Origin of the sequence: Pseudomonas sp. MS15a(2019) (genome assembly GCF_013277805.1) — a bacterium.
GTDB classification, from domain to species: Bacteria; Pseudomonadota; Gammaproteobacteria; order Pseudomonadales; family Pseudomonadaceae; genus Chryseomonas; species Chryseomonas benzopyrenica.
On sequence record NZ_VBTN01000010.1, the window covers coordinates 394,116 to 450,365 of the forward strand.

Genomic DNA, 56,250 nt, shown 5'->3' on the forward strand with positions numbered 1-56,250 from the left:
CTAAATAGCTGACCGCTCCAGCCATCTCCTGAGTGGTGCCGTAGCGCTTAGCCGGAATGGCGTTGCTATAAGCCTTGCGGAAACTGTCGCTGTGGAGCTCTCGAGTCATGGGGGTATCAACTGGCCCAGGCGCGATCGCGTTAGCAGTGATGCCATAGTCAATCAATTCGACGGCCATTTGACGAGTCAGCGCGATCACCGCGCCTTTGGATGTGCCATAGGCCGTACGACCTTTGCCGACGGCACGCAGGCCGGCTACTGAAGCGATATTGATGATCCTGCCAAAGCTATGCTTGCGCATGAGGCGAGCGGCCATTTGGCAGCATAGGAAGGTGCCGGTGACGTTGATGAGCAAGGTCTTGTTGAAGACCTCGAGATCGAAGTCGAGAAACGGCATTGTCTTCGCGATCCCGGCAGAATTAACCAAGACGTCGCATCGGCCTAGTTCACGCTCGATCCAGTCGAAGCACTCGGTTATGGATGACGGTGAGCTGACATCAACCTGGCAGGCGAAGGCAGAAAAGCCCTGGTCTTTGAGGTGGTCTGCGAAGCGCTCAGCCTCATCAATTTTGATATCACAGATGACGATCTGATGACCGTCTTTCGCAAGGGCCAGCGCAGCTGCAGCGCCGATACCCATGGCCCCACCTGTGACGACGGCAACTTTTTGATCGGTGGCTTGCATTGATTTTTTCTCTTGTTCTAAACGCCTGGGTGGCTGAGCTTTGGAGATTAGGAAATAGCTCGCTAGAGATGCAATCGATTAAATCTCCCGCTCAAGTGATAAAACTTCACAATCACGAAAGGGCAAGTCGAGTCAGTAATTACAGCCGGCAAAGCAAATGGGGAAGTCATCGGTTCAGCAGGTCCATATCCTTTTGCCTCATCTGGAAGTAGATGCTTTTTGAGCCGGTATCGTGAGAGAGGGAGTGCTCCGAAAGTAATCGTCCGACAGTCAGTAGTTTAATCAACGAAAATCTCGACTCCGGGTGTCGAGCCCCTGCAGCAGCTCGCTGATGTCCTCAAGTCGGCCGGCTACGACGTGCAGTAACCCGTCGCGCGTCTCCACGGCCCCATCCACCCATAGCAGCTGTGACGCCACCAGATCCCACCGCTGGCGCTCCGCCAAGGTACGCCACACCACCACGCTCACCATCCCAAACTCGTCCTTCAGCGTCACGAAGGTCATGCTGGTAACGGCGCCTGAGCGCCGCGTCCCCAGATTTAATTAGCCCGGCTATCCGGGCTGGCTGGCCATGGCAGCGTTCTTTCAAGTCACGAGAGATTATTAGGCGGTGAGCCACAAGCTAAGGTCGTAGTAACGTAAGAGACAACGGCCTAAGGTGTTACCCAGCGAGGCATAGTCGTAATAAGTGTCTACGCCCACGGTAGGTGCGACCAGTTCCTGGAACTCCTCTGCAACGATGGGGGCCCTCAGCAATGAGCGGCGGCTGCGGTTCGTTAGCTGCCCTACGCCAACGGCTGCTTTGGGTCGTTAGCGGTCAGTCATGAATGACTGCTTTCGTCCCTGAGCCGTGGGTGCAACCGCTTACGTCAGATGCAAACGACTGGCCAGCACCTATGAAAATTGTTCCGGTAGAGGACAATTTCCCATCAAGCTACCAGCTGTAATGAATGGCTACGATGCAACCTACCCAATAGCTTTTCCAGGTTGCCGGAGCGTCCATCCATCAACCACATTGGTCCAACCCTGCCACATCGCAGGACGCTGATACCGCCACGACCTTAATATAAACGGCGCGCACGCCCCTTCGCTGACGAGCTAGCTACTTCTCGATCCAGTCGGAGTTGTAACCCACCGCGTGCAAAAGCTGCTGACCGTGCGGCGCAAGTCGTGGAGACTGCCAGGATTCACCCTCATCAAAAAGCCAGAAGCCCGTAATTACGCGGGCTTCTGGCTTTTTCTGCTAGACGTACCGGTCTATCCCGGACGCGGGATCACTCCCACTCAATCGTCGCCGGCGGCTTGCTCGAGACGTCGTAGGTGACGCGGGAGATGCCGTCAATTTCGTTGATGATGCGGTTGGAGACCTTTTCCAGCAGCTCGTAGGGCAGATGGGCCCAGCGGGCCGTCATGAAGTCGATGGTTTCCACCGCGCGCAGGGCGACGACCCAGGCGTAGCGGCGGCCGTCGCCGACCACGCCGACGGATTTCACCGGCTGGAAGACGACGAAGGCCTGGCTGACCTTGTGGTACCAGTCGGCCTTGCGCAGTTCGCTGATGAAGATGTCGTCGGCGCGGCGCAGCAGGTCGGCGTATTCCTTCTTCACTTCGCCGAGGATGCGCACGCCCAGGCCCGGGCCGGGGAAGGGATGGCGGTAAACCATGTCGTAGGGCAGGCCCAGTTCCAGGCCGATCTTGCGCACCTCGTCCTTGAACAGTTCACGCAGCGGCTCGACCAGCTTGAGGTTCATCTCCTCGGGCAGGCCGCCAACGTTGTGGTGGGACTTGATGACGTGGGCCTTGCCGGTCTTGGCGCCGGCCGACTCGATGACGTCGGGGTAGATGGTGCCCTGGGCCAGGAACTTGATGTTGTCGAGCTTGCTGGCTTCGGCGTCGAAGACGTCGATGAAGGTGCGGCCGATGATCTTGCGCTTCTTCTCCGGGTCGGCTTCGCCTTCCAGGTTGGTCAGGAAGCGCTGCTCGGAGTTGGAGCGGATCACCTTGACGCCCATGTTCTCGGCGAACATGGCCATCACCTGGTCACCCTCGTGCAGGCGCAGGAGGCCGTTGTCGACGAAGACGCAGGTCAGCTGCTCGCCGATGGCCTTGTGCAGCAGGGCCGCGACCACGGAAGAGTCGACACCGCCGGAGAGGCCCAGCAGCACGTTGGCGCTGCCGACCTGGGCGCGCACCTGGGCGATGGCGTCCTCGACGATGTTGGCCGGGGTCCAGAGGGCTTCGCAGCCGCAGATGTCCTTCAAAAAGCGCGAGAGGATGCGACCGCCCTGCTTGGTATGGGTCACCTCGGGGTGGAACTGCACGCCGTACCAGCCGCGCTCGTCGTCGCCCATGGCGGCGATGGCGCAGCTCGGGGTGCTGGCAACGATGTGGAAGCCGTCCGGCAGCTTGCCGACCTTGTCGCCATGGCTCATCCAGACGTCCAGGCCGAGCACGCCGTCGTCGTCGAGGTGGTCCTGGATGCCTTCGAGCAGGCGGCTCTTGCCGACCACGTCGACCTTGGCATAGCCGAATTCACGGATGTTGGAGCCTTCGACCTTGCCGCCGAGCTGCTCGGCCATGGTCTGCATGCCGTAGCAGATGCCGAACAGCGGTACGCCCAGGTCGAACACCGCCTTGGGTGCGCGGGGGCTGCCGGCCTCATGGACCGACTCGGGCCCGCCGGCGAGGATGATGCCGCGCGGAGCGAAGGCGCGGATGTCGGCGTCGTCCATGTCGAAGGGGTGCAGCTCGCAATAGACGCCCAGTTCGCGCACGCGGCGAGCGATGAGCTGGGTGTACTGGGAGCCGAAGTCGAGGATGAGGATGCGGTGGGCGTGGATGTCTTGGGACATGGCCAGGTCTCGATAGCGCTAGGTTCAGACGATTCGGGGCTGTAAGACAGCCCCGAATCGCAACGTAAGAACTAAGAGCCTGTTAGAAGTCCGCTGCGCGTCGGCCAAACCGCGTTGAAAATGGCTTCGGAATGCTCATTTACCCTTTGTAAACTCCGCTTCCTCAGCCATTTTCGCCTTGTTTGTCACTAGCTCGCGGCGCTTTTAACAGGCTCTTGAATCAGGAATCAGCTAACGCGGTAGTTAGGCGCTTCCTTGGTGATCTGCACGTCGTGGACGTGGGATTCGGCCATGCCGGCGCCGGTGATGCGCACGAACTGCGGCTTGGTACGCATCTGCTCGACGGTGGCGCAACCGGTGTAGCCCATGGAGGCACGCAGGCCGCCCATCAGCTGGTGGATGATCGCCGCCAGCGGGCCCTTGTAGGGGACGCGACCTTCGATGCCTTCGGGGACCAGCTTCTCGGCGCCGGAGGCGGAGTCCTGGAAGTAGCGGTCGCTGGAGCCCTGGGTCTGGGACATGGCGCCCAGGGAGCCCATGCCGCGATAGGACTTGTAGGAGCGGCCCTGGAACAGCTCGACCTCGCCCGGGGCCTCTTCGGTACCGGCGAACATGGAGCCCATCATCACGCAGTAGCCACCGGCGACGATGGCCTTGGACAGGTCACCGGAGAAGCGGATGCCGCCGTCGGCGATCAGTGGGACGCCGGTGCCTTCGAGAGCGGCGGCGACGTTGGCGATGGCGGAGATCTGCGGCACGCCGACACCGGCGACGATGCGGGTGGTGCAGATGGAGCCCGGACCGATGCCAACCTTGACCGCATCGGCGCCGGCGTCAGCCAGGGCCTTGGCGGCTTCGGCGGTGGCGATGTTGCCGCCGATCACCTGCACCTGCGGGTAGGTTTCCTTGACCCAGCGCACGCGCTCGATCACGCCCTTGGAGTGACCGTGGGCGGTGTCGACCACGATGACATCCACGCCGGCGGCGACCAGCGCGGCCACGCGCTCGGGGGTCTCGGCACCGGTACCGACAGCCGCGCCGACGCGCAGGCTACCGGCGTCATCCTTGCTGGCGTTGGGGTAGGCCTTGGCCTTCTCGATGTCCTTGACGGTCATCATGCCCTTGAGCGCGAAGGCTTCATCGACGATCAGCACCTTCTCGATGCGGTGCTTGTGCAGCAGCTCGCGGACTTCCTGCTTGTCGGCGCCTTCGCGCACGGTGACCAGGCGATCCTTGGGGGTCATGACTTCGCGCACCGGCACGTCGAGACGGGTCTCGAAGCGCACATCGCGGGAGGTGACGATACCCACCAGGTCACGACCAGAGATCACCGGGACGCCGGAGATGTTGTGCAGGCGGGTCAGGTCGAACAGATCGCGCACGCTGGCGTCGGCGTCGATGGTGATGGGGTCCTTCACCACGCCGGCCTCGAAGCGCTTGACCTTGCGGACTTCCGCGGCCTGCTGCTCGACGGTCATGTTCTTGTGGATGATGCCGATGCCGCCTTCCTGGGCCATGGCGATGGCCAGACGGGACTCGGTCACGGTGTCCATGGCGGCGGACACCAGGGGAATGTTCAGCTCGATGCCACGGGTCAGGCGGGTCTTGAGACTGACGTCTTTCGGCAGGACATCCGAATAGCCGGGGATGAGGAGAACGTCGTCGAACGTCAGGGCTTCTTGGCTGATGCGCAGCATGGCGGGCGCTCCCGGGCGGGAAAATTTAGGAGCGCGACATTATACCTGCGCTTGGGGATGGGCGGCAACGGACCTGGACACCAACGGTAAGAGGATTCGATTTACGTGAGAATGACTATCAACATAGAATCGCCGCCACTTTCCCCGCCCCTTCCGAGAACGCCCTTGAACACGCCGCCCAGAGCCCTTCGCCGTTTCGCGCCCTTCGCCTTCAGCACCCTGGCCCTGGCGACCAGTTCGGATCTGCTGGCAGCGGCTGACACCACCCTCGCCCCCATGGACATCTCCGCTACGGCCAGCGAGGCCGACCAGGGCTATCGGGCGACCCGCGCCTCGACCGCGAGCAAGAGCGACGTGCCGATCAAGGAAGAGGCGCAGTCGGTGCAGACCGTGACTCCGCAACTGCTCCAGGACTACGAGGTGCGGACCCTGGACGACGCCTCTAAATTCGTCAGCGGCGTGACCCAGAGCAACACCCTGGCCGGGACCAAGGATGCCTTCGTCAAACGTGGCTTCGGCAGCAACGCCGATGGCTCCATCTTTCGCGATGGGGTGCGCTCGAATCTGTCGCACAACTTCGATGCCACCGCCGAGCGCGTGGAAGTCTTGAAGGGCCCCGCCTCTCTGCTCTATGGCGCCCTGGAGCCTGGCGGCCTGATCAACGTGGTCAGCAAGCAGCCGCAGTACCAACCGCTTACCACCCTGAGCGGCTCGGCTTACAGCGAAGGCGGCGGCAATCTCGGCGTCGACACCACCGGCCCCCTGGGTGACAGCGGCTTCGCCTATCGGCTGATCGCCGAACGCCAGAGCGAGGACTATTGGCGCAACTACGGGGTGGATCAGCACAGTCTGGTGGCGCCGTCGCTGTCCTGGACCGGCGAGCGCGCCAGCCTGACCCTGGCCTATTCCTATAACGACTACAGCGGTCCCGTGGATCGCGGGACGGTGTTCGTCAATGGGCATCCCAGCAGCGCCAGCTACGACAAGCGCCTGGACGAGAAATGGTCCGAGAGCAAAGGCATCACCGAGACGGCTAGCGCTCGCTACGAGTACCAGCTCAGTGACGATTGGAAGACGCGGCTGATCTACGCCTGGAACAACGACCGCTACAGCCTGGACTTCGCCCAGCCGGTCTCCTTGGCCGCGAATGGCAATCTGCTGCGGACGGCCAATGGCGCCCATTACGATTACGAGACGACGTACGCCAGTTGGGACTTCATCGGCCGGCAGGATCTGCTGGGCCAACGCCATGATCTGCTGGTGGGCCTCGATCACGAGGATAACGACCAGTACCGCGGCAACACCTACCGCAACAACAATGCCTCGCGCCGCAACATCAATATCAACGCGCCGGTGTACGGCAGCCTGGCAGCACCCAGCCTCCTGAGCACGACCCAGAGCGATCAGGACAGCAGCCTGGAATCCACTTCGCTGTACTTCAAGGACAACTGGCACCTGAACGATCGCTGGATCCTGGTGCTGGGCGGCCGCTACCAGACTTTCAAGCAGTACAGCGATCAAGGCCTGGGCCGGGATTACGTCGTCAATCTGGACAAGCGCGATCACGCGGCCCTGCCGCTGGCCGGTGTGGTGTTCCAGGCCACCGATACCCTGTCGCTATACGGTAACTACAGTCGATCCTTCGTGCCGAACACCACCGTTGACGACCGCGGCAACACCTTCGATCCCGAAGAAGGCCGCAGCTTCGAGGTGGGTGCCAAGTACGACCTGACGCCTGGCCTGAATCTGAACGTGGCGCTGTACGACATCCAGAAGAAGAATGTGGTGACCACCAGCAACGTGGCGGGTGTGAGCGTGAGCGAAGCCGCCGGCAAGGTCGGCTCGCGGGGCCTCGAAGTGGACCTCACCGGCCATCTGGCCGAGCGCTGGGACGTTGTCGCCACCTATGCCTACGATCACACCGAGGTGCTCGATGATCCCAGCAACGAGGGCAAGCGCCTGCCCCAGGCGCCCAAGCACAGCGGCAGTCTCTATCTGACCCACCACCTGCTGGTGCCGTCCAACCTGGGTGGCTGGCACCTCGGCGGCGGCGCGCGCTACGTCGGCGAGCGGGCCGGCGATGCGGCCAACAGCTTCTACATGAGCAGCTACACCGTGGCCGACGCCTTCCTGCGCTGGGATCTGCCGGTGACCGGCTACCAGACCCGGCTGCAGCTGAACGTGGATAACCTGTTCGACAAGGAATACTACCCGTCGAGCGCCAACAGCCCGCTGCAGGTGGCGGTGGGCGAGCCGCGGACGGCGCGGCTGAGTGCCACGGTGAGCTTCTAAGCCAGCGGCCTGCCCTCACCCCAGCCCTCTCCCGGGGGGGGAGAGGGGGCGGATCGAAACGTGCAACACAGTGGAAAACGCTTCGCGGTTTTCCACGCTACGCCCAAGTTTGCATCACCTGTAGGAGCGGCCCATGGCCGCGATCCGCTAGCAGCCTGCGCTAACACCAAAGGGAGAGGGACCGGCCCGGCGTCCTTAGCGGATGCCAGCCCCGTGGTGATGCTCTATCCTAGTCGCCCCGCCGTGGGGCCTCGGCCTGCCTGGCGGGCCTCTTTCGGTCTTCAGCCAGTCTCCGTCATGCTCGATCGTCGCGCCCTTCTTCGATTCGCCGCCGGTAGCGCCCTGCTCGCCGGGTTGCCCGCAGGGGTGTTCGCGCGCGCGTCGGCGGCGGATGGTGAATTCCCGCGGCAGGTGGAGCATGTGGTGGGCAGCACCCTTATCCCACGCCAACCCCAGCGGGTGGCCGTGATCTCCACCGGCCAGCTGGACGCCGCTCTGAGCCTGGGCGTGATCCCAGCGGGCACCACCCGGGTGGACAATCGCGAACTGGCCCCCGGCTATCTGCGCAGCGCCCTTGCCAGCCGCGCCGGCGAGCTGGACGCCATGGTCGATCTGGGCAGTCGTCAGGCGCCGGATCTGGAAGCCCTGGCGCGCCTGGCGCCGGATCTGATCGTGCTCAACCGCACCGTGCTCAAGGCTGGAGGCCTGGAGCTGTTTTCGCGCATCGCCCCCACGGTGGTGGCGCGCGGCACCGGTGGCAACTGGCGGCCGGACTTCCTCGTGCTGGCTGATGCCCTGGGGCGGCGCCAACAGGCCGAGCGCCTCCTGGGGGACCTGGATCGGGATCTCGCCGGCATGACGCAGCGCCTGGGAACTCAGCCGCCCTCCGCCTCCCTGCTGTTTTCCAGCGGCGCCCGGCTGCGCCTGATGGGCGTGGATTCCTTTGCCGGCGGCTTGCTGCAGGCCATGGGCGTGACCCGCACGGCGGCGCAGCGCTTCAAGGGCACCTCGCGGGATGTCAGCGCCGAGTTGTTGGATCTGGCCGACGCCGACTGGCTGTTCTACGCCGAGCAGGGCACCGCCCTGGCCAGCCTGGCGCGGCAACCGCTGTGGCCGCGGCTGACTGCGGTGCGTCAGTCCCGGGCCGTTCGCGTGGATACCGACGCCTTCTATCTCAACGCCGGGCCCCTCGCCGCCCGCCAGGTGATCGGCACGGTCGCCGGCGCCCTGGGGATGACATGACCCCGCCGGCCCGCCCCGCGCCTCTTGCACAACGGGCATCCGCCGCCCGCGGTGGCCTGGTGCTGGTCCTGCTGCTGATCGTCCTGGCGCTGGCGGTGGTGGCGAGTCTGGGCATAGGCGCACGGTCGCTGTCGGCGGCGCAGATCCTGCACCTGCTCGTCGCGCCCGATGACTCCACCGAGGCCGTGGTGCTCTGGCAGCTGCGTCTGCCACGCACCCTGCTCGGACTGCTGGTGGGTGCGGCCCTGGGCCTGGCCGGTGCCCTGATGCAGGCGCTGACGCGCAATCCTCTGGCCGACCCCGGACTGCTGGGCATCAACGCCGGGGCGGCCTTCGCCGTGGTGGCCGGGCTGTCGCTGCTGGGGCTGGACGATGCCCCGACGCGCCTGGCCTGTGCCCTGCTGGGCGCGGCCCTGGCCGCCGGCCTGGTCTATCTGCTCGGTGGCAGTGCCCCGGCCCGCGGTCAGCCCATACGGTTGATCCTGGCCGGCATCGCCCTGAGCGCCAGCCTCAACGCCTGCACCGGCATCATCACCCTGTTCGATAGCGCGGTGTTCGACAGCTACCGCTTCTGGGCGGTGGGCGCCCTGAGCGGCCAGACGCCGGGTGGCGCCCTCGGCATCCTGCCGCTGCTGCTGATCGGCCTGCTGCTGGGCCTGCCCCTGGGCAGCCGCCTCAATGCCCTGGCCCTGGGCGACGACCTGGGTCGTGCCCTCGGCGCCCGCCTCGGGCAACTGCGGCTGTTGGCCTTCGTCGCCATCGTGCTGCTGTGCGGCGCCGCCACTGCGGTGGCCGGACCCATCGGCTTTCTCGGCCTGGTGGTGCCCCACGCCTTGCGCCTGCTGGTGGGCGCCGACTGGCGCTGGATCCTGGCGCTGGCGCCCCTGGCCGGAGCCAATCTGCTGTTGCTGGCCGATACCCTGGGCCGCCGCGTGGCCCTGCCGGGCGAACTGGAGGCGGGAATCGTCTGCGCCCTGCTCGGCACCCCGGTGCTCCTCGCGCTGATCATCCGTTCCGCCCGGCGGGTGCGCCCTTGAGTCGCCATCGCTTCGCCCCCCGCCGCTCGGCGCGCTTCAAGGCCTGCCTGTTGCTGCTCCTGCTGGCGGCCATCGGTATCTGTGCCCTGACCCTCAGCGGCGGCGCCTTCGCTCCGGCGCCGCACCGGGTGGCGGCCACCCTGCTCGGTCGCGGCGACGCCCTGGCCAGTCTGATCCTGCTGGAGCTGCGCCTGCCGCGACTACTGGCGGCCTTTGGCGTCGGCGCGGCCCTGGGTGCCAGCGGTGCCATCTTCCAGCGGCTGGCGCGCAATCCCCTGGCCAGTCCGGATCTGGTGGGCTTCACCGTCGGCTCGGCCAGCGGTGCGCTGATCACCCTGCTCTGGCTGCAACTGGGCGGCGCGGCGCTGATGGTGGGCGCCCTCAGCGGCGGTCTCCTGGCCGCGGTACTGGTGGCCGGACTCGCCGCCCTGGCCGGTATCCGCGGCGAGCGGATGATCCTGCTGGGCATCGCCATCAGCGCCCTGCTCGCCTCGCTCAACGAATACCTGCTGACCCGCGCCGAGCTGGACGAAGCCCAGGAGGCCCGGCTCTGGCTGTTCGGTAGCCTGGACATGCTGACCTGGAGCCGCACCCTGACCCTGCTCGCCGGCTGCCTGTTGCTGCTGCCGCTGGCCGCCTGGCTGGCGCGCCGGCTGCGCCTGCTGGAGCTGGGCGACGACCTGGCCCGCGCCCTGGGCCTGGCCGTGCTGCCCAGCCAGAATCTGCTGTTGGCCGTCGCCGTGGCCCTGGCCGCCCTGGCCATCGCCACCGCCGGCCCCATCGGCTTCGTCGCCCTGGCGGCGCCCCAACTGGCCCGTCGCCTAACCCGCAGCGCCGATCTGGGTATCCTCGCCCCCGCCCTGCTCGGCGCCTGCCTCACCGCCCTGGCCGATCTGCTGGCCCAGCGGTTGCTGGCGCCCTTCCAGATTCCGGTCGGGTTGCTCACCGGCGCCCTGGGCGGCCTCTATCTGATCTTCCTGCTGAGCCGCGAATGGCGGCGGACCTCATGAGCCAAGACGCCCCCTCCAGCCGCCTCGCCGCTCACGGCCTTACCGTGGGCTACGGCGGCCAGCCGATCTGCGCCGACCTCGATGTGCGGCTGCCCGATGGCCGCTTCACCGTCATCATCGGTCCCAATGGCTGCGGCAAGTCGACCCTGCTGCGCAGCCTGGCGCGGCTGATCCGCCCCAGTGCCGGCGAGGTACGCCTGGACGGCCGGCTGATCCAGGAGCTGCCGACCCGTGAGGTGGCGCGGCGCATCGGCCTGCTGCCGCAAAGCGCGGTGGCGCCGGACGACATCCTGGTCAGCGACCTGGTGGCCCGCGGGCGCCATCCCCATCGCCAGGCCTTCGCCGGCTGGACGGATGCCGACGAGCGCGCGGTGCAGCACGCCCTGGAAGCCACCAATACCCTGGAACTGGCCGAGCGGGCGGTGGACAGCCTGTCCGGCGGCCAGCGCCAACGGGTGTGGATCGCCCTGGCACTGGCCCAGGAGACCCCGCTGCTGCTGCTCGACGAGCCCACCACCTACCTGGACATCGCCCACCAGGTGGAGCTGATGGAGTTGCTCTGCCGGCTCAATCGCGAGGGTGGTCGCACGCTGGTGGCAGTGCTGCACGACCTCAACCAGGCCTGTCGCTACGCCGACCACATCATCGCCCTGCGCACCGGGCGCATCCTCGCCGAGGGGCCACCGGCGGAAATCGTCACGCCCGAGCTGATCGAGGCGCTGTACGGCCTCAAATGCGCGGTGATCGAGAATCCCCTGGCGGGCACGCCGCTGGTGATTCCTTATTAGGCTCTGAACGTTGGGTTTTGACGGTGAAGCGGTCTCAGCGGCGCCCGAGCTTGTCGGAGGACCTTGCAGGTGCTCCACTGGCGGTTCAGAACAACAACGGAGCCCGCCATGCATATCGTCATCCCCGACGACTACCAGCACGTCGTCGAAACCCTGGATTGCTATCCCTTGCTCCAGCGCGCCGGGCACCAGGTGACGCTCTATCACGACGCCGAGCGCGATCCCCAGGTGCTGGTGGAGCGCTTCCGCGATGCCGATGCCCTGGAGCTGACCCGCGAGCGCACCCGTATCGACGCCGAGCTGCTGGCGCACCTGCCGCGGCTCAAGCTGATCAGCCAGACCGGCAAGGCCACCGCCCATCTCGACGTGGCCGCCTGCACTCACCAGGGCGTGGCGGTCTGCGAAGGCAGCGGCTCGCCGGTCTCCACCGCCGAGTTGACCTGGACCCTGATCCTCATGGCCCGCCGCCGGCTCAAGCCGGCCATCGACGCCCTGTATGCCGGGCGCTGGCAGGTCAATCTGGGCGAACGGCTGGATGGACAGATCCTCGGCATTTGGGGCTACGGCAAGATCGGCCAGCGCCTGGCGCGCTACGGCCAGGCCTTCGGCATGCCGGTGCTGGTCTGGGGCAGCGAGGCCTCGCGCGCCCGCGCCGAAGCCGACGGCCACCGCGCGGCCGCCAGCCAGGAGGCTTTCTTCGCCGAGGCCGATGTCATCAGCCTGCACCTCAGATACAGCGAGCGCAGCCGCGGCTGCGTGCGCGCCGAGGACCTGGCGCGGATGAAGAAGACTGCCCTACTGGTCAACACCGCCCGCGCCGGCCTGATCGAACCCGGCGCCCTGCTCACGGCGCTGGAACGGGGTCATCCCGGCCAGGCGGCGCTGGATGTCTTCGAGCAGGAACCCGTGGCACCGGATGACCCCTTGCTCGCCCACCCCAAGGTGCTCTGCACGCCGCATCTGGGCTATGTGGAAAAGCACAGTTACGAGCTCTATTTCGGCGAGGCCTTCGCCAACCTGGTGGGCTTTTTCGCGGGTGAACCGACGGGTGTCGCCAACCCGGAGGTATTGGGGCGGTAGCTTCGATACACACGCCAAGGCGGCGTTTTCACCACCTTGGCTTAGTCGCATCCGTTGGGCTTCGACGATGGAGCCGTCTCAGCACCAACCTACGGCAGCCGTTCCCTTACCGCGGCGGCGAAGGCGGCCGGGGCTTCCTGGGGGATATTGTGGCCGCAGCTGGGTAGCACCTCGTAGCGCAAAGGCCCACGGAAATGCCGGGCTACAATGGCTTCGCCCTGTACCTTCGTCACGCCGTCGTCGGCGCCGGCCAATACCGTAGTGGGCACGCTGATGGGTGGCTGCGCGGCGAGCCGGCGCTCGGTCTCGGCATAGGCCGGATCGTCCGGTGCCAGGCCGTAGCGGTGGCGATAGGAGTGGATCACGGTGTCGACGAAATCGGGATTGTCGAAGGCCGCGGCGGTAAGCGCATAGGTGGCGTCGCTGAAGTGCCAGCTGGGCGACCACAGTGACCAGAGCAGTCGGCAGAAGTCGTGACGATGTTCCGCCAGCCCTGCTCGTCCTCGTTCGCCATGGAAGTAGTATTGGTACCAGAGCCGCAATTCCGCCTCCGGGGAACCGGGCTGGGTAGCGGCAGTGGCGATGTCCTGGATCGGATAGCCGTCGCCCAGCACCAGCCCCGCGACCCGCTCGGGCCAGAGGGCGGCGACGATACCAGCGGCGCGACCGCCCCAGTCATAGCCAGCCAGGGTCGCCCGCTCCAGGCCCAGGGCATCGAGAAGCGCCAGGACGTCATGGGCCAGGGCGGCCTGCTGGCCGGAGCGCGGGGTGTCGGCGCTCAGGTAGCGGGTGGCGCCGTAGCCACGCAGAAAGGGCACATAGACGCGGCAGCCAGCGGCGACCAGTTCATCGGTCACCTCGGCGTAGGCATGGATGTCGTAGGGAAAGCCGTGCAGCAACAGGACCGGCGGGCCATTTTCCGGTCCTTGGACCTGATAGGTCACGTCCAAGACGCCTGCCTGAAGGGAGGTCAGCATGGAGGGTTCTCCGCTGTTGGTGTTCTAGAGCGGAGAGCCATGAGGGGTGGGGAGTTCCCGCCGTTGAAGCGTAGCGTGAAAAACGCCGGCGGTTTTCCACGCTACGACGTTCAAGCGCATCGCAGCCATGGCCGCGATCAGCGACGTAGGTTGGCGCTGAGCACAGCGAAGCCCAACAGTCCACGGTGCGGTCTGGCGTTGGGCTTCGACGATGGAGCCGTCTCAGCGCCAACCTACGGCACCCTGGCAAGCCGACGTAGGTTGGCGCTGAGCGCAGCGAAGCCCAACAGTCCAGGGTTTGGTCTAACGCTGGGCTTCGACGATGGAGCTGTCTCAGCCCAACCTACGAGTCTTCCGCCCCGGGATGACCTGGCTACCCCGCCAGATACCGCCCGATCAGGGTCACGCCGGAGACCAGCACCAGCCAGGTCACCAGGCGGGTGAAGCGTTCGCGGGACAGGCGCCGCTGCAGGTGGCGACCGATCCAGCCGCCAAGCAGCATGGCCGGCAGCAGGCAGACGGCCAAGAGCAGCAGGCTGCCGTCGCTGTAGGCGCCGGCGATCAGCAGGAGGACGATGCGAATGGAAGCGCTGCAGCCGATGAGAAAGCTCTGGGTGCCGCGGATGGCGTTCTTGTCTTCCAGGCGGCCATTGAGATATAGCGCATAGAGAAAGCCGCCGCTGCCGAACAGGGCACCGCACAGGCCCCCGACGCCGCCCGCCGGGATCGACCAGGCCGGCGCCAGTTGGCGAAAGCCCTTGGGCGTGAGCAGGCTGTAGGTGGAATAGGCGACCACGAAGAGCCCCAGCCAGAGCATCAGCAGCCGGGCATCGGTGCGCATCAGCAGGTAGGTGCCCAGAGCGGCGCCGAGCAGCAGCATGGGCAGCAATCGCTTGAGTTCGCGCCCGGCGATGGCGCGGCGATCCGGCAGCCAGTTGTGGAAGGAGGCGAGGAAATCCAGCATCACCAGCAAGGGCACGATGCGCGATAGCGGCATCCAGCTGGTGAGCAAGGGACCGGCGACCAGGGCGCTGCCGAAACCGGCCACGCCGAAGATCAGATAGGCCAGGACCACGATGGCTTCGATGAACAGCCAGTCGAGAGGGCTAAAGGCGGGAACGAAGGCAGCGAGGGTTTCGAGCATGGGAGCGCATCCTGCGACAAGAAATCGCATTCTGCGCCCCGGGAATGGCCTATGAAAACCGCCGGCTGCCCGCGTTCACGGGAACCGGCGATCCAGAGCGACTCAGGGAATCAGGCGCTGGGCTCTGAGGCGGGTGAAGAGGTCGAGAAAGCTCGCCCGGGTGTCGCGATAGCCGAAGAATCCCAGGTCGCGGCTCTTGGTCATGTCGTTGAGGCACTCGATCTCGCGGCCCAGGTCGGCGTCGCTGTGCCACCAGGAGGCGAGCTTGTCGACATCGGCCTCCACCAGGCCATGTTCCTCGGCCAGCTTGCGCCACTGCGCCGGGGCCGTGTCCTTCATCCGCGCTTCCAGCGGCATGGGCTGCTCGGGATAGGGTGCCGGCTCCAGGTCGAAGAAGGCAGCGATCTCGCTCCACAGCCAGCGCCAGCGGAAGACATCGCCATTGACGGTGTTGAAGGCCTGGTTGCGCGCCGCCGGCGCCAGGGCCGCCCACTCCAGCTGCTCGGCGAGTAGGCCGGCGTCGGTAACGTCGGTCAGGCTGTCCCACTGGGTACGGGAGCCGGGAAAGACGAAGGGTTGGCCGGTGGCCTTGCACAGGGAGGCGTAGACCGCCAAGGTCAGGCCCATGTTCATGGCGTTGGTGCCCTTAGCCTGGCCGATCATGCTGTGGGAGCGGTGCACGCTCCAGCCGAAGCCATGCCGTTCGGCGGCGGCGAAGAGGATGTCTTCCAGGGTGTAGTAGAAGTTGGCACCGGGCTGGCGCGGCTCGCTTTCGCGGAAGGGCGTCTCGGCCTTGCCGCTGCCGTATTCCTCGAAGGAGCCCAGGTAATGCTTGGTACCGGTGACCAGCGCCAGGTGCTGCAGCGGCGCGCCGGCCAGGGCCTGGCAGAGGTTGTTCATCATGGCGCCATTGGCCTCGACGTTTTCCTTCTCGGTGTCACGGCGGGTCCAGGTGCAGAAGAACACATGGCTGATCGGCAGGCCGGCCAGGGCCTGGCGGGTGGACTCGGCGTCGAGCAGGTCGGCGGCGACCGGGATGACGCCTTCCTGGGCCACGGGTTTGCGGGCCAGACCATAAACGGTCCAACCCGAGGCCACCAGGGTGTGGGCCAGGTTGTAGCCAGAAATACCGGTGACGCCGACGATAAGAGCGGTGCCCTTGCGCATGAAACCTCCAGATAGGGAAGAAAAGGGCCTGCGGCAGTGCAGGCGCTGTAGATAAGGGAGTGCCTTGTCTCAGGGTTGATTCCAGCCTATTGAAGAATTAACGGCGTATCCTGGGTATAAATTCCTATTTAATAGGAATCATATTCCATAATAGGAAGCTAGCCTTGTATTCCTCCGAACGCCTCAAGGGCCTCGACGTCTTCGTCACCGTGGCCGATCTCGGCAGCTTCACCGCGGCCGGCGAGCGTCTCAATCTCACCGGCTCGGCCATCGGCAAGAGCGTGGCCCGTCTGGAAAGCCGCCTGGGCGTGCGGCTGTTCCAGCGCACCACTCGCCGTCTGCGCCTGACCGAGGCCGGCGCCAGTTTCTATCGCACCTGCACCGGGGTGCTGGCCGAGCTGGAACAGGCCGAGCTAGGGCTGACCGCCCAGGAGGGCGAGCCCCATGGCCGGGTGCGCATCGACCTGCCCGCTTCCTATGGCCGCCTGCACGTACTGCCGCTGATCCTGGAGCTGCTGCACCGCTATCCCCTGCTGCAACCGGATCTGTCGTTCGCCGATCGCTTCGTCGATCCGGTGCACGAGGGCATCGACATCCTGGTGCGCATCGGCGGCTCCGATGCCTGGCCGGCCAGCCTGGGGCATCGCTTCCTCGGTACCCAGCGCCAGGTCTTTTGCGCCGCTCCGGCCTATCTTGCCCAGCATGGCCGACCCCAGACCCCGACCGACCTGGTCGATCACCAGTGCATCGGCTTTCGCCAGGCCGACGGCCTGGTCAGCCCCTGGCAGCTGCGCGGCGAGCAGCCGGGCGATAGCGAACGCTGGGTGTTCCAGCCGCGGCTGGTAGTGGGCGATGGCGAAGGCGAGGTGCTGGCGGCGCTGGCTGGCCATGGCATCGCCCAGCTGCCGACCTGGCTGATCGCCGAGCACCTGGCCACTGGCGCCCTGGTCGATGTGCTGCCCGAGCATGGCGTCGAGGGCTCGCCGATCAACCTGGTATGGCCACGCAGTCGCGAGACCCTGCCACGGGTCCGGCTGCTGCTCGATCACCTGGCCACCCGGCTGTTGCCCACCGTGGCGCCCAGGCTGTCCCGCTAGGCACGACCGGTCGACGGCGGGCCGTGGCAAGGGCGGGAACATCTGATCTGGCACCCCGGTCGTAAGACCTCGTGCCCTGCCCGCCCATGAGTTCCATCGATGGGCGGCATGACCGATATCGAGACGATCGATTGGTGCCGCCGTGCCTGGCTGCGCAGGATCGACGGTTTGCTAGCTGGCCAGGCCCGCCTGGCCGCCCCGCTCCACCCTGCAGTTCCACCATCTAGATGAGGTATCTCATGAGCCAAGCCCAAGGCTACGCTGCCCAGTCCGCCGACCAGCCCCTGGCGCCCTTCTCCTTCGAGCGGCGCGAACCCGGCGCCCACGACGTGCAGATCGACATCCTCTTCTGCGGCGTCTGCCATTCCGACCTGCACACCGCGCGCAACGAGTGGAACAACACCCTCTATCCGTCCGTGCCCGGCCACGAGATCGTCGGTACCGTCACCGCGGTCGGTGCCCACGTGAAGAACTTCAAGGTCGGCGACAGCGTCGGTGTCGGCTGCATGGTCGACAGCTGCCAGCACTGCGCCCCCTGTGATGCCGGCGAAGAGTCCTATTGCGAGAACGGCTTCACCGGCACCTACAACGGCAACCTCTACGGCGGCAGCGAAAACACCCAGGGCGGCTACTCCGACCACATCGTGGTCAACGAGAAGTTCGTGCTCAAGGTAAGCCACACCGAGAACCTGGCCGCCGTGGCGCCGCTGCTCTGCGCCGGCATCACCACCTACTCGCCGCTGGCCCACTGGAAGGTCGGTCCGGGCAAGAAGGTCGGCATCGTCGGTCTGGGTGGTCTGGGCCACATGGGCGTGAAGATCGCCCACGCCATGGGTGCCCACGTGGTGCTCTTCACCACCAGCGCCAACAAGAAGGACGACGCCCTGCGTCTGGGGGCCGACGAGGTGGTGGTGTCGAAGAACGAAGACGAGATGGCCGCGCACGCGAACAGCTTCGACTTCATCCTCAACACCGTGGCCGCGCCGCACAACCTGGACGCCTTCCTCACCCTGCTCAAGTGGGACGGCACCATGACCCTGGTCGGCGTACCCGCCGAGCCGCACCCGGCGCCCAGCGTCTTCAACCTGGTGATGAAGCGCCGCCAGCTGGCCGGCTCGCTCATCGGCGGCATCCGCGAGACCCAGGAGATGCTGGACTTCTGCGCCAAGCACGGCATCGTTTCGGACATCGAGCAGATCGCCATCCAGGACATCAACCACGCCTATGAGCGCATGCTCAAGAGCGATGTGAAGTATCGCTTCGTGATCGACATGCAGAGCCTCAAGCAGGGCCAGACCGCGGCCTGATCCCACGCTCCGCTCCGCTGACAACGCCCGCGCCCGTCGCGGGCGTTGTCATTTCCGGTAACGCATTTTTGCTGTGACCTGCGGTCTTAGCGATAGCAAAGATCAGGAGGCAAGCGCCATGCAGTGGGACAAGGGACAACGTAGCGACAACGTGCAACAGGCCAGCGGCGGACGCGGCATGAAGATCGGCGGCGGCCTGGGCCTGGGTGGCGTGGCCCTGGTGGTGGTGTTCGGCCTGCTCAGCGGCCAGAGTCCGACGCAGATCCTCGGCAACCTGATCAGCCTCAGCGGCCAGAGCGCGCCCAGCCAGCAGGAGACCACCGCCCCGGCCGACAATCGCCAGGTGGACTTCGTCCGCGTGGTGCTGGGTGAGACCGAAAACACCTGGACGCGCATCTTCCAGGCGCATGGCGAGCAGTACCAGCCGCCCAAGCTGGTGCTGTTCAACGGCCAGGTGCAATCCGGTTGCGGTGGCGCCACCGCGGCCAGCGGCCCCTTCTATTGCCCGGTGGACAGCAAGGTCTACCTGGACCTGACCTTCTTCCAGGAACTGCAGCAGCGCTTCGGCGCCGACGGCGACTTCGCCCGCGCCTACGTCATCGCCCACGAGGTCGGCCACCACGTGCAGAACCTCACCGGCACCACCAACAAGATGGAAGCGGCGCGCCGTCGCGGTATCCCCACCGAAGGCGCCACCGGGTTGTCGGTGCGGTTGGAGTTGCAGGCCGACTGCTATGCCGGGGTCTGGGCCAACGACGCCCAGAAGCGCTTGAACTGGCTGGAGCCGGGTGACCTGGAGAAGGCGCTGAACGCCGCCAACGCCATTGGCGATGACCGCCTGCAACGCCAGTCCCAGGGTCGCGTGGTACCGGATTCCTTCACCCACGGCAGCTCCGCGCAGCGGGTCAAGTGGTTCCGTACCGGCTTCGACAGTGGCAAGGTGGAGAGCTGCGATACCTTCGCCGCCAAGGCACTCTAACGTCACCGGGAGCCTCCCATGCGTCGCCTGCTCGCGCTGTGCCTGGCCTTGGCCTGGGGCCCCGCCCTGGCGGCGCCTCATGAGGGGGTCGCCCGTATCGTCGGCGACCGCTTGCCAATCGGTCAGGCGCAGGCCGCGTTGCAGCTATCCACCGACTGGAATCAGCCGCACCCGGAAATTCGCCGCGCGCTGGTGATCGTCCATGGTCGCCTGCGCAACGCCGCCACCTATTTCCGTTCCGGCGAGACGGCCACGGCGGCGGCCGGCGCCGCGGCGGACACCCTGGTGATCGCTCCGCAGTTCCTCAACGAAAAGGACGTCCACCGGCATCGGCTGCCGGACGACCTGCTGCGCTGGCAGGGCAATGCCTGGATGGGCGGCGAGCCCGCCCTGGGCCCGCAACCCTTGAGCAGTTTCGCCGTGTTCGACGCCCTGCTCGCCCGCCTGGCGGACCGCCAGCGCCTGCCCAATCTGCAGGAGGTGGTGATCGCCGGGCATTCCGGCGGTGGCCAGGTGGTGCAGCGCTACGCCGTGCTCGGCCACGGCGAGCGCGCCCTCGCCGCCACGGGCATCCGCCTGAGATACGTGGTGGCCAATCCGTCGTCCTATGCCTATTTCGATGCGCGTCGCCCGGATGCCCAGGGCCAACCCGTGCCCTTCGCCGGCGCGGCCAGTTGCCCGGATTTCGACACCTGGAAATACGGCATGCAGGGCCTGCCGGCCTATGCCGAAGGACGCCCGGCGGCCAGCCTGGAGCAGCACTATGCGGAGCTCGACGTCACCTACCTGCTGGGCGCCGAGGACACCGACCCCAACCATCCGGCGCTGGACAAGGGTTGCGCCGCCGAGGCCCAGGGCCCCTATCGCCTGGCCCGCGGACTGAACTACTACCGTTACCTGCAGGGCCGTCATCCGGAGCTGCGCCAGCCGCTGGTGGAGGTGCCGGGCGTCGGTCACAACGGCGATGCCCTTTTCACCTCGCCCGAGGGTCGTCGGGCGCTGTTCGGCGCTGGCGGCTAGCGCTCAACCTTCCAGGGTTTCGGGCTTGCCCAGCAGCTCCTGTACCCGGTCGACCAGGACCTCCAGGGTGAAGGGCTTGCCCAGCACGGCCATCCGCTCGCCGACCAGGGGCACGGGTGGCGCGTTGCCCGCCGCATAACCGGTGATGAAGAGGATCGGCAACTGCGGTCTGAGGGTACGGGCCGCATTGGCCAGCAAGCGGCCGTTCAGTCCCGGTAGCCCGACATCGGTGATCAACAGGTCGAAGCCTTCGCCTTCGCGCAGCGCTGCCAGGGCCGCTTCGGCATCGACGGCGTCGCGATACCGCCAGCCCAGTTCGACGAACAGCTGCACCAGCAACGCGCGGATGACCGCGTCGTCTTCCACCAGCAGCACCCGGACGCTGGGTAGCGCACGGCCGGTCGTGGCGCTGGAGAGCGCAAGCGGCGCGCGGATCGGCGGGGCCGGATGACGCGGCAGCAGCAGGCTCACCCGGCAGCCCTGTCCTGGCGCACTGGTCACGCTCACCTGGCCACGGGACTGCCGCACGAAACCATAGATCATGGACAGCCCCAGCCCGGACCCCTGGCCCACGGGCTTGGTGGTAAAGAAGGGTTCGAACACCCGCTCCAGCACCTCCGGAGGCATGCCCACGCCGTCGTCAGCGACCTCGATCAGCAGGTAGTCACCCGCTGGCAGCGCCGGGTCGGCGTCGCGCTGCACCCAATTGCGCGCGCTGATGGTCAGGGTGCCCCCTGCGGGCATGGCATCGCGGCTGTTGATGGCCAGATTGAGCAGGGCGTTTTCCAGCTGGTGCGGATCGGCGTCGACCGGCCAGAGCTCGGCGTCCAGTTCGAGCTGGCAGCGGATCTGCGGCCCCAGGCTGTGCCGCAGCAACTCCTGGAAGTCGCCGATCAGCCGGGCAACGTCGACCGCCTGGGGATTGAGCGTCTGGCGCCGGGAAAAGGCCAGCAGCCGATGGGTGAGACTGGCACCCCGCCCTACCGACTGGGTGGCGGTGTCGAGCAGGTTGCCGACCCCGGCCAGGACCTCCGGCGCCAGGCGGCGGCGCAGGAGATCCAGGCTGGCCTGGATGCCGGCCAGCAAGTTGTTGAAGTCATGGGCGATGCCGCCGGTGAGCTGCCCCACGGCTTCCATCTTCTGCGCCTGGCGCAGCAGCTCCTCGGCCCGGGCGCGATTCTGCATCTCTTCGCGCAGCTGGCGATTGGTCTCTTCCAGCTCGGCGGTACGCGCCTGCACCTGGACCTCCAGGGTGGCGCGCTCGCGGCGCAAGGCCTCCTCGGCCTCGCGACGGTCATCGATGTCTTCGCTGGTGCCGTACCAGCGGATCACGGCGCCCGCCGCATCGCGGCGCGGATAGGCACGGGTACGCAGCCAGCAATGGCTGCCATCCGCCACCCGCACCCGGTGTTCGCGGTCGTAGGCCTGACCGGCGCTGCACGCCACGTCCCAGGCCTGCCGGGTCGCCTGGCGATCGTCCGGATGCACCACCGTCCAAAAGCTATCGGCTTCCAGCATCGGCTGGCCGGTCAGCTGCTGCCAGCGCGGCGAAAAGACCATGTGCTGACCGCTGGGATCGCAGGTCCAGGTGTATTGGGGATTGAGTTCCACCAGGTGCCGATAGTGGTCTTCGCTCTCGCGCAGCTGCAGATCCGCCTGATGGCGCTCGATGGCCAGGGCGGCGGTCTCGGTGACCAGGCGGAAGGCGTCGCGCTCGGCGGCCAGCGGGCGCCGCGGCTCGAGGAAATAGTTGGCGAAGGTGCCCAGCAACCGACCGTCCAGGGCCAACAGCGGCATCGACCAGCAGGCCCGCAGGCCATAGCGCAGCGCCAGGTCGCGCGCGCCGGCCCACAGCGGATCGCCGGCGATGTCCTCGACATAGACGGCTTCGCGGCGGTAGGCGGCGGTGCCACAGGAACCCGCCAGCGGGCCGATCTCCAGCCGCCCGAGATCGCGGCTGTAGGCGTCCGGCAGACTGGGCGCGATGCCGTCCTGCAGATAACGGCCATCCTCGCTGAGCAACAGGATGCAGGCGTGCAGGCGGACCTGGGCCAGGACCTCCACCCGTTGCAGCAGCGTGTGCAGCACCTGGGTCAGGGGCAGGCCGGTGGCAAGGCTTTCCAGCGTCTGACGCTCGTACTGGCGCAGATCGCCGGAGGCTGGCTGATCGCTCGAAGGCGTGTGGAGGCTCATACGGCTGGCCCGACCTGAATCCGAAGCCGGCATCTTAGCCAGCGGCCAGGCAAACAACAGACTATTTACGCCTAACGGACAAATTTCCAGCGTCAGAGCGCCGCCAGGATCTCCGCACAGGTCTCGAAGCGCTGGTCACGCGCCGCGGGCCAGGGATCACCGGGCTGATTGACCTGCAAGGTGCGACACCCCACCGCCCGCCCACACTCCAGGTCGTAGCGGTGATCACCGACCATCACCAGGCTGGCGGGCGCCACCCGCCAGCGTTCGGCCAGCCGCAGCAGACCGCCCGGATCGGGTTTGGGCGCCGCCTCGTCGCGACCCAGTACGGCAGGCGGATCGAAGCAGTCCTCCAGGCCAATGGCGGCCAGGGTCAGCAGTGCCAGGTCGCGAGCATTGCGGGTCAGGATGCCCAGGTGGCAGCCGCGCTCATGCAGCGCGCGCACCAGCTCCACCGCGCCCGGCGCCGGGCGGGCGGCCACCGCCAGTTCGCGCTCGTGCTCGAACAGCCAGGCGTGCTTGGCCTCGCGCTCAGTGGCGGGCAGCTCGGCCAGGTGGTGGAGGATGTCGGCCTGCTCGGGAATGCCCAGGTGCCGGCGAATGGCGGCGAAGTCGTGTACCGCCAGGGTCAGGGTGCCATCCATATCGAACACCCAGTGGCTGAGGTGGCGCAGCGTCATGCAGAGATCCTTTGGCGAGGGTGACCTTCGGGCACTTTGGGGGAACCCCCGTCACCCGTGATCCGTCTGGTGGAGACAACCTTCTGCAGGAGTCTACCCATGACGACGACCGTTCGGGCGCTACTTTTCGATGTCTTCGGCACCGTGGTGGATTGGCGCGGCAGTCTGGTCACTGGTCTGCAAGGACTGTCCGCCAAGCACGGCGTCCAGGGCGACTGGGAGCGGCTGGCCGATGCCTGGCGCGCCGAAGCCTATGAAGCCATCCTGCCGCAGATCGCCGCCCGCAGCCTGCCCTGGCTGCCCCTCGACGAGGTCCATCGTCTGGCGCTGGACGAATTGCTGCCACGCCACGGCCTGGTCGGCCTGACCACCGCCGAGGTGGCCTGGATCAATCGCCTCTGGCACCAGCTGACGCCCTGGCCCGATGCCGTACCGGGTCTCACGCGGCTGCGCCAGGGTTATCCGGTCTGCGCCCTGTCCAATGGCAATGTCAGCCTGCTGCTGGACATGGCCCGCCACGCCGGGCTGCCCTGGGACATGCTGTTCGGCGCCGATCTTTTCAAGCGCTACAAACCGGCCGCGGAGGTCTACCTGGGTGCCTGCGCCCTGCTCGACCTGCAACCGGAACAGGTGATGCTCTGCGCCGCCCACAATGGCGACCTGCAGGCGGCCAAGGAGCTGGGCCTGGCCACCGCCTTCATCCAGCGCCCACGGGAAAAGGGCCCAGCCGGTGGCGAGGTGTCCAGCGGCGGCTGGGATCTGGAAGCGAGCGACCTGCAGGACCTCGCCGACCAGTTGGGCATGGCGGCCATCGAGCGAGATCCGGCGGAGCCCGAGGCCGGCGATTGAGCGCGGCCCGGGCGCTTCGGTATCCTGCCGGATACCTTTCGCCAGGGCATCGCCATGGGTTTTCTCGACAAGCTGCGCAAGAAACGTGAACGCCAGGCGCTGGCCGCCCTGCCCCGCCTGCACCAGCGCACGGCGCGCCTGCGCCGCGAGCTGCCCGACTATGAGATCGGTGCCGGCACCTACGGCGCGCCCAGGGTGTTCGATCTCAAGGAAGGCGCCACCCTGCGCCTGGGACGCTACACCTCCATCGCCGAGGGCGTGCGCATCCTGCTCGGCGGCCTCCACCGGATGGACTGGGTAACCACCTATCCCTTCCCTGCCTTCGTCGACGACCTGGCCCACATCACCGACTACGGCGGCACCCGCGGCGACGTGGTGATCGGCAGCGATTGCTGGATCTGCACCGATGCGCTGATCCTCTCCGGCGTCACCATCGGCCATGGCGCCGTGGTCGCCGCCGGCGCCGTGGTCACCCGCGACGTGCCGCCCTATGCGGTGGTGGGCGGCAATCCGGCGCGCTTCATCCGCTGGCGCTTTCCCGAAGCCACCTGCCAGGCGCTGCTCGACATCGCCTGGTGGGACTGGCCCGAAGCCGAGATCCTGGCCGCCGGCGAACACCTGTGCAGTGCCGATATCGAGGGCTTCATCGCCTACGCGCGGGCGCGCCATCCGGCGCCCTGAAGCCGTCACCTGGAACTCGGAACCGCTCCCAGGGTTCACCTTCATTAGTCACTCCGTTGAAGGTTCTCCATGGAAGCGCTCGATCTGTTGCAATGGCCGGCCATGGCCATCACCCTGCTCGCCGCCTGGCTGGTGGCCTCTCAGCGTCAGGGCCGGCGCAACCTGGGCTTCTGGGTGTTCCTGCTCAGCAACGGTCTGTGGATCGCCTGGGGCCTGCAGGCCGAGGCCTATGCCCTGATCGTGCTGCAGCTGGGCCTGGCGGCGATGAATCTGCGCGGGGTGCGCCGCAACGCCGGCGAAGCGCCGGCCGCTGCGGTCGCGGAGGCCTCGGGCAGGGCATAATGACCGGCCCTGCGTCAGACGGCCCCCGCCCATGCAGTACAGCGTCACCCCCATCGGCCACGTCCGCTCCTGCTTCAAGGAGAAATTCGCCATTCCCCGGCAACCCGCGCTGGCCCCGGCCGCCCGTGGCGTGCTGGAACTGCTGCCGCCCTTCGACCGGCCCGAAGCGGTCGCGGGTCTGGAAGGCGTCAGCCATGTCTGGCTGCTGTTCCTGTTCCACCAGGCCCTGGAAAGCCAGCCGCGGCTGCGGGTGCGGCCACCCCGCCTGGGCGGCAATCGCTACCTGGGCGTCTTCGCCACCCGCGCCACCCATAGACCCAATGGCATCGGCCAGTCGGTGGTACGCCTCGACGGCCTGGAACCGGGACGGCTGCTGCTTTCGGGGATCGATCTGCTCGACGGCACCCCGGTATTGGACATCAAGCCCTATGTGCCCTATGCCGACAGCCCCCCAGGCGCCCACAACGCCATCGCCGAGGCGCCCCCGCCGGCCCTCGCGGTCAGTTGGGCGGACGCGGCGCGGGTCCAGGCCGAGGCCCATGGCCAACGCCTGGGCGAGCCCCTGGCCGAACTGATCGAGCAGTGCCTGGCCCAGGATCCACGCCCGGCCTACCAGACGCCGACGCCCGAGCGGCGCTACGGGGTGCGGCTGTGGGATGTGGAGGTGCACTGGCACTATCCAACCGCGACCTCCATCCAGGTGCTGGACGTCACCGCCGCGGTCTGACACGGCCCCGTTTGCATTCCGGCGCCCGCGCCCCCAACAATGACAGTGCCGGATCGCATGAAGTGGTCCGCACCCGGCTACGGCCGCCGTTCGGCCGTATCACCGATAGGGAAGCATCTATGGCTCCAAGCAGACAGGTCATCAACGCTCAGGTCAGCCCCAAGGGCAGCCTGGAGACCCTTTCCCAGCGCGAGGTCCAGCAGCTCAGCGCCGCCGGCTCGGGCAACCTCTACCAGCTCTTTCGCCAGTGCGCCCTGGCCATCCTCAACACCGGCGCCCACAGCGACAACGCCAAGACCATCCTCGAGGCCTACCAGGACTTCGAGATCCGCATCCACCAGCAGGACCGCGGCGTGCGCCTGGAACTGGTCAACGCCCCGGCCGATGCCTTCGTCGACGGCGAGATGATCGCCAGCACCCGCGAGATGCTGTTCAGCGCCCTGCGTGACATCGTCTACACCGAGAGCGAGCAGAGCAGCCTGCGCATCGATCTGGAGAGCTCCGAGGGCATCACCGACTACGTCTTCCACCTCCTGCGCAACGCCCGCACCCTGCGCGCCGGCGTGGAGCCGAAGATGGTGGTCTGCTGGGGCGGTCACTCCATCAGCACCGAGGAATACAAGTACACCAAGAAGGTCGGCCACGAACTCGGCCTGCGCAACCTGGACATCTGCACCGGCTGCGGCCCGGGCGTGATGAAGGGCCCGATGAAGGGCGCCACCATCGCCCACGCCAAGCAGCGCCTCCAGGGCGGTCGCTACCTGGGCCTCACCGAGCCGGGCATCATCGCCGCCGAGGCGCCCAACCCCATCGTCAACGAACTGGTGATCCTGCCGGACATCGAGAAACGCCTGGAGGCCTTCGTCCGCGCGGGCCACGGCATCATCATCTTTCCCGGCGGCGCCGGTACGGCGGAGGAGTTCCTCTACCTGCTGGGCATCCTCATGCACCCGGACAACAGAGACATCCCCTTCCCCGTTGTACTCACCGGTCCGCAGAGCGCCGCGCCCTACCTCGAACAGTTGCACGCCTTCATTGGCGCCACCTTGGGCGAAGCCGCCCAGCGCCACTACCAAATCGTGGTCAATGATCCGGTCGAGGTAGCGCGGCAGATGGCCCAGGGCCTAAAGGCGGTCAAGCAGTTCCGCCGCGAGCGTCACGATGCCTTCCACTTCAACTGGTTGCTGCGCATCGAGGAAGGCTTCCAGCGTCCTTTCGATCCCACTCACGAGAACATGGCGGCTCTGCAACTGACCCATGCCGTGCCGCCCCACGAACTGGCCGCCAACCTGCGGCGCGCCTTTTCCGGCATCGTCGCGGGCAACGTCAAGGCCAAGGGCATCCAGCTGATCGAGGAACGCGGGCCTTACGAGATCCATGGCGATCCCGACATCATGCGCCCGCTAGACCGGCTGCTGCAGGCCTTCGTCGAGCAGCACCGCATGAAGCTACCGGGCGGCGCGGCCTACGAGCCCTGCTACCGCGTGGTCAGCTGAATCCTTTCACGCCGGCCTTTTCGGCCGGTTTTTCCCACGCTCGACCGTTCGTCATCACCCCGCTCGACGAACGGTCGACTTGCCGGCCAAGTGCCATCACAAAGTCGCTAGCTAGCTATCTAGAGCGCTCCGCCCTGCTCGACCGGCGCGTTTCCACCGCCCCCTGCCTGCTTGAAAAAAACCTCGCGCGCTAACTGCCTGGGTGTGCGTTAAAGCCCCTCTTCACCGCGCCGATAGGGCAAGGCAAGCTAAACCCAAAGCGGCGACTGCCGTGGTGAAGACTGCCCGGATCGACGAGCTCCGGTCGGGCAGCCTTCGTTCAGTCGCGCTGGATTTCCTGCCGAGGCAACGGAATGAACAACTGGTTGGGACTCGACTTTCTGGTCGCCCCTCTCACCCAAGACCAGGTGCACCTGCACGGCCAGCATGATGCCTGGTTGGTGGCGCTCGCCTACCTGGTCGCGGTCAGCGCCTGCTATGTCACCCTGGTGTTCGCCGAGCGCATCGGCCAGACCCGCACCCTGGCGCGGCGGCGGGCCTGGAGTCTGATGGGCGCCCTGAGCTTCGGCTTCGGCGTCTGGGGCATGCACTTCATCGCCATGCTCGCCTTCACCGTGCCCACCCGGGTGCACTACGACCTCTTCATCACCATCGCCTCGCTGCTGATCGTGGTGCTGGCCGGACTCATGGCCATGCCCGCCCTCAGCCAGCCCGACCTCACCCTGGGGCAGCGCCTCAAGGCCGGTATCGTGCTGAGCGTGGGCATCGTGCTCATGCACTACACCGGCATGGCGGCGGTGCATACCGAGGCCGTGGTGCTCTATCGACCACTGCCCTTCCTGCTGTCGATCGGCATCGCCGTAGGGGCCAGCTTCGCCGCGCTGCAATTGATCCAGATCTTCCGTCGCCACTACACCGGCATCTATCGCTGGCTGCGCATGGCCACCGCCCTGGTGATGGGACTGGCCATCGCCGCCATGCACTTCACCGGCATGTGGTCCATGGTGCTGATCGCACCGGCCCAGACCGAAAGCACCCTGCAAGGCGCCAGCAATTCCTGGCAGCTGGGGGTGGGCATCGCCATCATCGCCCTGCTGCTGGGGGTGGGCGGCCTGGGCGCGGCCTGGGCGGATCGCCAGCTGCAACGCAAGGAAAACGACCTGGAGCGGGTCAACTCCCTGGTCGGCCAGCTCGACGAGGCCCGCGCCTCGCTGCAGCAGGCGGCGCACTACGACCCCCTCACCGACCTGCACAATCGCCGCGCCTTCAACCAGGCCTTCGCCGAGATCCTCGAACGCCACGCCCAGCAGGGGCGCAACCTGGGAGTGATGTTTCTCGACATCGATCACTTCAAGCGCATCAACGACAGCCTCGGCCACGATGCCGGCGACCAGCTGCTGGTGGCCATGGCCAAGATCATTCGCGACGCGGTACGCGAAGGCGATCTGGTGGCGCGCTTCGGCGGTGACGAATTCTGCATCCTGGCCAGCCTCGCCGGGCCCGAAGAGGCCAGGCAGCTGGCCCAGCGCATCCTGGAACGCCTGCGCAACCCCGTCACCATCGGCAACCGCACCCTGGTGATGACCACCAGCATCGGCATCAGTCTCTATCCCCGCGACGGCGGCTGCTGCGAGGAATTGCTCAAGAGCGCGGATCTCGCGCTCTATCTGTCCAAGGGTAATGGCCGCAACACTTACAGCTTCTTCGACGAGACCCTGCGCGAGAAGATCTCGCTGCAACTGGAGCTGGAAGCCGAACTGCGCGAAGCCCTGGTCGAGGAACGCGGGCTGCAGCTCTACTATCAGCCGATCCTGGATGTCGCCAGCGGCCAGCTGGACAAGGCCGAAGCCCTGATCCGCTGGGACCATCCCCGCCTCGGCATGCTGGCGCCCAACTGCTTTCTCGGCGTGGCCGAGGCCAACGGCTTCATCGAGGACCTGGACGCCTGGGTGCTCAGACGTGCCTGCCACGACCTGGCCGAGCTGACCGCCGCCGGCCTCACGGAGCTGCGCATCGCGGTCAACTGCTCGGCGCTGAGCCTGAGCAACGACGCCCTGCCCGGGCAGATCGCCTGGCGGCTGGACGACCACCGGCTGTCGCCGCGGCGCCTGGAACTGGAGGTGACCGAGAATGCCCTGGTCAAGAACGTGCAGCCCACCGCCGAGCTCCTGCAACGCATCCGCGACCTGGGCGTGACGGTGTCCATCGACGACTTCGGCACCGGCTATTCCTCGCTGGCCTATCTCAAGCGCCTGCCGATCGATACCGTGAAGATCGACCGCTCCTTCGTCACCGGGCTGGCCGAGGGCAACGCCGATCACCAGATCGTCCAGGCCATCATCGGCATGGCCCGACCGCTTAAGCTCAAGGTCACCGCCGAGGGCGTCGAACACCTGGAGCAGCTGCGGCTGCTGTGCGCCCTGGGCTGCGACTTCATCCAGGGCTATCACATCAGCCGACCGGTGCCCCTGGCCCAGGTGCCCGAGGTGATCGCTCGCTATGCCAGCGGAGTCTGCCCGCTGCAGGCCCAGGCGGAGGCGGATGCCGACGCCCTGGCGCTGGCCAGGGCGCTCGGCTAGCCGCGCCGATAGCGCAGCCAGACGCTGCCGTCGTCCTGGGCTTCGGCCGTATCCAGCTTGAGGTACAGCGGCTGCTGCCAGGCCTGCTCGGCGATCTCGAAGGAGGCCGGATGGGCGCCGCGGCCGTCCACCAGCGGAATGATCAGCACGCTGATCTCGTCCACCAGGCCGGCGGCGACAAAGGAGCCGCTGACGTGGGGACCGCCTTCCACCACCAGCCGCTCGATGCCCAGCTCGGCGTTCAGCAGTTCCAGCACCGCGGCCAGGTCCAGTTCCTGCTTGCCGCCGAAGACATAGGAGGCACCGATGTTCTGCAGGTGGGCCAGGTAGTCGTCGCTGACGCCTTCGGTGAGCACCGCCACCACGTGGGAATCCAGGGCTTCGTTCTTTTTCCAGGCCACCTTGCCCTGGGGATCGATGGCGATGGCGTACTTGGCGGCGTCGCGCAGGGCGAAATGGTGGGTGCGAGGGATGGGCGCCTGGGCGACGCCGGTGGGATAACCCTCGCCGTGGGCGATCTCTTCCATCGTCACCCGGCCACAGGCCCAGGCGTCGAATTCAAAGCGCTCGGCCAGGCGCTCGTAGGTGGCATCGGCCTGCTTCTTGACGGCGCGGTCCCAGCCATCGGTGAGGGCGTGACCGTCGACCGACGACATCATATGGCAGATCACATAGGGCTTCATGGGGACTCCCGGCAATAGCGTGTCGCCATGACACGCCTTGCAGCAACCGACCGGCCCGGCGCCGGGGGAGTTCAGCCCGCCGGGTCGTGGAAACGAAAAACCCGCCGGAGGGCGGGTTTTCGCGGAGTCTGCTCGCGTTACTTCTCGACGAAGGCGCGCTCGATCAGGTAGTCGCCCGGATCGCCCATGCGTGGCGAGATGGTCAGGCCGAATTCGTTCAGCACGGCGCTGGTCTCGTCCAGCATGCTCGGGCTACCGCAGATCATGGCGCGGTCGTCCTGCGGATTGATCGGCGGCAGGCCGATGTCCGCGAACAGCTTGCCGCTGCGCATCAGGTCGGTCTGACGACCCTGGTTGCGGAATTCCTCGCGGGTGACCAGGGGGTAGTAGATCAGCTTCTCGCGGACCAGATCGCCGATGAACTCGTGCTCCGGCAGGGTCTTGGTGATGAAGTCGGCATAGGCCAGCTCGTTCACGTAGCGCACGCCGTGGACCAGGATCACCTTCTCGAAGCGCTCGTAGGTCTCCGGATCCTGGATGGTACTCAGGAAGGGCGCCATGCCGGTGCCGGTGCTCAGCAGGTAGAGGTGCTTGGCGGGCTTCAAGTCACTGAGGATCAGGGTGCCGGTGGGCTTGCGGCTGACCATCAGGTTGTCGCCTTCCTTGAGGTGCTGCAGGCGCGAGGTCAGGGGGCCGTCCGGCACCTTGATGCTGAAGAACTCCAGGTGCTCTTCATAGTTGGGGCTGGCGATGCTGTAGGCACGCATCAGCGGACGACCGCCTTCGGTCTCCAGGCCGATCATCACGAACTGACCGTTCTCGAAACGCAGGCCCGCGTTGCGGGTGGTCTTGAAGCTGAACAGGGTGTCGTTCCAGTGATGAACGCTCAGGACGCGCTCGGTGTACAGGTTGCTCATCGATGACTCCAGGAAAAATCGGTACAGCCCGGGGCTGGATAGAAATTGCGCGACAGTTTATAGAGGGGGAAAATATCCGTGAAATGAATAATTCGAATATAGGTTATCCAAAAGGCAGATATGAGATTCACGTTGCGTCAACTCGAGGTCTTCGTCGCCGTGGCCCGCCAGGAAAGCGTTTCCCGCGCGGCCGAGGCGCTCAGTCTGTCGCAGTCGGCCACCAGTACCGCCCTGGGCGAACTGGAACGGCAATTCGACTGCCGGGTATTCGACCGCGCGGGCAAGCGTTTGACGCTCAACGCCCTGGGCCGGCAATTGCTGCCCAAGGCGGTGGCCCTGCTCGACCGCAGCGCCGAGGTGGAAAATCTGCTGCGCGGCAAGACCGGCTTCGGCTCCCTGGAGGTCGGCGCCACCCTCACCATCGGCAACTACCTGGCCACCCTGCTGCTGGGCGACTTCATGCAGCGCCACCCCGACTGCCGGGTGCGACTGCACGTGCACAACACCGCCAGCGTGGTGCAACGCATCGCCAACCATGACATCGACCTCGGCCTGATCGAAGGCGACTGCCAGCATCCGGATCTGGAAGTGCAGCCCTGGATCGAGGACGAACTGGTGGTGTTCTGCGCGCCCGGCCACGTCCTCGCGGGCAGGCAGGCCACCCAGGCCGAACTGGAAGCCCAGGCCTGGATCCTGCGCGAACAGGGTTCCGGCACCCGCCTGACCTTCGACCAGGCCATGCGCCATCACGCCCAGCCGCTGGACGTGCGCCTGGAGCTGGAACACACCGAGGCCATCCTGCGCGCGGTGGAGTCGGGGCTAGGCATCGGCTGCCTGTCACGGCTGGCGCTGCGTGATGCCTTCGCCCGCGGCACCCTGGTGCCCATCGCGACCCCGACCCTGGATCTGCGTCGCCAGTTCTGCTTCATCTGGCACAAGCAGAAGTACCAGACCGGGGCCATGGTCGAATTCCTCGACCTCTGTCGCCAGCTGACCCTGGGCCTCGCCCGCAGCGATCAGATCGACACCGCGCGGCCCCGGCCCGGACGCTAGTCACTGGCCCTGGTAGATCCGGCGATTCTCCAGTTCCCGCTGCTCGTGGCGGCGGTGCGCGCGCAGCGCCAGCAGCGCCAGGACGCCGATCACCAGGCGATAGCCCTGGGAATAGAGATCCAGTTCGGCGGTGGCCGACTCGCCCAGTACACCGCTGATCAGCCGCACCACGAACAGCGTCAGCTGCACGAAGGCCACCAGCAGCAGACCGGCCGACAGCCATTCCGCCCGCCGGAAGGCCAGCACGGCAAACAGCGCCAAGGCGAATTGCATGCCGCCATACCAGACCCGCGCTTCGGCCACCGACGCCGAATCCATCAGCACCATGCCGCGGGCATTGGCCATCTCGTAGGGGTAGAACCAGTGCGCCAGGGCGAGTCCAAACCAGACCAGGGCCTGCAGACACAACACCAGACGTGCGAAGCGAAGCTCGGACATTCCCCGTTTCTCCTTGGGGCCAGAGGTGGATGACAGCCGCTCCAGTGTAGCCAGCCAAACGACCTGGCGCAGGTAGCGATCCGCACTGCCGATGCAGACCGCCGCAGGCGGGTTAGGGTTCGCCGGAAGGGCTGGGGTAAGCTGCAGAGACCTTTCGTTTTCGGCTCGGATCGCGAGCCCGCTGCCCAGGTGACCGCCATGCCCGCCACCCTACCCGCCCAGCCGCCGCTGGTGCTGTCCATCCAGTCCCATGTCGCCTATGGCCACGTCGGCAACGCCGCCGCCACCCTGCCGCTGCAACTGCTCGGCCTGCAGCCGGTGGTGGTCAACACGGTGCAGTTCTCCAATCACACCGGCTACGGCGAATTCAAGGGCCAGGTCTTTCCGCCCGAACACATCCACGACGTGCTCGACGGCCTGCGCGCCCGCGGCGTGCTGGAGCGCTGCGTAGCGGTGCTCTCCGGCTACCTGGGCGATGCCGCCATCGGCGAGGTGATCCTGGGCGTGGTCCAGGAGATCCGTCGCCAGCGCAGCGATCTGCACTACCTCTGCGATCCGGTGATGGGCGATGTCGGTCGCGGCATATTCGTGCGTCCCGGCATCCCCGACTTCCTGCGCCGCCGCGCCATCGAACAGGCCAGCCTGATCACCCCCAACCAGTACGAATTCGAATTGCTGCACGGGCAGCCGCTGGCGGATACCGCCGACGCGGTGAGCGCCGCCCGCCTGTTGCTTGGCCGCCCTGGTCAGCCGGGCCCCGCGACCATCGTCATCACCAGCCTGCGCACCCCGGACCTGCCCGCCGACGTCCTCAGTACCCTGGTGGTGGAAAGCCAGGATGCCTGGCTGGTGCAGACGCCCTACCTGGACCTGCAACCACTGCCCAACGGCATGGGTGACGTCTTCTCGGCGGTGCTGCTCGGCCAGTTGCTGAACGGCCAGTCCACGCCCGCCGCGGCGTCCCATGCGGTCAGCGCCCTCTACGCCCTGGTCGCCCGCACAGCTCCCGGCAGCCGCGACCTGCCCCTGATCGCCGCCCGCGAGCAAATCGTGCGACCAGGCGAGTTGTTCGAGGCACAGCGGCTTGCGTAGGTTGGGGTTGAGCGTCAGCGAAGCCCAACGGTGCCACGTTTGCAGCGCTCTGTTGGGCTTCGACGGAGTAGCCGTCTCAGCCCAACCTACGGGCGACCCTTCCTGCGCCATACCGCCCCCTCTCCCCTCGGGAGAGGGCTGGGGTGAGGGAAAGCCCAGTCACCGCACCCTCACGACGACTGCATATGCCGCTCGCGCTGCTCCTGGCGTTCCTTCGCTTCGACGCCAAGGGTGGCGGTGGGTCTCAGCAGCAGCCGTGCCAGGCCAATGGGTTCGCCGGTCTCCTCGCACCACCCATACTCATCACGGGCCAGGCGCTCCAGCGCCTCGTCGATCTTGTCCAGCAGCTTCTTCTCCCGTTCCAGCTGGCGCAGTTGCCATTGCCGCTGCTGCTCGGCGTTACCGACATCGGCCGGATCGCCGTGGGCGTCCATGCCACGCAGGTCTTCCACCTGCTCGTCGATCAGCCGCTGCAGATCGCCACGCTGGTCGAGCAGCAGCCGGCGAAAGAAGTCGCGTTGGGCCTCGTTCATGTAGGCCGACTCGGGCTGGGCCAAGAGTTCTTCAGGGGTCATACGACAGCGCTCCTCGATAAAGATGTTATATTATAACACTTCACGAGTGCTCTAGCCTGGGTCTTGTACCTAGCGAAGCCGTCACAAAAATCTCGTAGTGCCTTTGCCAAACCACTACACAAAGACAAAAGGCTATGAGAGAGTAGCGCCACAACCTGTATGACAACCTTACAACCACAACAGCAGGTCTCCATGTTCGCCAAGGTTCCCGCCAATGTGTTGAGCGACAGCGTCGCTCAACAGCTGCTGGACAAGATCGAAGCCGGTGTCTTCGCCCCCGGTAGCAAGATCCCCAGCGAAGCCCTGCTCTCCGAAGCCTTCGGCGTCAGCCGTACCGTGGTGCGCGAAGCCATCTCGCGGCTGAAGAACGAAGGCGTGCTGCAGCCCCAGCAGGGGCGCGGCATCTTCGTCACCACCCACGCCAGCATCCGCCCACTGCGTATCGACGCCGACGAAGCCAGCCTGCCTGGTAGCGTCTTCCACCTGCTGGCCCTGCGCCGCGCTGTCGAGGCAGAGATCGCCTCCGAGGCCGCCATCAACCGCAGCGAAGCCGATCTGGTGGCCATCGACGAGGCCCTGACCGCCATCGACGAAGACGTCGCCGACGGCCACGACGGGGTACGCGCCGATGTGGCCTTCCACCGCACCATCGCCCAGGCCGCCGGCAACCCCTACTTCATCAAGACCCTGGAATTCGTCAGCCAGTACCTGGAGACGGCCACGCGCATCACCCGTACCAACGAGGCGCGGCGCGAGGACTTTTCCCGCCAGGTGCACGAAGAACACCAGGCCATCGTTGCCGCCATCCGCCTCGGTGACCCCCTGGCCGCCGCCAACGCCGCCCGCCAGCACATCTACAACGCCGCCCGCCGCCTGCGGCAGGCCGGCTTCGCCTGACCACCTTTCTGGAGAACAACAAGATGCAAGACAACGTCGGTGTCATCGGCCTCGGGGCCATGGGTCTGGGCGTCGCCCGTTCGCTGCTGCGCGCGGGTTTCGCCGTGCATGCCTGCGATGTGCGTGCCAGCGTGCTGGAAAGCTTCGCCAGCGAAGGTGGTGTCGCCTGCACCTCGCCTGCGGCCCTGGCCGACAGCTGCGACATCCTGATCACCGTGGTGGTCAACGCCGAGCAGACCGAAGCTGTGCTGTTCGGTGAAGGCGGCGCCGCCTCTGCCCTGCGGCCGGGCAGCCTGGTGATCGCCTGCGCCACCGTGGCCCCGGCCTACGCCGTGGAGCTGGGCGAGCGCCTGGCCGAGCGCGGCATCCTGCTGCTGGACGCTCCGCTCTCCGGGGGCGCCGCCAAGGCCGCCAGTGGCGAGATGACCATGATGACCTCCGGCACCGCGGAAGCCTATGCCAAGGGCGAGGCGGTACTGGCCGCCATGGCCGGGAAGGTCTATCGCCTGGGCGATGCACCCGGCCAGGGTTCCAAGGTCAAGATCATCAACCAGCTGCTGGCCGGGGTGCATATCGCCGCCTCCGCCGAGGCCATGGCCCTCGGCCTGCGCGAAGGCGTCGATCCGGACGCCCTCTACGAGGTCATCACCCACAGCGCCGGCAATTCCTGGATGTTCGAGAATCGCGTGCCGCACATCCTCAAGGCCGACTACACCCCGCTGTCCGCCGTGGACATCTTCGTCAAGGACCTGGGCCTGGTGCTGGATACCGCGCGCACCTCGAAATTCCCGCTGCCGCTGTCGGCCACCGCCCACCAGATGTTCATGCAGGCGTCCACCGCCGGCCATGGTCGTGAAGACGACTCGGCGGTGATCAAGATCTTCCCGGGCATCGAGCTGCCCAAGGCCGCGGAGTGAAACCCATGAGCCAGACCGAGACCCGCCCGCTGCTGGGCTGCATCGCCGACGACTTCACCGGCGCCACCGATCTCGCCAACATGCTGGTGCGTGGCGGCATGCGCACCGTGCAGGTGATCGGCGTGCCCGCAGCCGACGCCGAACTGGAGGCCGCCGACGCCGTGGTAGTGGCGCTGAAATCCCGCACCACGCCGGCCGCCGAGGCGGTGAGCGAATCCCTGGCCGCCCTCGCCTGGCTGCGCCAGCGCGGCTGCCGGCAGTTCTTCTTCAAGTACTGCTCGACCTTCGATTCCACCGCCGAAGGCAACATCGGCCCGGTAGCCGAGGCGCTGCAGGAGGCACTGGACTGCGATTTCACCCTGGCCTGCCCGGCCTTCCCGGAAACCGGGCGCACCCTGTTCCGCGGCCACCTGTTCGTGCAGGACCAGCTACTCAGCGAATCCGGCATGCAGCATCACCCGCTGACGCCCATGGGCGACGCCAATCTGGTGCGGGTGCTGCAGGCGCAGAGCCGCGGCACCGTCGGACTGCTGCGCTATGACCAGGTCGCCAAAGGCCCGGAGGCCGTGCGCGCAGCTATCGACGAGTTGCGTCGCTCGGGTCATCGCCTAGCCATCGCCGATGCCCTGTCCGACGCCGACCTGCATACCCTGGGCGCGGCCTGTGCCGAGCTGCCCCTGGTCACCGGCGGCTCGGGCATCGCCCAGGGCCTGCCGGAGAACTTCCGCCGCGCCGGCCTGCTCCAGGCCCATGATGCCGCCGCCCTCGACCTGCCCGCCGGTGGCGAGGCGGTGCTGGCCGGCAGCGCCTCCCAGGCCACCAATGGCCAGGTCGCCGCCTGGCTGGAAGCCGGTCGTCCCGCGCTACGCCTGGACCCGCTGGCCCTGGCCCGGGGTGACGACTCCATCGACGCCGCCCTCGCCTGGGCGCGGGAGCAAGGCCAGGCCGTGCTGATCTATGCCACCAGCCCTGCCGACGAGGTCAAGGCCATCCAGCGCGAACTGGGCGTGGCACGCGCCGGTGAACTGGTGGAACGCGCCCTCGGCCTGATCGCCCGCGGCCTGTTCGACCAAGGCGTACGCCGTCTGGTGGTGGCCGGTGGCGAGACCTCCGGCGCCGTGGTCCAGGCCCTGGGCGTGCAAAGCCTGCGCATCGGCGCCCAGATCGATCCGGGCGTGCCGGCCACCCTCGGCCAGGTCGCGGGCGAACCCCTGGCCCTGGCGCTCAAGTCCGGCAACTTCGGCAGCCGCGACTTCTTCGCCAAGGCCCTGCGCCAGCTGGCAGGAGAGCAGGCATGAGCGTCGAAGCCCGTCTGCGCGAAGAAATCTGCACCGTCGGCGCCAGCCTCTATGCCCGCGGCTACACCGTGGGCAGCGCCGGCAACATCAGCGCCCGCCTGGAAGACGGCTGGCTGATCACCCCCACCGACGCCTGCCTGGGTCGCCTGGATCCGGCCGCCATCGCCAAGGTCGGCCTGGATGGCGACTGGGTCTCCGGCGACAAGCCGTCCAAGACCCTGGCCCTGCATCGTCAGGTCTATGACCGCAACCCAGGCGTGGGCGGCGTGGTGCACACCCACTCCACCCACCTGGTGGCCCTGACCCTGGCCGGCGTCTGGCGCCCCGACGACATCCTGCCGCCGATCACCCCCTACCAAGTGATGAAGGTCGGCCATATCCCGCTGATCCCCTATGCCCGTCCCGGCGCCGCCAGCGTCGCCGAGCAGGTGGCGCAACTGGCCAACCGGGTAAGGGGCGTGATGCTCGAACGCCTCGGCCCGGTGGTCTGGGAGAGCAGCGTGAGCAAGGCCAGCTTCGCCCTGGAGGAGCTGGAAGAAACCGCGCGGCTGTGGCTGCTGACCGAGCCGCGACCGGCGCCGCTCGATGCTGCCGCCCTGGCCGAACTGGCGGAGACCTTCGGCGCCGTCTGGTGACCTGAAGCCCGCGCTACCGCAATACCCCCACGATGGCCCTTGCCGGCCGTCGCGGGATCGGCTTGCCCTGGAAAAACAACAATAGCGAGGAAAGTGCCATGTCTTACGTCGTCAGCCCTACCCGCCTGGAGTCCCGTTCATGAGTCCGTTGCTCCTGGTCCTCATCGCCGCGGCGGGCATCGCCCTGCTGCTGTTCCTGGTCCTCAAGTACAAGTTCCAGCCCTTCGTGGCGCTGATGCTGGTGAGCATCCTGGTGGCCCTGGCGGCCGGGGTGGAACCGTCCAAGCTGGTGGCCACCATCGAAGGCGGCATGGGCAAGATCCTTGGCCACATCGCCATCATCATCGCCCTGGGCGCCATGATCGGCCGCATCATCGAACTCTCCGGCGGCGCCGAGGCCCTGGCCAAGACGCTGATCGAGCGCTTCGGCAACCGGCGCACGCCACTGGCCCTGACCCTGGCCGGCTTCCTGGTCGGCATCCCGGTGTTCTTCGAGGTCGGGGTGATCGTGCTGATGCCGCTGGCCTATGGCATCGCCCGCACCGCGCGCAAACCGCTGATCGTCTTTGCCCTGCCAATGTGCGCCACCATGCTCACCGTGCACGCCATGCTGCCGCCCCATCCGGGCGCCGTTGCCGCCGCCGGCCAGTTGGGCGCCGACCTGGGTCGGGTGCTGCTGTTCGGCCTGCCGATCACCGCCGTGCTGGCCCTGATCGGCTGGTGGGTGGCCGGGCGCATGACCCGTCGTCACTACCCCATGACCGACGACATCCGCAGCGACGTCTATGGTCCGCAGATCACCGACACCCATCTGCAGCAGTGGGGCCGCGGCCAGGACATGGCCCCCGGCCTGCCCAGCCTCGGCGCCGCCGCGGTCAAGGTCGACGAGACCCCGGCCGGCCTCGCCGCCGGCCTGCCGCCCGCCCCGGCCCCCGGCTTCGGCCTGGTGGTGACCCTGATCCTGCTGCCCATCGTGCTGATCCTGCTGGGCACCCTGGCCACCAGCTGGCTACCGGCCGGCAACCTGCTGCGCGACATCTTCACCGTGATTGGCGCGCCCCTGGTGGCGCTGCTGATCGACACCCTGCTGTGCGCCTATGTGCTGGGCTTCCGCCGTGGCTGGTCGCGCGAGCAGGTCTCGGACGTCATCGGCTCGGCGCTGCCCGGCGTCGCCATGGTCATCCTCATCGCCGGCGCCGGCGGCGTCTTCGGCAAGGTGCTGGTGGACACCGGTATCGGCGCGGTGGTCTCGGAGCTGCTGCGCGCCACCGGCCTGCCGGTGCTGGCGCTGGGCTTCGTGCTGACCCTGCTGCTGCGCGCGGTGCAGGGCTCCACCACCGTGGCCCTGGTCACCACCGCCGGCATCCTCGGCCCGCTGATTGCTACCCTGGACCTCTCGGCCAACCACATGGCCCTGCTCTGCCTGGCCATGGGCGCCGGTGGTCTGGCCGTGTCGCACATCAACGACGCCGGCTACTGGATCTTCACCAAGCTGGTCGGCCTGAGCGTCGCCGACGGCTTGCGTACCTGGACCGTCCTGACCACCCTGCTGGGGTGCCTGGGCTTCACCATCACCCTGCTGCTCTGGCCCTTCGTCTGACCTGGGAGACCCTCATGCCTCGTTTTGCCGCCAACCTCAGCATGCTCTACCCCGAGCATGCCTTTCTCGACCGCTTCGCCGCCGCCGCCGCGGACGGCTTCGAGGCCGTGGAATACCTCTTCCCTTACGAGCACACCGCCGCCGAGATCAAGACGCGTCTGGACGCCGCCGGCCTGACCCAGGTGCTGTTCAACGCCCCGCCCGGTGACTGGGCGGCCGGCGAACGCGGCCTGGCTGCCCTGCCCGGTCGCGAAGCCGAATGCCGCGCCGGCATCGACCGCGCACTGGAATACGCCGCCGTGCTGGGCAATCGCCTGGTACACGTGATGGCCGGGCTGCTGCCCGCCGAGGTCGACCGGGCCCGCGCCCGCGACACCTACCTGGGCAACCTGACCTATGCCGCCGAACAGGCGGCCAAGGCTGGGGTGACGATCCTCATCGAGCCCATCAACGGGCGCGACATGCCCGGCTACTTCCTCAATCGCCAGGACGACGCCCAGGCCATCCGCCAGGCCATAGGCGCCAGCAATCTCAAGGTGCAGTTCGACTGCTACCACTGCCAGATCGTCGAGGGTGACGTCAGCAAGACCTTCGAGCGCGACTTCGCCGGCATCGGCCACGTGCAGATCGCCGGCGTGCCCGACCGCCACGAACCGGATCTGGGGGAGCTCTACTACCCCTATCTGTTCGAGCGCTTCGATGCCCTCGGCTATGACGGCTGGATCGGCTGCGAGTACCGCCCCCGCGGCGACACCTCCGCCGGACTGGAGTGGCTGCGCCAATTGCAGGCGTGAACCCGTAGGTTGGGCTGAGCGCAGCGAAGCCCAACACCTCGCAACGCCGGTCGCGTGCCCTTGTTGGGCTTCGACGAAAGAGCCGTCTCAGCCCAACCTACGATCAGGCACCGTGCCCGGCGAGGCTGGAGTGGCTGCGCCAGTTGCAGGCGTAAACCCGTAGGTTGGGCTGAGCACAGCGAAGCCCAACACCTCGCAACGCCAGTCGCGCGCCCTTGTTGGGCTTCGACGAAAGAGCTGTCTCAGCCCGACCTACGTCAGGCACCGTGCCCGGTGCCGATACCTCGGCGAGGTTGGAGTGGCTGCGCCAACTGCAGGCGTAAACCCGTAGGTTGGGCTGAGCGCAGCGAAGCCCAACACCTCAACGCCAGTCGCGCGCCCTGGTTGGGCTTCGACGAAAGAGCCGTCTCAACCCAACCTACGTCAGGCACCGTGCCCGGTGCCGATACCTCGGCGAGGCTGGAGTGGCTGCGCCAGTTGCAGGCGTAAACCCGTAGGTTGGGCTGAGCACAGCGAAGCCCAACACCTCGCAACGCCAGTCGCGTGCCCTTGTTGGGCTTCGACGAAAGAGCCGTCTCAACCCAACCTACGTCAGGCACCGTGCCCGGTGCTGATACCTCGGCGGAGTTGGAGTGGCTGCGCCAATTGCAGGCGTGAACCCGTAGGTTGGGCTGAGCGCAGCGAAGCCCAACACCTCGCAACGCCAGTCGCTTGCCCTTGTTGGGCTTCGACGAAAGAGCCGTCTCAGCCCAACCTCCGGTTGAGCCCTGTTCACCGTCATGTACCGATGCCTAATCGCGGCCGCCGATGCGGCCGCGGGGCAACCGTAGGAGCGGCCCATGGCCGCGATAGACCCACCCGCCCCTACACCTCCACCACCGCCAACGGCTGCCCCAGCCGCCTCCGGAATTCCTCCAAAAAGGCCGGAGCGAAGGCCCGTGCCGGCCAGTGGTTGAAGATGAAGCCCAGGTCGGAAAAGGCGCAGGGCTGGGGAAAGTCGAAGCCGTTAATGTCGTCTTCGTGATCGCATTCCGGGCAGGCGAAGTTATCGCTTTCCGCCGGCATCCAGACTTCCAGGTGTTCGAACAGCGCCTCGCCGATCTCGCGGCGGCAGGCGGGGCAGCGCGCCCGACCTTCGAAGCCGTCCAGCGGAGTGAAGATGCAGCGTTCGGTGACGATTTCCAGGCCGCCGTCGGCGAAGTCGCGCGGATCGTCCATGCCTGGCGTCAGGCGCAGCACCTCGGTCAGTCGCGGTCCCGGCGCATGGCCGCGCCGGCCGCGACTGGGCAGACAGGGCGAGGCCTCGGCCCTGACCACACCGCTGGCGGCGAGCCAGCCAAGGATCTCCACGGCGGTACGCTCCACCCGCGGATGGCTGGAAATGCGGGGAGCGAGGATGGTCTGGCGCAGGGTCATGGAACACGCGTCTCGAAGGAAGGGGCGCGCAGCTTAATGGGCTGCTCGCCGCACGCCCAGAGCTGCTAAGGTGAGGCCGACGAAAGCCACAGAAAGCGCCCCATGTTCAAGGACCCCTTCGCCCGCCTCGGTCTCGATCGCGAGGTGCTCAGCGTCAGCCAGCTCAACAGCCGCGCCCGGGTGCTGCTGGAAGATGTCTTCGCCCAGGTCTGGGTCGAGGGCGAGATCTCCAACCTGGCCAAGCCCGCCTCGGGCCACCTCTATTTCACCTTGAAGGACGGCCAGGCCCAGGTGCGTTGCGCGCTGTTCCGCCAGCACGCCAGCCGGGTGCGCCAGGCGCTACGCGACGGCCTGGCGGTCAAGGTGCGCGGCAAGGTCTCGCTGTTCGAAGGCCGCGGTGACTACCAGCTGATTCTCGACAGCGTCGAGCCGGCCGGCGACGGCGCCCTGCGCCTGGCCTTCGAGGCGCTCAAGGAGCGCCTCGCCGCCGAAGGACTGTTCGCCGCCGAACGCAAGCGCGCACTGCCTGCCCATCCACAGCGTATCGGCATCGTCTCCTCGCCCACCGGCGCGGTGATCCGCGACATCGTCAGCGTCTTCAAGCGACGGGCGCCCCAGGTCGAACTGACGCTGATCCCCACCGCGGTGCAGGGCCGCGAGGCCACCGCCCAGATCGTCCGCGCCCTGCAACTGGCCGACCGCCAGGGTTTCGATGCGCTGATCCTGGCGCGCGGCGGCGGCTCCCTGGAAGACCTCTGGTGCTTCAACGAAGAACCCGTGGCCCGCGCCCTGGCCGCCTGCCAGACCCCGGTGGTGAGCGCTGTCGGCCACGAGACCGATGTCTCCATCGCCGACTTCGTCGCCGATGTCCGCGCCCCTACCCCGTCGGCGGCCGCGGAACTGCTCGCGCCCCACAGCGCCGACCTGCGCCAGCGCCTGGACGGCCTGCATCGCCAGTTGCTGCTGCGCATGCGCGAGCGCCTGGCCCGGGAACGCCTGCGCCTGGAGGCCTGCAACCGCCGCCTACGCCACCCTGGCGAACGACTGCGCCAGCAGGCCCAGCGGCTGGACGACCTGGACCTGCGCCTGCGCCGCGCCTACGTCATCGCCCAGAATCGTCGCCGCGATCGCCTGGCGCACCTGGACACCCGCCTGGCCGGCCAGCATCCCGGGCGCCAGCTGGCCCTGTTGCGCCAACGCCTGGAGCAACTGGCCGACCGCCTGCCGCGAGTCATGCAGCGGCAACTCAAGGAGCGCCAGCAGCGCCTGGCCGGCACCGTCCAGACCCTGCAGATCGTCAGCCCGCTGGCCACCCTGGGCCGTGGCTACAGCATCCTCCTCGACGAACGCGGCCAGGCCGTGCGTGCGGCCGGCCAGGTACAGCCGGGTCAGAAGCTCCAGGCCCGCCTGGCCGAGGGCGAGCTGGAGGTGCGGGTGCTGGACAATCACCAGGCGCCGGTCACCCTGTCGTTGCTGGACTGACGCTGGCGCCTCAGGGCGCCTTGGTCCCCGGGTTGCCATGCTCCACGGTGCGATCAGGCGACTGAGTGGCCGGATCGCTGCCGGGCGCGCTTTTCTGTACCACTTCGCTGCGCTGGGGCGGCGGGGTCTCCGGTGATTTGTCGCAACCGGCGAGTACCGCACTCAGGGTAAGCAGGGCCAGGCTGCTGGCGATGGGACGGAACATGGTCTTCTCCTCTGGGGTTTCAGGGAGGACCCCGGGATTTCCACGGACGTTCCCGCGCGGGCCAACGGCCAGCCGGCTGTCGGCCCTGGCGATCTTCCAGGCGGGCGGCGCAGTCGTACCTGCAGGACCGGTCCCTCCGGTCGCCCACCAGGATCCCACCATGTCCAGACCCACCCTCAGCCGCCTCGCCTTGGCCACGCTATTGACCGCCCTGCCCCTGGCACCTGCCGCCTTTGCCGCCGAGTCCAGCGCCAAGCTGGAAAAGGTCGCCAGCTTCGATCACCAGGTCACCGGCGTCACCGTCAGCGAGAGCGGTCGGATCTTCGTCAACTTCCCGCGCTGGACCGAAGACAGCGAGGTCTCGGTCGCCGAACTCAAGCCCGACGGCAGCCTGGTGCCCTATCCAGACCCGGCCTGGAACGGCTGGCGCAATGCCAAGCGCGACGAACTGACGCCAGGCAATCACTGGGTCTGCGTGCAATCCGTGGTGGCCGACGGCCGTGGCAGTCTCTGGGTGATCGATCCGGGCGCTCCCGCCCAGGCCCTGGTGGTGCCCGGCGCACCCAAGCTGGTCAAGATCGATCTGGCCAGCAACCAGGTGAGCAAGGTCTATGCGCTGGACGAGAGCGTGGCACCCCAGGGCAGTTACCTCAACGACGTGAGATTCAGCCCGGACGGTCGCCATGCCTATATCACCGACTCCGGTGCGCGCGGCGCCCTGGTGGTCCTGGATCTGGAGAGCGGCAAGGCGCGGCGCGCCCTGGATGGCGATCCGAGCACCCAGGCCGAGAAGGGCGTCAAGGTCAAGGCCGATGGCGAGCCGCTGGTGCGTCCGGATGGCCGTGGCGTGGAATTCTCCGCCGACGGCATCGCCCTCTCCCCGGCCGGCGACTACCTCTACTGGCAGGCGGTCAAGGGCAATACCCTCTACCGCATTCCTACCGCGGCGTTACAGGGCGACGAACTCGCCAGCCTGCCGGCCAAGGTGGAAAAGGTCGGCGAGAACGGTCCGGCCGATGGCCTGCTGATGGACCCGCAAGGGCGCCTCTATGTCAGCGCGGTGGAAGAGCATGCGGTGAAGATCCGCGAGAACGGCCAGCTCACCACCCTGGTGCAGGACAAGAAACTGGTCTGGCCGGACACCTTCGGTCGCGGCCCGGATGGCACCGTCTATGTCACGGATTCGCGCATCCCCGAGATGAGCTTCTTCGATCCCAAGCAGAAGCCGGCCTTGGAAACCGTGCTCTACAAGATCGTCCCCAACTGACCAAGGGGGCCTGGGGCGCCTTGCCCTGCGGCCCTCGCCTGCCCCAGCATGGGCGTTTTCGCCACCGGATGCGCCCATGCCCCGCCTGTTCGCCCTGCTCTGCTGCCTGCTGCTGACCCTGCCCGCCCATGCGGGCACCTACCTGCAACGCCTGCTGGACAAGCCCGTGCCGGGCGGCGTCGCCGTGGTCCCCATTCCGGGTGACGCCGCGCCGCGGGTGCGCTACCAGGGCAAGCCGGTGCTGGTGGTCAAGGATGGCAACGGCTGGGTGGCCATCGTCGGCATCCCCCTGGGCACCGCCGCGGGTCGCCAGCCGCTGGAGGTCGCCGGCGCCGCGCCCCAGGCCTTCACGGTCGGCAGCCGGCACTACGCCGAGCAGCGCATCACCCTGAAGAACCAGCGCCAGGTCACGCCCAATCCGGAGGACCTCGAGCGCTTCGAGCGCGAACTGGCCGAACAGCAGGCCGCCTACCGGCTGTTCTCGCCGAACCAGCCCAGCAACCTGCTGCTGGACAAGCCGGTGGAGGGTCCGCTCTCCAGCCCCTTCGGCCTGCGCCGCTTCTTCAACGGCCAGGAACGCAACCCGCATTCAGGGCTGGACTTCGCCGTGCCCGCCGGCACGCCGGTCAAGGCCCCGGCCGCTGGCAAGGTGGTACTGGTGGGTGACTACTTCTTCAATGGCAAGACGGTGTTCGTCGATCACGGCCAGGGCCTGATCAGCATGTTCTGCCACCTCTCGCGCATCGATGTCCAGATCGGCCAGGAGGTCCCGCGCGGCGGCGTGGTCGGCCGCGTCGGCAGCACCGGCCGCGCCACGGGTCCGCATCTACACTGGAACGTCAGTCTCAATGACGTGCGGGTCGACCCGAGCATCTTCATCAACGCCTTCAAGCCCTGACCGGCAGCAAACAATTGGTTGCAGTCGGGGGCATTGCCAGGCGTCCGGCGCTGGCTTAAAAGGGACGCCCTCCTCTGGCCCGACCTGGAACCGCCGCCATGACCCCAAGACCTCGCTTCGGCAGCGCCCTCGGCAGCATCCTGCTGGTCACCGCGGCCTGCTACCTGCTGGTGGGCTTCTCCCAGGGCTTCGTGCTGTCGGCCTGGTCCTGGCGCACCTGGGTGGTGTTCGCCGTCATGGTGACGATCTATCCGGTCGGCCTGTTCGGCGGCTGGTGGAAGAAGCGCGAGCCGGTGGAGCGCTAGGCCGCTCGCAGGCAAGACGGATCGCCGGCCACAACCGGATTCCGGGCTGTGCGAGCTGGTCAGCCCTGCGCCACTCAGCGCACGGGATCGAGGCGATACAGGCCGCCGATGGGGCACTCCATCCGGCTGCCCCGGGCATCGGTGGACACCAGGAAGTCGCCCGGACGCAGGCCGGCGGCGCGCGAGCGATAGCCGAGGCGATTGCCGGCGGCCAGGTTGCGACAGGGCACGGCGAAGTCCACCAGGTAAGCGCGGCCCAATCCCGTCCCCAGCGCCAGGTGCCGGGTATCCAGGTAGTGCCAGCCGGAGAGGTCGAAGCCCAGTATGGTGTCCATGGCCGCACCCTGCCGATAGCCGAGTTCGGCCAGGCGATCGTCCAGGGTCGGCGGTCCGAAGGGACGCCCGGCACAACCGGCGAGCAGCAGCACGGCGACGAGGGTAAAAAAGGCAGGGAGGACGCGCATGGAAATTTTCCTGGAAGGGCTGAACCTTGGACCGACCCCGGGCGCCGAATACGGCAAGCGGGGCGCAGCTTTGCTAACGTGGCGTCCGTAGTATCCCGTCAAGAGACCCCCTATGCCCACGGCCCTGACCAACCTGATCGACGATCTCGAAAAACACCCGCAACTGCTTACCCTGGTCGCCTGCCTCGGCCTGCTGCTGGCGGCCTGGGTGCTCAACTGGATCGTCAAGCGCATCCTGGTGCGCGGCTTCTATCGCCTGCTGCGCAGCACCTCCTTCGGCCAGGATCACGAACTCAATCACCACCGCGTCATCGGTCGGCTGGCCAACATCGTCCCGGCCCTGGTGCTGTCGATCGGCATCGAACTGGTGCCCGGGCGTCCCGAGGCCCTGGTCACCGTGGTGCAGAACGTCTGCAGCGCCTTCATCGTGCTGACCATCGCCCTGGCCCTGGGCAGCGCCCTGAACGTGGTCAACGTGCTCTATTCGCGCCGGCCCTCGGCGCGGCTCAAGCCGATCAAGGGCTATGTCCAGGTCAGCAAGATCGTCATCTACGCCATCGCGGTCATCCTGATGATCGCCACCCTGATTGATCGCTCGCCGCTGATCCTGCTCTCCGGCCTCGGCGCCATGGCCGCGGTGCTGCTGCTGATCTTCCAGGACACCCTGCTCTCCCTGGTGGCCAGCGTGCAGATCTCCAGCAACGACATCATCCGCGTCGGCGACTGGATCGAGATGCCCCAGCTCAACGCCGATGGCGACGTCATCGACATCGCCCTGCACACGGTCAAGGTGCAGAACTTCGACAAGACCATCACCACCATCCCCACCAAGAGATTCATCACCGACTCCTTCCGCAACTACCGCGGCATGCAGGAAGCCGGTGGCCGCCGGATCAAGCGCGCGCTCAACATCGACCAGAACAGCGTGCACTTCCTCAGCGACGCCGAGCGCGAGCACCTGCACCGCTTCAACCTGCTGGACGACTACCTCACCGCCAAGGAGCAGGAACTGGCGGACTGGAATCGCAAGCTGGAAAAGCGCGGCCAGGAGCCGGTCAACACCCGCCGGGTCACCAACCTGGGGACCTTTCGCGCCTATGTCGAACGCTACCTGCGCGCCCATCCCGGGGTGCATCAAGGCATGACCCTGCTGGTCCGCCAGATGCCGCTCTCCGGCGAGGGTCTGCCGGTGGAGATCTACTGCTTCACCAACACCACGGTGTGGGCGCAATATGAGGGCATCCAGGGGGACATCTTCGATCACCTGCTCTCCATCCTCCCGGAATTCGGCCTCCATGTGTTCCAGCACCCGAGCGGACGCGACTTCCGCGGGCGGCTGGAACCGCGCGAGGCCATGACCTCCCTGGGCGAACCGGGCACCCCGGCGCCCTGATCGCCCGCCCCGGCCTAAGGAAAGACCATGATCGTCGTCCACCACCTGAACAACTCCCGCTCCCAGCGGGTGCTCTGGCTGCTTGAAGAACTCGGCATCGAGTATCGGGTGCAACGCTACGAGCGAGCGGCGGGCGGCCTGTTCGCCCCGCCGGAGTTGCGCAAGGTGCATCCGCTGGGCAAGTCGCCGGTGATCGTCGACGGTGAGCTGACCCTGGCCGAATCCGGCGCCATCGTCGACTACCTGGCACGGCGCTACGGGCCGCAACTGCTGCCCGCCCAGGACAGTCCGGAGTTCGTGCGCTACACCTACTGGCTGCACTACGCCGAAGGCTCGGCCATGACGCCGCTGCTGCTCAAGCTGGTGTTCGACCGCATCGCCACCTCGCCCATGCCCTTCTTCGCCAGGCCCATCGCCAAGGGCATCGCCGCCAAGGCCACCGCGAGCTTCATCCAGCCGCAACTGGACCTGCACCTGGACTACCTAGAAAGCCAGCTGGGCGCCAGCGGCTGGTTCGTCGGCGACAGCTTCACCGCCGCCGACATCCAGCTCAGCTTCCCCCTGGAAGCCGCCGCCGCCCGCGCCGGCCTGGACAACGGCAAGCGCCCCAAGCTGGTGGACTTCCTCAAGCGCATCCACGCCCGCCCAGCTTATCAACGGGCGCTGGAGCAGGGTGGGCCCTACGTCTACGCCTGAGACTCGAACGCCGATACCGGCACCCCGTAGGTTGGGCTGAGGCAGCTCCATCGCCGAAGCCCAACAGGCGCAGGGTGCCATGGGTGTTGGGCTTCGCTGACGCTCAACCCAACCTACGCTGCATCCGGCTGCGTCGATAGGTCCCCTCTCCCCAAGGGAGAGGGCTGGGGTGAGGGAAGCCCCACCCCCATAGTGTGAAAAACCGCCAGCGTTTTCCACTGACGGCCCGGTACCTTTACTACGTCTACGCCGAGACTCTGACGCTGCTGCCCGCACCCCGCAGGTTGGGTTGAGGCGGCTCCATCGCCGAAGCCCAACAGGCGCAGAGTGCCATGGGTGTTGGGCTTCGCTGACGCTCAACCCAACCTACGCCGTATCCGGCTGCCTCGATAGGCCCCCTCTCCCCCCGGGAGAGGGCTGGGGTGAGGGAAGCCCTAATCCCCAATAGTGTGGAAAACCGCACCAGCGCTCTCCACTGACGGCCCGGTACCTTTTACTACGTCTACGCCGAGACTCTGACGCCGATGCCCGCACCTGTAGGTTGGGCTGAGGCGGCTCCATCGCCGAAGCCCAACAGGCGCAAGGTGCCTTGGGTGTTGGGCTTCGCTGACGCTCAACCCAACCTACGCTGCATCCGGCTGCCTCAACAGGCCCCCTCTCCCCCTGGGCGAGGGTTGGGGTGAGGGTCCCCTCCCTTACCGCCGCATCGGCATCCGGTCGACCGTGCCGAACAAGGCCTTGAGCGACCACCCCTGCTCTTCGCGCACCTTGATCCCACCATCCTTACCTACCAGATAAAGCGTCGCCGGCTGCACGGCGCGGGCGTCCAGCGCCTTGAGCAGCGCCCGGGTCTGCTCCGGACGCAATGGCTGATCGTTGCGGCTGCCGGCGCCGGCCACCACGGTATAGAGCACCATGTCCCGCTCGACGAAGGCTTCGCGATTGGCCGGTTGCGCCAGCTCCTCGCGCAGCTTCACCACCTGGGGATCGTTCGCCGTCGGCGCGACCAGGATCAGCGGTCGGGTCTTCCAGCGTTCCGCCTCCAGGGGGTTGTCGGCCGCCTGGGCCGTCGAGGCCAGACCGGCGATCAGGGTGGTCGCCAGGCCTACCAGTGCGAGGGTCTTCATGGACGCCTTCCTTCCGTTCGGTTGCCAAGAGTCGTCCAGCATTGACCTCGGTCCGGCGTCAGGGATCGCCCTGGCGATTTCGGGTTACACAAAAACCGCCAGGCCCACTGTTCATAAATCACCAATAGGGAGCCCTACATAGCAATAAATCGTCGGCTATAAAGTCTAGACGACCATTCCTGCCAATTTTAAAAAGAAGATTGCGAGCCCTACCCTGAGCGGACTACCGTTAGCGCCATGCACAACGCCCATACCCTCATCCTCCTCCGGCAGCACCGCTGCCTGCGACTGGTCAGTCCACGACTGCGAAGCTCGACTGCGCTCGCTTCGTAAGTCCCGACCACGCCCAAGGAAAGAATCGCCATGACCATGCTTAAAGATCCCTCGCAGAAGTACCGTCCCTTCACGCCCGTCGCCCTGCCCGACCGCACCTGGCCGGACAAGGTCATCGACAAGGCGCCGATCTGGCTGTCCACCGACCTGCGCGACGGTAACCAGTCGCTGATCGAGCCGATGGATGCCGAGAAGAAAATGGCCTTCTTCAAGTGCCTGGTCGCCGTGGGCCTGAAGGAGATAGAGGTGGGCTTCCCCTCCGCCTCCCAGACCGACTTCGACTTCGTCCGCGAGCTGATCGAGGGCGGGCACATCCCCGATGACGTCACCATCCAGGTGCTGACCCAGGCCCGCGACGACCTCATTGAGCGCACCTTCGAGTCGCTCAAGGGCGCCAAGCGCGCCATCGTCCACTACTACAACGCCTGCGCGCCGAGCTTCCGCCGCATCGTCTTCAACCAGGACCAGGCGGGCGTCAAGGCCATCGCCGTGGCCGCCGGCCAGACCATCGTGCGCCTGGCCGCCGAGCGCCCGGAGACCCAGTGGGGCTTCGAGTATTCCCCCGAGGTGTTCAGCTCCACCGAGACCGACTTCGCCGTCGAGGTGTGCAACGCGGTGATCGCGGTGTTCGCGCCGACCCCGGCCAACAAGCTGATCCTCAACCTGCCCGCCACCATCGAGTGCGCCACGCCCAACAACTACGCCGACCAGATCGAGTGGTTCGGCCGCCACATCGATCGCCGCGACAGCGTGCTGATCAGCGTCCACACCCATAACGACCGCGGCACCGGCGTCGCCGCCTCGGAGCTGGCGGTGATGGCCGGCGCCGATCGCGTCGAAGGCTGCCTGTTCGGTAACGGCGAGCGCACCGGCAACGTCTGCCTGGTGACCCTGGCGCTCAACCTCTACACCCAGGGCGTCGATCCCGAGCTGGACTTCTCCGACATCGACGCCGTGCGCAAGACCGTCGAGGAGTGCAACCAGTTGCCGGTGCACCCGCGTCATCCCTATGTCGGCGATCTGGTCCATACCGCCTTCTCCGGCTCCCACCAGGACGCCATCCGCAAGGGTTTCGCCCAGCAGAAGCCGGATGCGCTCTGGGAAGTGCCCTACCTGCCCATCGACCCGGCCGACATCGGGCGCGACTACGAGGCGGTCATCCGCGTCAACAGCCAGTCGGGCAAGGGTGGCATCGCCTTCCTGTTGGAGCAGGAATACGGCATCAGCCTGCCGCGTCGCATGCAGATCGAATTCAGCCAGGTGGTGCAGCGTGAGACCGATCGCCTGGGCCTGGAGATGACCGCGGCGCAGATCCACGGTCTGCTCGAACAGGAATACCTGCAGGCCAAGAGCCCCTATGCGCTGGTCAGCCATAAGCTGCGCGAGGAAGACGGCACCTCCACCGTCGACATCAAGGTCGCTGTCGAAGGTCGTACCGAGCACTGGCACGGTACCGCCAAGGGGCCGCTGGAAGCCCTGGTCGCCAGCCTGCCCCAGGCGGTGGAGATCATGGACTACCACGAGCACTCCATCGGCGCCGGCGCCAACGCCAAGGCCGCCTCCTACATCGAGATTCGCCTAGAGGGCCAGCGCCCGCTGCATGGCATCGGCATCGACGAGAACATCACCACCGCCAGCTTCCGTGCCCTGCTCAGCGCCCTGAATCGCGCGGTCACCCAGGCCCAGGCCAAGGCTGCCTAATACTGACATTCGTCAAACTTAAGGGAATGCCCGTCGGCGTTCCCTTTTTTTATGGCGAACCAGCGGAGATACTCCCCGCTTCCTAGGGATCGTCTCGTCTGCCTGGCACCTGCCGGCCGAGCAGCTTGTCTGGATAGGCAATGACTTCCATTCTGTCGCGAAACACCAGCCTGCGGCGTGACATCGCCGCGCTGTCCCTGCTGTTCCTGATCAGTTCCGTCCTGTGCATTCTCTTCACCCGCCAGGCCTCCAGCACCGTGGCCACCCTCTGGCTGCCCAATGGGCTGGCGATCGCCTGGCTGCTGCGCTCGGCCCGGCGTCGCTGGCCGCTGCAGCTGCTGGCGATCTGGGTGGCTGGCGCCCTGGCCGAATTGCCCTTCAGTGGTGACCCGGCCATCGGAGCGCTCTATTCCCTACCCAATCTGGCGGAGATCCTGTTCGGCGCCTGGCTGCTGCATGGCCGCATCCTCCACCCCGAACGCAACATCGCGGCCATGGGGCGACTGCTGTTCTACGGGGTGCTGATGTCCCCGCTGGCGGGTACCGCCCTGGGTACCCTGATCGCCGCCCAGCAAGGCAATCCCGAGCTGCTGAGGGTGGCCATGCACTGGTACCTGGGCGACGCCCTTGGCCTGCTGGTGGTGATGCCCCTCGCCTTTCTTCGCCGCCCCTTGCAGTGGCAGCAATTCAGCCGCCAGGGTGCCCGCGAATTCCTCGCCCTGCTGCTGATCAGCCCTTTGCTGGTGCTCGGACTGCTGGCCTATGTGCCCTATCCCTTCGTCTATGTCTCCACCCTGCTGCTGCTGATGACCCTGAGGCTCACCGCCCTGGGTACCGCGGTGGTGGGCGGCCTGAACATCCTGATCTTCACCTACCTGGTGGCTCACGGCTACCTGCTTGGCGCCCCAGCCGTCTCGCTGATGCAGGAGGCCCTGACCTACATCCCGGTGGCGCTGATGCAGATTCCACCGCTGCTGCTGGCCGCCGCCGTGGAGCAGAGCCGTCATCACAACCAGCGCCTGGCGCGCAACGAGGCACGCTTCCGCCATGCCCTGAGCACCGCGCCCTATGGTATGGCGCTGCTGTCGGTGGATGGGCGTCTGAGCCAGGTGAACGCGGCCCTGGAAGCCATGCTCGGCTATCCGCGCCACAGTCTCGACGGCCGGCTGCTCAAGGAGTTGATCGCCGATCCCGAAGAACAGTTGACGGTCCAGGAAGGTGAACAGACCCGGCGCCTGCTGCACCGTGATGGCCAGGGCTTGTGGATGCAACTGGCGCTGTCGCCCGACCACGACGACGGCGACCTGCTCAGCGGCTATCTGCTGCAGGCTCGTGACATCGACGCCCAGCGCCGTGCCGAGGCGACCAACGCCCGGCTCCGGGAGCGCCTGCAACTGGCCATTCGCGCCAGCAACGTGGGCATCTGGGAGTGGGATACCCGCAGTCCGGGCTTCAATGCCGATGCCCGCCTGCGTGACCTGTATGGCATCGCCCCCGACAATCTCAGCCGGGACATGGACTTCTGGCTCACCTTCATCCATCCGGATGACAAGGCACTCTCGCTGGAGGTGTTCGAGAAGGTCGTCAGCGCCTCGATGTCCTACACCTTCAACTTCCGCATCAATCGCGGCGGCCCTGGGGGCGAGGTGCGGCACATCCGCTCCGAGTTGATCTCGGTGGTCGAGGCCGATGGCCACGTCCGCCTGGTCGGCAGCAACAGCGACGTCACCGAGCACCATCAGCTGACCACGGCGCTCTACGAGGAAAAGGAACGGCTGCAGGTCACCCTGGCCTCCATCGCCGACGCCGTCCTGACCACCGACGTGGACGGTCGCATCCTCTTTCTCAATCCGGTCGCCGAGCAGCTCACCGGCTGGTCGCTGGCGGATGCCCAGGGGCGCCCCCACGAGGAGGTGTTCCTCATCCACGACAGCCAGAGCGATGAGGTGCTGCCCAGCCCGGTGGCCCGCTGCCTGCGCGACCAGACCATCACCTCGCTGGACGAAGGCGCCGTGCTGCTCAGCCGGCACGGTGAGCGACACGAGGTACAGGATTCCGCAGCACCGGTACGCACGGTGGATGGCCACATCATCGGCGCGGTACTGGTGTTTCAGAACGTCACCCATGCCCGCAACCTGCAGCGCGAATTGAGCTACAACGCCTCCCACGACGCCCTGACCGGACTCTTCAACCGCCTGAAGTTCGAGCAGGAGCTGGAAGCCGCCTGGCAACAGGCCCAGGCCGGCACCACCCAGCATGCGCTGTGCTTCATCGACCTGGATCGCTTCAAGGTGGTCAACGATTCCGCCGGCCATGCCGCGGGCGATCTGCTGCTGCGCGAGCTGGGCACCCTGCTGCGCGATTCCCTGCGCGGCTCCGACGCCGTGGCGCGCATCGGGGGTGACGAATTCGCCTTGCTGCTGCGTGATTGCGATCTGGTGCAGGCCGAGGCCGTCGCCGAAAAGCTCATCGCCAGCATTGGCGCCGTGCGCTTCAACTGGCAGAGCCGGATCTACGACGTCGGTGCCAGCGCCGGCATCGTCGCCATCACCGCCGAGACCCGCAGTCCGGCCGAATTGATGAGCCAGGCCGATGTGGCCTGCTACACCGCCAAGCATGCCGGGCGCAATCGTGCGGCGCTCTATCGCGCCGGCAGCGAGGACGTGGAGCGCCAACACCGCGAGATCCTCATGGCCAGCGGCCTGCGCGAGGCTCTGGAGCAGCACCGCTTCGAATTGCACGCCCAGACCATCGTCCCCACCCGTAGCCGCGGCAGCGCGGCGCAGCATGTCGAGTTGCTGCTGCGCCTGCGCGATGTCCAGGGCCAACTGATCTCGCCGGCCACCTTCATCCCGGCCGCCGAACGCTTCGGCCTGATGAGCAGCATCGACCGCTGGGTGGTACGTCAGGTGCTGGTCGAACTGGTGCCCTGGCTGCAGGAGCGACCCGAGTTGCACGTGGGCATCAATCTCTCGGGCAACAGCCTGAGCGATCCCGACTTTCTGCCCGAATTGCTGGAGCTGATCGCCGCCTCGCCGCTGGATCCGCAACGCCTGCTCTTCGAGTTGACCGAGACTGCGGTGATCAACAAGCTCTCGGTGGCCTCCGAACTCATCAGCCAGGTCCGCGGACGCGGCTGCCGCATCGCCCTGGACGACTTCGGCGCCGGCCTCAGCTCCTTCGCCTACCTCAAGCATTTCCGCGTCGACTACGTGAAGATCGACGGCAGCTTCATCCGCACCCTCGACCAGGATCCGCTGGATCGCGCCATCGTCGAGTCCATCAACCAGGTCGCCCACCACCTGGGCGCCGAGACCATCGCCGAATTCGTCGAATCCCAGGCTACCTTCGAGTTGCTCGGCACCATCGGCGTCGACTACGCCCAGGGCTATGCGCTCGGCAAACCCATCCCCCTGCTGGAGTGGTCAGGGCCGCCGCGTCTCGAACCTTGAGCCGCGGCCATCGGTCGTAACCTGCATGTCTTCCCTATCCAGATGAGGATCCCATGCAAAAACGTACCCTCGGCCACTCCGACCTGCAGGTCCCGCCCCTCTGCTTCGGTGGCAACGTCTTTGGCTGGACGCTGGACGAAGCCCAGTCCTTTCGTATGCTGGACACGCTGCTCGACGCCGGCCTGGATTTCATCGACACCGCCGACGTCTATTCGCGCTGGGCGCCAGGCAACCGTGGCGGCGAGTCCGAGACCCTGCTCGGCAAGTGGTTCGCCCGGAGCGGCAAGCGCGATCAGGTGATCCTGGCCACCAAGCTGGGCATGGACATGGGCGAGGGTCGCAAAGGCCTTGGCGCCAACTATGTACAGCAGGCGGTGGAGGCCTCGCTCAAGCGCCTGCAGACCGATCGCATCGACCTCTACCAGGCGCATTGCGATGATCAGGACACCCCTCTGGAAGAGACCCTGGGGGCCTTCGCCCGTCTGGTGGAACAGGGCAAGGTGCGGGTGATCGGCGCCTCCAACCATGGTGGCCAGCGCCTGCGCGAAGCGGCCCAGGTCGCCGAGCGCCTGGGCGTGCCGGCCTACCAGAGCCTGCAGCCGCACTACAATCTGCACGCGCGCAAGGACTACGAGACCGACCTGGAGCCGGTGGTCCAAGAGCTCGGCCTGGGCGTGATCAGCTATTTCTC

At 66.8% G+C, this 56,250-nt stretch carries 50 protein-coding genes (2 of these 50 running past the window's edge); 33 read left to right on the forward strand and 17 right to left on the reverse strand.

From position 1 onward, the window contains the following. The 4 genes from FEZ61_RS16295 to guaB all read right to left on the reverse strand — a co-directional run. On the reverse strand, positions 1–685 hold the 5' portion of the coding sequence (locus tag FEZ61_RS16295; protein ID WP_017638606.1) for an SDR family oxidoreductase. The gene continues 83 nt to the left of window position 1, outside the view; 685 of the gene's 768 nt are visible here — the first part of the coding sequence; its start codon is at positions 683–685; its stop codon lies beyond the left edge, outside the window. A gap of 282 nt (positions 686–967) precedes the next feature. Then, complete coding sequence (locus FEZ61_RS24465; protein WP_017638607.1) at positions 968–1,189, reverse strand: OB-fold nucleic acid binding domain-containing protein; 222 nt, start codon at positions 1,187–1,189, stop codon at positions 968–970. A 770-nt stretch (positions 1,190–1,959) separates the two neighbouring features. After that, positions 1,960–3,537: a glutamine-hydrolyzing GMP synthase gene (guaA, locus tag FEZ61_RS16305; RefSeq protein ID WP_173149486.1), complete on the reverse strand. Its 1,578-nt coding sequence runs from the start codon at positions 3,535–3,537 to the stop codon at positions 1,960–1,962. 227 nt (positions 3,538–3,764) lie between these two features. Next, entirely contained in the window at positions 3,765–5,234 is a 1,470-nt protein-coding gene (gene guaB / locus FEZ61_RS16310; RefSeq protein ID WP_064309368.1) for an IMP dehydrogenase, read from the reverse strand. A 165-nt stretch (positions 5,235–5,399) separates the two neighbouring features. Here guaB and FEZ61_RS16315 point away from each other — a divergent pair, with 165 nt between their 5' ends. The 6 genes from FEZ61_RS16315 to FEZ61_RS16340 all read left to right on the forward strand — a co-directional run bounded on the left by FEZ61_RS16315 (position 5,400) and on the right by FEZ61_RS16340 (position 12,683). Continuing rightward, the gene (locus tag FEZ61_RS16315; RefSeq protein ID WP_173149488.1) at positions 5,400–7,526 is read left to right on the forward strand and encodes a TonB-dependent siderophore receptor; all 2,127 of its coding nucleotides are present in this window, start codon (positions 5,400–5,402) and stop codon (positions 7,524–7,526) included. 297 nt (positions 7,527–7,823) lie between these two features. Then, entirely contained in the window at positions 7,824–8,768 is a 945-nt protein-coding gene (locus FEZ61_RS16320) for an iron-siderophore ABC transporter substrate-binding protein (protein WP_173149490.1), read from the forward strand. Beyond that, a complete protein-coding gene (locus tag FEZ61_RS16325; RefSeq protein ID WP_242455176.1) occupies positions 8,765–9,805 on the forward strand; it encodes an iron chelate uptake ABC transporter family permease subunit in 1,041 nt (346 codons plus the stop codon). Before FEZ61_RS16320 ends, FEZ61_RS16325 begins: the two co-directional genes overlap by 4 nt. Beyond that, on the forward strand, positions 9,802–10,815 hold the full coding sequence (locus FEZ61_RS16330) for an iron chelate uptake ABC transporter family permease subunit (protein WP_173149492.1): 1,014 nt from the start codon (positions 9,802–9,804) through the stop codon (positions 10,813–10,815). Before FEZ61_RS16325 ends, FEZ61_RS16330 begins: the two co-directional genes overlap by 4 nt. Further along, positions 10,797–11,603, forward strand: a complete 807-nt coding sequence (locus tag FEZ61_RS16335) for an ABC transporter ATP-binding protein (protein WP_064309373.1) — start codon at positions 10,797–10,799, stop codon at positions 11,601–11,603. Before FEZ61_RS16330 ends, FEZ61_RS16335 begins: the two co-directional genes overlap by 19 nt. Positions 11,604–11,711: 108 nt before the next feature. Then, entirely contained in the window at positions 11,712–12,683 is a 972-nt protein-coding gene (locus FEZ61_RS16340; RefSeq protein WP_173149494.1) for a D-2-hydroxyacid dehydrogenase family protein, read from the forward strand. An 89-nt stretch (positions 12,684–12,772) separates the two neighbouring features. Here the strand turns inward: FEZ61_RS16340 and FEZ61_RS16345 are convergent, their stop codons facing one another. The 3 genes from FEZ61_RS16345 to FEZ61_RS16355 all read right to left on the reverse strand — a co-directional run bounded on the left by FEZ61_RS16345 (position 12,773) and on the right by FEZ61_RS16355 (position 15,971). Next, positions 12,773–13,660, reverse strand: a complete 888-nt coding sequence (locus FEZ61_RS16345) for an alpha/beta hydrolase (RefSeq protein ID WP_173149496.1) — start codon at positions 13,658–13,660, stop codon at positions 12,773–12,775. Positions 13,661–14,033: 373 nt separating this feature from the next. Further along, positions 14,034–14,804, reverse strand: a complete 771-nt coding sequence (locus FEZ61_RS16350; RefSeq protein WP_017638617.1) for a sulfite exporter TauE/SafE family protein — start codon at positions 14,802–14,804, stop codon at positions 14,034–14,036. A 102-nt stretch (positions 14,805–14,906) separates the two neighbouring features. Continuing rightward, positions 14,907–15,971, reverse strand: coding sequence for an SDR family oxidoreductase (locus tag FEZ61_RS16355; RefSeq protein WP_173149498.1), 1,065 nt, complete (start codon positions 15,969–15,971; stop codon positions 14,907–14,909). Between the two features lie 164 nt (positions 15,972–16,135). Between FEZ61_RS16355 and FEZ61_RS16360 the strand changes: the two genes are divergently transcribed. From FEZ61_RS16360 to FEZ61_RS16375, 4 genes are all read left to right on the forward strand, one after another. Beyond that, positions 16,136–17,068: a LysR family transcriptional regulator gene (locus FEZ61_RS16360; protein WP_173149500.1), complete on the forward strand. Its 933-nt coding sequence runs from the start codon at positions 16,136–16,138 to the stop codon at positions 17,066–17,068. 239 nt (positions 17,069–17,307) lie between these two features. Next, complete coding sequence (locus FEZ61_RS16365; RefSeq protein ID WP_173149502.1) at positions 17,308–18,375, forward strand: NAD(P)-dependent alcohol dehydrogenase; 1,068 nt, start codon at positions 17,308–17,310, stop codon at positions 18,373–18,375. A 118-nt stretch (positions 18,376–18,493) separates the two neighbouring features. Then, a complete protein-coding gene (locus FEZ61_RS16370) occupies positions 18,494–19,354 on the forward strand; it encodes a neutral zinc metallopeptidase (protein ID WP_017638621.1) in 861 nt (286 codons plus the stop codon). 18 nt (positions 19,355–19,372) lie between these two features. After that, a complete protein-coding gene (locus tag FEZ61_RS16375; RefSeq protein WP_017638622.1) occupies positions 19,373–20,374 on the forward strand; it encodes a hypothetical protein in 1,002 nt (333 codons plus the stop codon). Positions 20,375–20,377: 3 nt separating this feature from the next. Here FEZ61_RS16375 and FEZ61_RS16380 read toward each other — a convergent pair whose 3' ends face one another. Together FEZ61_RS16380 and FEZ61_RS16385 are read right to left on the reverse strand one after the other, a co-directional pair. Then, positions 20,378–22,567, reverse strand: coding sequence for an ATP-binding protein (locus FEZ61_RS16380; RefSeq protein ID WP_173149504.1), 2,190 nt, complete (start codon positions 22,565–22,567; stop codon positions 20,378–20,380). Between the two features lie 92 nt (positions 22,568–22,659). Then, positions 22,660–23,247, reverse strand: coding sequence for an HAD family hydrolase (locus FEZ61_RS16385; protein ID WP_160923312.1), 588 nt, complete (start codon positions 23,245–23,247; stop codon positions 22,660–22,662). Between the two features lie 99 nt (positions 23,248–23,346). Between FEZ61_RS16385 and FEZ61_RS16390 the strand changes: the two genes are divergently transcribed. From FEZ61_RS16390 to FEZ61_RS16415, 6 genes are all read left to right on the forward strand, one after another. Further along, positions 23,347–24,096, forward strand: coding sequence for a haloacid dehalogenase type II (locus FEZ61_RS16390; RefSeq protein ID WP_173149506.1), 750 nt, complete (start codon positions 23,347–23,349; stop codon positions 24,094–24,096). Positions 24,097–24,150: 54 nt separating this feature from the next. Further along, positions 24,151–24,777 carry a CatB-related O-acetyltransferase gene (locus tag FEZ61_RS16395; protein ID WP_173149508.1) on the forward strand — a complete coding sequence of 209 codons (627 nt, stop codon included), beginning with the start codon at positions 24,151–24,153 and terminating at the stop codon, positions 24,775–24,777. 69 nt (positions 24,778–24,846) lie between these two features. Beyond that, the gene (locus FEZ61_RS16400) at positions 24,847–25,119 is read left to right on the forward strand and encodes a hypothetical protein (protein ID WP_017638627.1); all 273 of its coding nucleotides are present in this window, start codon (positions 24,847–24,849) and stop codon (positions 25,117–25,119) included. Positions 25,120–25,150: 31 nt separating this feature from the next. After that, entirely contained in the window at positions 25,151–25,846 is a 696-nt protein-coding gene (gene tsaA, locus FEZ61_RS16405) for a tRNA (N6-threonylcarbamoyladenosine(37)-N6)-methyltransferase TrmO (protein WP_173149510.1), read from the forward strand. Between the two features lie 119 nt (positions 25,847–25,965). Continuing rightward, positions 25,966–27,342: a nucleotide 5'-monophosphate nucleosidase PpnN gene (gene ppnN, locus FEZ61_RS16410; protein ID WP_173149512.1), complete on the forward strand. Its 1,377-nt coding sequence runs from the start codon at positions 25,966–25,968 to the stop codon at positions 27,340–27,342. Between the two features lie 353 nt (positions 27,343–27,695). Then, positions 27,696–29,921: a bifunctional diguanylate cyclase/phosphodiesterase gene (locus FEZ61_RS16415; RefSeq protein WP_173149514.1), complete on the forward strand. Its 2,226-nt coding sequence runs from the start codon at positions 27,696–27,698 to the stop codon at positions 29,919–29,921. Here FEZ61_RS16415 and FEZ61_RS16420 read toward each other — a convergent pair. Both FEZ61_RS16420 and fpr read right to left on the reverse strand, forming a co-directional pair. Then, on the reverse strand, positions 29,918–30,604 hold the full coding sequence (locus tag FEZ61_RS16420; protein WP_173149516.1) for a dihydrofolate reductase family protein: 687 nt from the start codon (positions 30,602–30,604) through the stop codon (positions 29,918–29,920). The two genes, FEZ61_RS16415 and FEZ61_RS16420, sit on opposite strands and share 4 nt — an antisense overlap. Positions 30,605–30,741: 137 nt before the next feature. Further along, positions 30,742–31,521, reverse strand: a complete 780-nt coding sequence (fpr, locus tag FEZ61_RS16425) for a ferredoxin-NADP reductase (RefSeq protein WP_007160677.1) — start codon at positions 31,519–31,521, stop codon at positions 30,742–30,744. Positions 31,522–31,641: 120 nt separating this feature from the next. Here fpr and FEZ61_RS16430 point away from each other — a divergent pair, with 120 nt between their 5' ends. Continuing rightward, positions 31,642–32,574 (forward strand): LysR family transcriptional regulator, encoded by a 933-nt coding sequence (locus FEZ61_RS16430; RefSeq protein WP_064309386.1) that lies wholly within the window; start codon positions 31,642–31,644, stop codon positions 32,572–32,574. Here FEZ61_RS16430 and FEZ61_RS16435 read toward each other — a convergent pair whose 3' ends face one another. Continuing rightward, positions 32,575–33,012 (reverse strand): DUF4345 family protein, encoded by a 438-nt coding sequence (locus FEZ61_RS16435; RefSeq protein ID WP_173149518.1) that lies wholly within the window; start codon positions 33,010–33,012, stop codon positions 32,575–32,577. A 198-nt stretch (positions 33,013–33,210) separates the two neighbouring features. Between FEZ61_RS16435 and pdxY the strand changes: the two genes are divergently transcribed. Next, entirely contained in the window at positions 33,211–34,104 is an 894-nt protein-coding gene (pdxY, locus tag FEZ61_RS16440; protein ID WP_064309387.1) for a pyridoxal kinase PdxY, read from the forward strand. 170 nt (positions 34,105–34,274) lie between these two features. Here pdxY and dksA read toward each other — a convergent pair whose 3' ends face one another. Then, positions 34,275–34,679 (reverse strand): RNA polymerase-binding protein DksA, encoded by a 405-nt coding sequence (gene dksA, locus FEZ61_RS16445; protein WP_173149520.1) that lies wholly within the window; start codon positions 34,677–34,679, stop codon positions 34,275–34,277. Between the two features lie 192 nt (positions 34,680–34,871). On the opposite strand from dksA, the gene FEZ61_RS16450 reads away from it, so the two are divergent. The 6 genes from FEZ61_RS16450 to otnI all read left to right on the forward strand — a co-directional run bounded on the left by FEZ61_RS16450 (position 34,872) and on the right by otnI (position 40,820). Then, complete coding sequence (locus tag FEZ61_RS16450; protein WP_173149522.1) at positions 34,872–35,576, forward strand: FadR/GntR family transcriptional regulator; 705 nt, start codon at positions 34,872–34,874, stop codon at positions 35,574–35,576. A 23-nt stretch (positions 35,577–35,599) separates the two neighbouring features. Beyond that, positions 35,600–36,493 (forward strand): L-threonate dehydrogenase, encoded by an 894-nt coding sequence (gene ltnD / locus FEZ61_RS16455; RefSeq protein ID WP_133863183.1) that lies wholly within the window; start codon positions 35,600–35,602, stop codon positions 36,491–36,493. A 5-nt stretch (positions 36,494–36,498) separates the two neighbouring features. Continuing rightward, on the forward strand, positions 36,499–37,791 hold the full coding sequence (otnK, locus tag FEZ61_RS16460) for a 3-oxo-tetronate kinase (protein WP_173149524.1): 1,293 nt from the start codon (positions 36,499–36,501) through the stop codon (positions 37,789–37,791). Continuing rightward, positions 37,788–38,426, forward strand: coding sequence for an aldolase (locus FEZ61_RS16465; RefSeq protein ID WP_058790666.1), 639 nt, complete (start codon positions 37,788–37,790; stop codon positions 38,424–38,426). The genes otnK and FEZ61_RS16465 overlap by 4 nt, the downstream gene beginning before the upstream one ends. A 139-nt stretch (positions 38,427–38,565) precedes the next feature. Then, positions 38,566–40,026 (forward strand): SLC13 family permease, encoded by a 1,461-nt coding sequence (locus FEZ61_RS16470; RefSeq protein ID WP_173149526.1) that lies wholly within the window; start codon positions 38,566–38,568, stop codon positions 40,024–40,026. A 14-nt stretch (positions 40,027–40,040) separates the two neighbouring features. Beyond that, complete coding sequence (gene otnI, locus FEZ61_RS16475) at positions 40,041–40,820, forward strand: 2-oxo-tetronate isomerase (protein ID WP_173149528.1); 780 nt, start codon at positions 40,041–40,043, stop codon at positions 40,818–40,820. A gap of 864 nt (positions 40,821–41,684) precedes the next feature. Here otnI and FEZ61_RS16480 read toward each other — a convergent pair. Further along, the gene (locus tag FEZ61_RS16480) at positions 41,685–42,236 is read right to left on the reverse strand and encodes a hypothetical protein (protein WP_017640643.1); all 552 of its coding nucleotides are present in this window, start codon (positions 42,234–42,236) and stop codon (positions 41,685–41,687) included. Between the two features lie 102 nt (positions 42,237–42,338). On the opposite strand from FEZ61_RS16480, the gene xseA reads away from it, so the two are divergent. Next, entirely contained in the window at positions 42,339–43,718 is a 1,380-nt protein-coding gene (xseA, locus tag FEZ61_RS16485; protein WP_173149530.1) for an exodeoxyribonuclease VII large subunit, read from the forward strand. Positions 43,719–43,728: 10 nt separating this feature from the next. On the opposite strand, the gene FEZ61_RS16490 is transcribed toward xseA, so the two are convergent. After that, positions 43,729–43,923: a hypothetical protein gene (locus FEZ61_RS16490; RefSeq protein WP_059315809.1), complete on the reverse strand. Its 195-nt coding sequence runs from the start codon at positions 43,921–43,923 to the stop codon at positions 43,729–43,731. 160 nt (positions 43,924–44,083) lie between these two features. Here FEZ61_RS16490 and FEZ61_RS16495 point away from each other — a divergent pair, with 160 nt between their 5' ends. From FEZ61_RS16495 to FEZ61_RS16505, 3 genes are all read left to right on the forward strand, one after another. Beyond that, a complete protein-coding gene (locus FEZ61_RS16495; protein WP_173149532.1) occupies positions 44,084–45,190 on the forward strand; it encodes an L-dopachrome tautomerase-related protein in 1,107 nt (368 codons plus the stop codon). Between the two features lie 76 nt (positions 45,191–45,266). After that, positions 45,267–46,088, forward strand: a complete 822-nt coding sequence (locus tag FEZ61_RS16500) for a peptidoglycan DD-metalloendopeptidase family protein (RefSeq protein WP_173149534.1) — start codon at positions 45,267–45,269, stop codon at positions 46,086–46,088. Positions 46,089–46,186: 98 nt separating this feature from the next. Further along, positions 46,187–46,393 (forward strand): hypothetical protein, encoded by a 207-nt coding sequence (locus tag FEZ61_RS16505; protein ID WP_173149536.1) that lies wholly within the window; start codon positions 46,187–46,189, stop codon positions 46,391–46,393. A 74-nt stretch (positions 46,394–46,467) separates the two neighbouring features. Here the strand turns inward: FEZ61_RS16505 and FEZ61_RS16510 are convergent, their stop codons facing one another. Next, the gene (locus FEZ61_RS16510; protein ID WP_133863195.1) at positions 46,468–46,857 is read right to left on the reverse strand and encodes a DUF6491 family protein; all 390 of its coding nucleotides are present in this window, start codon (positions 46,855–46,857) and stop codon (positions 46,468–46,470) included. Positions 46,858–46,969: 112 nt separating this feature from the next. Between FEZ61_RS16510 and FEZ61_RS16515 the strand changes: the two genes are divergently transcribed. Together FEZ61_RS16515 and FEZ61_RS16520 are read left to right on the forward strand one after the other, a co-directional pair. After that, positions 46,970–48,250, forward strand: coding sequence for a mechanosensitive ion channel family protein (locus FEZ61_RS16515; protein WP_173149538.1), 1,281 nt, complete (start codon positions 46,970–46,972; stop codon positions 48,248–48,250). Positions 48,251–48,277: 27 nt separating this feature from the next. Further along, positions 48,278–48,946, forward strand: a complete 669-nt coding sequence (locus FEZ61_RS16520; RefSeq protein ID WP_173149540.1) for a glutathione S-transferase — start codon at positions 48,278–48,280, stop codon at positions 48,944–48,946. Between the two features lie 695 nt (positions 48,947–49,641). Here the strand turns inward: FEZ61_RS16520 and FEZ61_RS16525 are convergent. Continuing rightward, positions 49,642–50,073, reverse strand: a complete 432-nt coding sequence (locus tag FEZ61_RS16525; RefSeq protein WP_093254423.1) for a DUF4174 domain-containing protein — start codon at positions 50,071–50,073, stop codon at positions 49,642–49,644. 363 nt (positions 50,074–50,436) lie between these two features. Here FEZ61_RS16525 and leuA point away from each other — a divergent pair, with 363 nt between their 5' ends. The 3 genes from leuA to FEZ61_RS16540 form a co-directional block, all read left to right on the forward strand. Beyond that, a complete protein-coding gene (leuA, locus tag FEZ61_RS16530) occupies positions 50,437–52,107 on the forward strand; it encodes a 2-isopropylmalate synthase (RefSeq protein ID WP_093254421.1) in 1,671 nt (556 codons plus the stop codon). A gap of 140 nt (positions 52,108–52,247) precedes the next feature. After that, positions 52,248–55,559 carry an EAL domain-containing protein gene (locus FEZ61_RS16535; RefSeq protein ID WP_173149542.1) on the forward strand — a complete coding sequence of 1,104 codons (3,312 nt, stop codon included), beginning with the start codon at positions 52,248–52,250 and terminating at the stop codon, positions 55,557–55,559. 53 nt (positions 55,560–55,612) lie between these two features. After that, positions 55,613–56,250 carry the 5' portion of an aldo/keto reductase gene (locus FEZ61_RS16540; RefSeq protein WP_173149544.1) on the forward strand. Its footprint extends 313 nt past the window's final position, so the window shows 638 of its 951 coding nt (coding positions 1–638); it begins with the start codon at positions 55,613–55,615; its stop codon lies beyond the right edge, outside the window.

Bases quoted from the DNA above. Each gene is read 5' to 3' on its own strand.
- pdxY (WP_064309387.1), top strand. From the start codon at position 33,211: ATGCCCGCCACCCTACCCGCCCAGCCGCCGCTGGTGCTGTCCATCCAG.
- FEZ61_RS16370 (WP_017638621.1), top strand. From the start codon at position 18,494: ATGCAGTGGGACAAGGGACAACGTAGCGACAACGTGCAACAGGCCAGC.
- FEZ61_RS16495 (WP_173149532.1), top strand. From the start codon at position 44,084: ATGTCCAGACCCACCCTCAGCCGCCTCGCCTTGGCCACGCTATTGACC.
- FEZ61_RS16320 (WP_173149490.1), top strand. From the start codon at position 7,824: ATGCTCGATCGTCGCGCCCTTCTTCGATTCGCCGCCGGTAGCGCCCTG.
- ltnD (WP_133863183.1), top strand. From the start codon at position 35,600: ATGCAAGACAACGTCGGTGTCATCGGCCTCGGGGCCATGGGTCTGGGC.
- ppnN (WP_173149512.1), top strand. From the start codon at position 25,966: ATGGCTCCAAGCAGACAGGTCATCAACGCTCAGGTCAGCCCCAAGGGC.
- FEZ61_RS16430 (WP_064309386.1), top strand. From the start codon at position 31,642: ATGAGATTCACGTTGCGTCAACTCGAGGTCTTCGTCGCCGTGGCCCGC.
- leuA (WP_093254421.1), top strand. From the start codon at position 50,437: ATGACCATGCTTAAAGATCCCTCGCAGAAGTACCGTCCCTTCACGCCC.
- FEZ61_RS16385 (WP_160923312.1), bottom strand. From the start codon at position 23,247: ATGACGCTGCGCCACCTCAGCCACTGGGTGTTCGATATGGATGGCACC.
- FEZ61_RS16450 (WP_173149522.1), top strand. From the start codon at position 34,872: ATGTTCGCCAAGGTTCCCGCCAATGTGTTGAGCGACAGCGTCGCTCAA.
- FEZ61_RS16435 (WP_173149518.1), bottom strand. From the start codon at position 33,012: ATGTCCGAGCTTCGCTTCGCACGTCTGGTGTTGTGTCTGCAGGCCCTG.
- FEZ61_RS24465 (WP_017638607.1), bottom strand. From the start codon at position 1,189: ATGACCTTCGTGACGCTGAAGGACGAGTTTGGGATGGTGAGCGTGGTG.
- FEZ61_RS16465 (WP_058790666.1), top strand. From the start codon at position 37,788: ATGAGCGTCGAAGCCCGTCTGCGCGAAGAAATCTGCACCGTCGGCGCC.
- FEZ61_RS16395 (WP_173149508.1), top strand. From the start codon at position 24,151: ATGGGTTTTCTCGACAAGCTGCGCAAGAAACGTGAACGCCAGGCGCTG.
- FEZ61_RS16505 (WP_173149536.1), top strand. From the start codon at position 46,187: ATGACCCCAAGACCTCGCTTCGGCAGCGCCCTCGGCAGCATCCTGCTG.
- guaA (WP_173149486.1), bottom strand. From the start codon at position 3,537: ATGTCCCAAGACATCCACGCCCACCGCATCCTCATCCTCGACTTCGGC.
- FEZ61_RS16325 (WP_242455176.1), top strand. From the start codon at position 8,765: ATGACCCCGCCGGCCCGCCCCGCGCCTCTTGCACAACGGGCATCCGCC.
- FEZ61_RS16480 (WP_017640643.1), bottom strand. From the start codon at position 42,236: ATGACCCTGCGCCAGACCATCCTCGCTCCCCGCATTTCCAGCCATCCG.
- FEZ61_RS16380 (WP_173149504.1), bottom strand. From the start codon at position 22,567: ATGAGCCTCCACACGCCTTCGAGCGATCAGCCAGCCTCCGGCGATCTG.
- FEZ61_RS16400 (WP_017638627.1), top strand. From the start codon at position 24,847: ATGGAAGCGCTCGATCTGTTGCAATGGCCGGCCATGGCCATCACCCTG.
- FEZ61_RS16490 (WP_059315809.1), bottom strand. From the start codon at position 43,923: ATGTTCCGTCCCATCGCCAGCAGCCTGGCCCTGCTTACCCTGAGTGCG.
- FEZ61_RS16350 (WP_017638617.1), bottom strand. From the start codon at position 14,804: ATGCTCGAAACCCTCGCTGCCTTCGTTCCCGCCTTTAGCCCTCTCGAC.
- FEZ61_RS16535 (WP_173149542.1), top strand. From the start codon at position 52,248: ATGACTTCCATTCTGTCGCGAAACACCAGCCTGCGGCGTGACATCGCC.
- FEZ61_RS16520 (WP_173149540.1), top strand. From the start codon at position 48,278: ATGATCGTCGTCCACCACCTGAACAACTCCCGCTCCCAGCGGGTGCTC.
- FEZ61_RS16390 (WP_173149506.1), top strand. From the start codon at position 23,347: ATGACGACGACCGTTCGGGCGCTACTTTTCGATGTCTTCGGCACCGTG.
- fpr (WP_007160677.1), bottom strand. From the start codon at position 31,521: ATGAGCAACCTGTACACCGAGCGCGTCCTGAGCGTTCATCACTGGAAC.
- tsaA (WP_173149510.1), top strand. From the start codon at position 25,151: ATGCAGTACAGCGTCACCCCCATCGGCCACGTCCGCTCCTGCTTCAAG.
- otnK (WP_173149524.1), top strand. From the start codon at position 36,499: ATGAGCCAGACCGAGACCCGCCCGCTGCTGGGCTGCATCGCCGACGAC.
- FEZ61_RS16345 (WP_173149496.1), bottom strand. From the start codon at position 13,660: ATGCTGACCTCCCTTCAGGCAGGCGTCTTGGACGTGACCTATCAGGTC.
- FEZ61_RS16375 (WP_017638622.1), top strand. From the start codon at position 19,373: ATGCGTCGCCTGCTCGCGCTGTGCCTGGCCTTGGCCTGGGGCCCCGCC.
- xseA (WP_173149530.1), top strand. From the start codon at position 42,339: ATGTTCAAGGACCCCTTCGCCCGCCTCGGTCTCGATCGCGAGGTGCTC.
- FEZ61_RS16420 (WP_173149516.1), bottom strand. From the start codon at position 30,604: ATGAAGCCCTATGTGATCTGCCATATGATGTCGTCGGTCGACGGTCAC.
- FEZ61_RS16335 (WP_064309373.1), top strand. From the start codon at position 10,797: ATGGCGGCGGACCTCATGAGCCAAGACGCCCCCTCCAGCCGCCTCGCC.
- FEZ61_RS16500 (WP_173149534.1), top strand. From the start codon at position 45,267: ATGCCCCGCCTGTTCGCCCTGCTCTGCTGCCTGCTGCTGACCCTGCCC.
- FEZ61_RS16470 (WP_173149526.1), top strand. From the start codon at position 38,566: ATGAGTCCGTTGCTCCTGGTCCTCATCGCCGCGGCGGGCATCGCCCTG.
- FEZ61_RS16510 (WP_133863195.1), bottom strand. From the start codon at position 46,857: ATGCGCGTCCTCCCTGCCTTTTTTACCCTCGTCGCCGTGCTGCTGCTC.
- FEZ61_RS16365 (WP_173149502.1), top strand. From the start codon at position 17,308: ATGAGCCAAGCCCAAGGCTACGCTGCCCAGTCCGCCGACCAGCCCCTG.
- guaB (WP_064309368.1), bottom strand. From the start codon at position 5,234: ATGCTGCGCATCAGCCAAGAAGCCCTGACGTTCGACGACGTTCTCCTC.
- FEZ61_RS16515 (WP_173149538.1), top strand. From the start codon at position 46,970: ATGCCCACGGCCCTGACCAACCTGATCGACGATCTCGAAAAACACCCG.
- dksA (WP_173149520.1), bottom strand. From the start codon at position 34,679: ATGACCCCTGAAGAACTCTTGGCCCAGCCCGAGTCGGCCTACATGAAC.
- FEZ61_RS16525 (WP_093254423.1), bottom strand. From the start codon at position 50,073: ATGAAGACCCTCGCACTGGTAGGCCTGGCGACCACCCTGATCGCCGGT.
- FEZ61_RS16355 (WP_173149498.1), bottom strand. From the start codon at position 15,971: ATGCGCAAGGGCACCGCTCTTATCGTCGGCGTCACCGGTATTTCTGGC.
- FEZ61_RS16415 (WP_173149514.1), top strand. From the start codon at position 27,696: ATGAACAACTGGTTGGGACTCGACTTTCTGGTCGCCCCTCTCACCCAA.
- otnI (WP_173149528.1), top strand. From the start codon at position 40,041: ATGCCTCGTTTTGCCGCCAACCTCAGCATGCTCTACCCCGAGCATGCC.
- FEZ61_RS16340 (WP_173149494.1), top strand. From the start codon at position 11,712: ATGCATATCGTCATCCCCGACGACTACCAGCACGTCGTCGAAACCCTG.